The following is a 57,671-nucleotide window of genomic DNA, read 5'->3' on the forward strand; positions in this document are numbered from 1 at the left end:
GATCTGTACCGCCACTAAGCGCTCGATCGCCCGCGTGCGTGTTCGACGACCAGCCGATGCAGCACCTTCGCGGGTCCGCATGCGCTCTCGCCACGCAGTTCGACTTCGGTGAACGCCTCCACCACCGCCGCGACGGGATCGAGAACGCCGTCGGCGAAGCAGTCGCGGATCAGGTGGGCGCGCCATTCCCGGAAACCGCGAACGACCTCGGCCAGGCTGTCCCCGCGGTCCCACGGCCCGCTGATGCGCCGGTACTCCATGATCAACGAACGGTGCGCCGACTGCCGGACGCGGGGACCGGAATCCGCCTCGAGTATCCGGCCGAGATCGCGCACGATGGTCGAATACATCGGCCGCTCGTCGGACCCGGCCACGCGCCGGCCCGATCGAGTCGCGAGCGCGATCTTCTCGGCGAGCAACGCGGGGTTTGCCGCTGCCACCCGGTCGAGCAGAATCCATCCGCCGATGACCGGAGCTTCTTCCGAGTCGATCTCGCGATCCCACTCCACGCGGGACACGCCGCCGTCGCGGAGATCGGTGATCTCGATCCCGGCCAGCCGGATGAACGGGTACTTGCCGAGGATGCCGTCCACGGCCGCCGCGATGTCGTCGACGGTGTGTTTCGCGACGCCGGAGGTGCCGAATCCGGCCATGCGCAGTTTGCGGCGCGCGGCGAGTGCCTCCACGGCGGCCATGGCCTCAGGGTCGGTCCGCACGCGGGAGCGCTTCGCCGCCCTCGTCACGGGCTTCGGTTTGCGCTGTTTCGCGTCCTTGCCGGGTTTCCCGGGGTTCTCCGCGCCGGGCTGCGGACCTCTGCGACCCGGCGGGAAGACCTGGCTCGGCGAGCCGCCGGGTGCGCCGCGCGACCACGGCGTACCAGGGGCGTTCCGCATCCACGGGGAACCGGTGGGTGGCCTGGAGAACCTGGACTCCGGCGGGCGTCTCGCCGCCGAGTTGTCGGGTGCGCTCGATTTGGGGGTCGCCTGCGCTGCCGGTGGATTCGCCGTCGATGTGGCCGCTGGAGGTGTGGCCGAGGGCGACGTGGGTGTCCGGGCGGGCGGTTCGGCGTTTCGCGCGACCGGCGCGGGCCGGTCGGGCACCGAAGGCGTCGGGTTCGAGCCGAGAGACGGTTGCTGCTCGGGCAGGTAGGAGTTGTCGTTCGGAAGGTAGTCGCCGACGTTCGGCTGATTGGGCAGGACCGGGTTGCCGTCTGGCTGGTAGCCGCGTTGATCCGCAGGCTGTGCGGCGTCGGAGGCGGAAGTCCGGACGGGTGCGGTGGCGCTCGGAGCGGAATCAGGCCCGGCGACATTCGACGGGGAGACGGGGCGCAACGGCTCCGGGTTCTGCCACAGCGGTTGGTCGAACGAAGGGCCGACGACAGGGTCGGAGCCGAACGGATCCTGGTCGCGCAGTTGGAAGCCGATGTTCTGGTCTTGGTCTTGCAGAGCGTCGCCCGCGTCGGCGACGCTGCTGCTCATCCCGCGCAAATTGTGGACCAGGTTTTCGAATCCGGTGATGCCCTTCTCAGCCGCGGGCTCGTAGCTGTCGCCGAAGACCCGGCCCGGCTCGTCCTTGCCCCAGCACTCGCCCTCGGTGGCGAGTCTGTCCTTCAGGCGCGCGAGTTCCTGCTGCGCCGTATCGGCGATGGAGGCGAGTTCCGGGGTCAGCGCTCGCAGCAGGTCCGTATCCACCCGCAACGATTGAGCCATACCGCGGCAAACCCTTCACCCTGCGTCGACGACACCGAGAGAAGACATTGTCCTACCGGACCCCCCTGAATTGGGGGCCATGCCTTCTCCTCACTGGGAAGGGTGCGACTCTGTGCGGTGGCGGTTACCTCTGTGGCGAAGTCAGCGTCGGCTTGTGCAGGTCGAAGTAGGCGACCTCGGCCATGAGCCGGTTCTCCTCCTCGAACAGCGACTGCAGATCGTCCGGTATCTCCATTTTCTCGTGTTCGCGTGCCTCGGCTTCGGAGGTGAAGTACACCGCCTCGACGAATCCGTCGTCGCCGTAGGTTCCCAGCGTGCCGCCGAGAATCTCCGGGCGTACTTCGTGCACCCGATCGCCCGACTGCGCCAAGATCTCGCGCATCCGGCGCGCGTCACGCGTGTGACCCTCGATGACCTGCACGAATCCGGCGCGGTCCGAGCCGCCGCCCATCCACTGCGTGACATCGGCGCAATCCATGAACGTGACCGGGCCGTCGAAGCATTGCTTGGTTTCCTCCCACCAAGCGCCCTGTTCGGGACGCTCGCTGTTGCGGCGGGCGGCCTCCGCGGATTCGAATCGGGCCAGCGCGATGAAGGTGCCGTCGTCGCACAGTCCGCTCGTCGTGCCGAGATAGCCGAAGGCTCCCGGCTGCAGTTCCTCGTTCCACCGATCCATGCACTGACGCAGTCGGGCCGGGTCGGCGGCCTTGCCTTGGATGACTTGGATGAACATCGGTTCCTCCTGGGACGGAGTGACCACTCCGCGGTGTCGCCGGCCCGTCACATGGTGGTCCACCGAGGGGCGGGACACCCGCACGGCCCACGACGGCGGCCGGCGCACAGTCAATCGTTCGCCGCTCGGTGGCCGCACGCAAGTGCCGGACGCCGGCGCACAGCCGGTGCATCAGTGCGGCGCAGAATCGGGCGACGCGCCCGCCGAAGTCGTGCGGCAAGCAGGACGAATCGGGCGGAAGCGCGGCCTGGCCGCTCGCATTTTCGCTGTTCTCCACCAGGCCGCTCAGGCGGCGGAAAGAGGCGTTTCGGCGCAGCGGGCTGCCGCGTTGTCGCGTTCGGTGATGCGGGCGTACAGCCGGATCAGCACCTCGCGCAGGGTGAGGCCCAGCTCGGCGGCGTGAATGGCGGCCACTTCGAGGGCGAGGTCGCTGGTGAGCGTGCGGGGATCGCTGAGCATTTCGTCCAGGACCATGCCGCTCACTGCCCGTGCGCGCGTCAAACTCACAGTGGGCAGCCAGCTCAGCTCCCAGACTTCGCCGGAGGAGAAGGGAAGCGGCCGAGCGCTTTCCGGGGTGATGTCGCTGGTGATGATCGAATCGGTGATGTCGAGTGCCATGATCCGCTCTCATTCACTCTGTTTCGGGTCGACGCGGACCCGCCGATCGCCGGGGTGCGGTGACCGTGCTCGGTCACGGCCCGAACGCGGTGGCTTCGTCCGTGCCTGATTGCTTGGGTGCCCGAATGCTTCGGGGATCGGCGCGAATGACGGTGGATGGTCACGCCTGGCCGGAGGCTGTGCCTGCGCGGCCCGGCCCGCGCCACGAGGAGGTATCCGTGCGGGCACCTCCTAGAGTTGTCGGACCACCGAGGCCGGCGAGGAAACCCTTGCGCCGACCGACGATTTCGGTGACTTCGATATCCAGGCTAGGTAAGGCCACCTCATGCTGTCAACGAAGCTTCAACGCTTCGTGAAGATACTTGTTGTGCTTCAGCGCTCCGAAATAATCATGCAGATCAACATTTGGCAGACCTCCGCGCGATTATCGTTCCTCACCGGTGAGTGGAGCCTGTGAAGCGCGTTTCTGGGCCGGTGTGGCAGTCTTGCCTCGCGCGGCTCGGAATCAACAGCCGCTCGAATGGATCTCGCGTTGACAACGAAAATTGGCGAACGCGATTCATCGGCCACCGCTTGACACTTGATGATTAGAATGTTGCATCGTGATACGCCATGAGCATGCGTATGCAAGGTGCGGGATGGGAGGCACGGCATGGCTGACTCGGGCTCGGACGAGCAGGTCGGCAATCTGGTCCGCAGGCTACGCCTGGAACGCGGATACACCCAGGCGGCGCTCGCCACCAGAGCCGGCTGCTCCCGCAGCCTCATTCAGCAGATCGAGAACGGCAGCCGCGTCCCGCCGCTCGCGCTGCGGGAACGACTGAGCCTGGCCCTCGGTGCGGAACTGCCCACCGACGGCAGTGCCGATCCCGCGACCGATCCGGCCGGCAGCGCCTACTACGACTTGCGGATGCGGTTCAACGTCCTACTGGGCAAAGACCCCGAATCGGTCGCGCGCGCTTTGGATATCGCGCAGAGCCTGATCGACGCCTCCGGCGCGCGAGCGGAGATCGAGCCGCTGCGCCTGATCGCCGATCGGCAGCTGGAGCGGGCCGAGGAGATCCTCGCGCAGATCCCTTCGCGCAGCGCCACGGTGTGGGAATGGAACACCGTCACCGACTGGCTGACGATCCTGGAGCAGACCACCACGTCGGTGCGCGCGATCCACACCGCGGACCTGGGCACGATCGGCGGTGACGTCGGCGACGACTATCACGCGGCGATCCTGCGCCTGGCCGACAAGGCCCACCCGCCCAAGATCGACGTGCGGCGGATGTATGTGCTCGACGACATCTCGGACGTCTGGCCCTATGACGACAAACTGTGGAAACAGGCCCGCTCGGGGGTGGAGAGCGTGCTGGTCAAGCGCGAGTACGCGCGCAACGCGCAGAGCATGCTCGTGGTGGACGACCGCTACGTCGCGGTGGGCGAGTACGACTACTCGCGCCAGGCCAGGGTCGCGACGCGTTTCTCGGTGCTGAAGCACGACGTCGCGTTCGCGGTCCGGCGGTTCGAGAAACTCTACGATCTCAGACGCGCGGGGGCGGCCATCGTGGTCGACCAGATCGTCGCGCAACCGCCGCTGGCGGAGTTCGAACGCCTCGCCGAAGGCAATTGCCGCAGTCTGTTCCGCGCCGCGCTGCAGGAGAGGTGGAACGCCATGCCGACACCGGAGGACTCTTCAGAAGGCGAGGTGCCGTGACTCGGAGCCAGGTGCTCACCGATCCGCTCGCCGACCTGGCGATGCTGACCAACCGCTCGGAGGCCAGGAAGCGGGAGGTGCGCGCGCGCCTGCCCCGGGACGCGTGGTTCGCGGGGGCCGATGGTCGTCGCTACACCGGCGTCATCGACGCCTACCACGGGGAAACCGGCCGGGCGCCGGACGCGCACGCCGTCGCGGCCCTGGACCGAGCGTGGCGGGAGAGCCTGCACATCGCGCCACCGGCCGAATATCTCGACGGGCGGCTGTACGACAAGCGGCAGCCGCTGATCCTGCGGGAGCTGGCGGCCCGCAGGCTTTTCGAGGGTCTGTCGCATCCGGTGGAAGGGGTGCCCGGGGTCCGGGTGCGCGCGGAGGAGGTGATCGTCTGCCCGTATTCCAGCACCATGCTGCTCGAGGAGGCCGTCGCTACCCTGGCCAGGCCCGGTGGGGTCATCGTGTGCCCGGAGGGGTTCTACAAGAGCTCGAGCATCCACGTCGAGAAGTTCGGCTTGCGGATCGTGTCGTGCCCGGTGGCTCCGGACGACGCCTTCAAGATCGACCCGGCGCGGTTGGCCCGCTGCCTCGACGAACTGCGCGCGACGGGCGAACTGTGCGGCGTGCTGCTCACGTTGCCGGGCAACCCGGTGGTCGCCGACTACACCGCTGCCGAGCTGGCGCAGATCGGGCGGGTGCTGCTCGACTGCGGTGTCCCCGTCATCTGCGATATGGCGTTCGACCGGCTGGTGACTTCGCACATTCCCATCGCCGCGCTGCACGTGGAGACCGAGCAGGGCGTCCGTCGGCTCTACGACGTGGTGCTGACCATTACGGGAAACTCCAAGGGGTTTAACGCTTTCGGCCCCTGCAAGATGGGCGCGGCATGCACCGGCGACATCGCGTGGCTGGATCGGATCCGGGAACGGCTCACCATCTCCTTCCAGCGCGAGACCACTCACTTGGCCCGCGCGATCCTGGAACACACCCCCGAGGACTACTTCGAGCACAACCACGCGCTGATGCGCGCGCAGATCGATCGGGCTCGCACCCACATCGCCGCGATCAACGCCCGGTTCGGGACCGATGTGCTGCGCCCGCTGGGCAGCCCGGAAGGGATGTTCGTCTCGGTCGTGTTCGATCGCGCCCTCCTCGACCGGGCGGGCGTGCGCACCAGCGCCGAGGTGGAGGACCTGGTGCTCGCCGTGGCAGGCGTGGACAGTGTCGCGCTCGACCGGACCGGCTCGCTGCGTCCCGGCATCCGCTTGAACGTCCTCGCCCCGCGCAAAGCGCCGCGACACGAATCACCCGCTCTGATCGAGGAGCTGTTCGACCGGGTCGAGCAATTGATCCGGGACGTCGCCGGCGGCCTCACCTACCGCGACGCACTCGCCGCACGCGGCCTGACCGCCCTGACCGCTGAACCGCGGGCCGCGCGGTGATCGTCGGGGTGCTGCGCGAGACGGCCCCGCGAGAGGCCCGGGTGGCGCTCACTCCCGAGGGCGTGCGCACACTTTCCACGGCGGGACTTCAGGTCGTCGTGGAGGAAGGCGCGGGGCGGGCAGCGGGTTTCGCCGACGCTGCTTACCGTACGTCCGGGGCGGACGTCGTCGCGGATCGGGCGGCGGTCTTCGAGCGCGCCGGCCTCGTGGTGTGGGTGAAACCGCCCGCGTTCACGCTGGATTCGATGCCGCTGCGTCCGGGGACGACGCTGGTCGGTTTCCAGGATCCGCACTGTCGCCGCGACGAGATGGACCGATTGCGCGGTCGCGGCATCGAGTCGGTCGCCTTCGACTGGGTGCCGCGGGAGGCCGCGACCACCGAATTCGACGCGCTGTCCACCATGAGCCGGATCGCGGGGGCGGTGGGTTACGCCGAAGGGAGGCGACTGCTGGCCGCGCCGCGCCGCGCACGTCCGGTGCGTGCCCTCGTGCTGGGGTGCGGAGTGGCGGGGCTCGCGGCGATCGCGGCAGCGCGCACGTTCGACGACGAGCAGCCGACGGCGGTCGGTCACCGCGTCGAGCAGCGGGCCGCCGCTCTCGAGGCGGGCGCCGGGCATTTCGTGCCGAACCGAGACGGCAACGCGGCACTGCTGGAGTGCCTGGCAACGACGCCGCCCGACCTCGTCGTCTGCACCGCCGTGCACCGCGGATCGCGGGCGCCGCTCCTGCTCGATCAGGAGGCGCTGGGAATGCTGGGCGCGGGGACCGTGGTGGTGGATCTCGCGGCCAAGGCGGGCGGCAACTGCGTCGCCACAGTCGCGGACCGGACCTTCACACTGCCGAGCGGCGTGGTGGTCACGCATCGCTCCAACTACCCGGCCGTCCGCCCGGCGGCGGCCAGTCACGCGTACGGCGCGGCGGCGGCCGCCATGGTGCTGCGGATCGCCCGGGAAGCAGCCGAAGCGCCTTGACGCTCGATGAGAACGTGTTCTAATTTTTGGCATGCGCAGATTTGACGGCCGCCGCGTGGTGGTGACGGGAGCGGGATCCGGCATCGGGCAGGGCATCGCCTTGCGGTTGCTGGACGAAGGGGCGCAGCTGGTCGCCGCCGATATCGACACGGCGGGCCTGGCGGCCACCGCGGAGAAGGCGGGCGACGGCGCCGAACGCCTGCGAACCGTGCGGGTCGACACGGCCGATCCGGAATCCGTGCGCACGGCGACCGAGCAGGCGCTGGAGTTCCTCGGCGGGCTGGACGTGCTGGTCAACGCGGCGGGCATCCTGCGGCCCGCGCGCACCCACGAGATGCCGCTCGAGGTGTGGGATCAGGTGATCAGGGTGAACCTCACCGGAACTTTCCTGATGACCCAGGCCGCGCTGCCCGCTCTGCTCGACACCGGACGCGGAGTGGTGGTCAACATCTCCTCGACCGCGGCTTTCAGCGCGGCGCCCTATCTGGCCTCCTACGCCGCGTCCAAAGGCGGCGTGAACGCCTTCACCCACGCCATCGCCTTGGAGTACGCCAAGCAGGGGTTGCGCGCGGTGAACATCGTTCCAGCCGGCATCACCAGCGGCATCACGACGAAGTCCATCCTGGATCAGCCCGAGGGGTTCGATCCACAACTGTTCTCCCGGATGACCGGTTGGCTCAACGGTGGTGCGCTGGGCAGTCCGGAGGACATCGCCGGGGTCGTGGCCATGGTCGCTTCCGACGACGGGCGGTACATGACCGGCACCGAGATCCGGGTGGACGGCGGCGCGCTGATGTAGTCAGCGAGGAGTCGCGACCAGCAAGTGATGCGGGATCGGCGTGCTCGCGAGCCGCCGGTGCTCGACATCGCAGCCCGCCTGTTCCAGCGTGGCGAGCACCTCCGGCACCGGGCGCAGCGTGAAGCCGTAGGACGTGAACGGCAGTTTCGCCATCGCGTCCGGATCGCCGATACCGATCACCAACCGGCCGCCCGGCCGGACCGCCCGGATCAGTTCGGCGCCGGCCGCGGCCAGATCCGGCACGAAGTAGACGGTATTGACCGTGATCGCCGCGTCGAGGCTGTCGTCGGCCAGCGGCAGTGCGGTGAGCGAGCCCTCCGCCAGGCGCAGGCGACCGGAATCGAGGTCGCCGGTGTGACGGGAGCGGGCCCTGGCCAGCATGTCGGCGGAGATCTCGACGCCGTGCACCACGCCGTTCGCGCCGACCCGATCGAGCAGCAGGGAAAGTCCCGCCCCACCGCCGAATCCGATGTCGGCGGCGACACCGCCCGGCGCCACGCCCGCGGCCTCGACCGCCCCGGCGATGGCGGCCTTGTTGCCGCGGTTGAGCAGGAACGCGACGCCTTTGCCCAGTACGCCGTGTGGATTGCCGAGCTGACCGGCGAGGGTGGAAAGCAGGCGGGCCCGAACAGCGTTCATGGCGCCATCGTAGCGGCCCGGCGGTACCGGACGAGGCAGCGAATGTCCGAATACTGTTGCTGCGGGGTCCGTTCGGACACCGCGTCGCCTACCGAAGGAGGACCGCGATGCGCCGACCGGTGCTCGCTGTCGCCGCCTGCGCGCTGGTTCTGCTGCCCGGTCAGCCCGCGTCGGCCGCCGAGCCGTGGGGACCGCTCGCGCCGCCGAATCCTTTCCTCGGGCCGCCCGGGACCGCGACCATGCACGGCGACGCAGGGTCCTCGGACGTGACCGCGCTCGCCGGGCCCGGCGACCGCGCCGCCGTGGTCGCGGCGTATCCGCTGGCGTCCGCGTGCCCCACGCTGCTGGAAGGATCGGACCGTCTCGTGGTCGCCCTGTGCACCGCGATCGCGGGACAGACCCCGACGGTGCATCTACTCGATCCCGCGGCTCCCGGGCCGTTGGCGGGTTCGCTCGCCGCGCTGCCGTTGACCAGAGGCAGCCTGCTCGGCGGCGTCTACGCCTACCTCGATCAGGACGACCGTTTGGTGGTCGTGGACGGCGCCGACCGGCTGCTGCGCATACGGCACGAGCGCGACGAAGCGGGGACCTGGCGGCTGGTCAGCGAAGACGTCGCCGATCTCGGCCCGGTTCTTCCGCCGGGCGACCACGTGACCGGACTCGTGCCGGACTGGTCGGGCAACGTGTGGTTCGCGACCGGTCAGGGGGTGGTCGGGTTCGTCACGGCCACCGGCCGGGTGACGGCCTCGGCGCTGCCCGCAGGCGAGCGCGTGGCCAACAGCATCTCGGCGGCGCCGAGCGGGCACGTCGCGGTGGCGACGACGCACGCGCTGTACGAACTGCGCGTCGCCGCGTCCGGCGCTCCGGAGATCGTGTGGCGCGCGGCCTACGACCGAGGCCCGGCGCGCAAGCCGGGGCAGCTGAGTTGGGGCACCGGCTCCACACCCACCTACTTCGGCCCGGAGACCGGTTCGGAGTATCTGACCATCGTCGACAACGCCGACGGACCGGTGCACGCCCTGATCTTCCGTTCGGGGACCGGCCAATTGGTGTGTTCGGCGCCGGTGTTGGGCGCCGGTGGCCCGGGCAGCGAGAATTCGCCGGTGGGGGTCGGCCGCTCGGTCTTCGTGGCCGGCACCTACGGATACCCGTACCCGGCGCTGCCCGAGGGGGCGGGACCCGCGGTCCCGGCGAGCGCGCCGTTCACCGGCGGGATGACGCGCCTGGATGTGACCGGCGACGGATGCCGCGTGGTGTGGGAGAACACGATTCGCAGTGCGGCCGTACCGCGTCTGTCCACCGCCGACGGGCAGTTGTACACGGTCGCCCGCGTCGGCGCCGACCACACCACGCCCCTCGACGGATACGCGGTCACGGTCCTGGACCCGGAGACCGGCGCGGTAACCGCCTCGCACCCTCTTCCCGGCACGGTGGTCGACGATCCACTCCAGACCGCGCCGCAGATCACCCAGGACGGCCACCTGCTGCAAGGCACGATCACCGGAATACTCCGAGTGGGTTGACCACGGGACCGCCCGAAAAGTGACGGCGATCACCTCTCGAATCCGTCGACGGCGGAACGTTGCGGCGCTTACCGGCCAGTGGCGACCGAACACCTGACTGTGACGCGCGTCTCTCGAACCCGCGTGTGGCGGTGTCGGTTTCGTGCGATTCCAGCGGACATGACGGGCAGTGAGGCGAAGATCACATGGGCCGTTTCGGTTGCGGTCCCGGTGCTGATTCCGGCGGACGAACCGGTCGGACCGACCCCTTTTTCGCACCCGGTTAATCCGGAGCCTGCCGGGGAACTGGCCGGTCTTCCGTGCGCGCCACTATGTCCTTACCCGGTTTATTACCGCGTAAACAAACCTGGGGTCTCTTTCTTTCGCAAGACGGTCAGCAACTGGCATTTCTTGCAGATGAACGTGCAGGTGGGAGCCCATGTCGGCGACCATGGAGAGGTCTATCTTCCGGCTCGGCTAACGCCGCGGAGTAGTTCCCCGGCTATTGCGGAGCGGATTCCGGGGGCGGGTTTCAGCCCTCTCTCCGAGGTGGCTTCGACCCCTCGAAACGGCGATGGCGCGGGTCGCAATCAGTTAGCTGACGCGGGGCGAAAGCAGGGTGTCCCAAGGGTTTGCTGGGGTGCTGCTTTATACGCTTGACCTCGGCGGGGAGGGTTGCGTAGGGATAACGATTGTGTAGAGTTGACGGTAACGCTGGCCGCAGCTCGAGCCGGACTCGCTGCGGCCAGCGGAACTCAAATGGGGGACTTCCGAACCGATTCGACGCCACTTAGCTGTCGATTGTCCCGACTCGACCGCTCACCGTGTGCTGAATGTTGGCTGCGTCACAGTTCCGAGGTCGCCGTCCGTCGAGGCGCCACTCGGTTCCGTCCGCGGCGTGACGGCGCGGCGGCCGACGCCGAACACGTACGCCAGGAACAACGCCTCGGCGGTGAACCCGATCGCGATGCGGACCGGTGCGGGCAGCGGGCTCGGCGTCACGAACCCTTCGATCAAGCCACACACCAGCAGTACCGCGACCAGGCCCAGAGCCACGGTCGCGGTCGCCCGGCCCTGCCTGGCCACCGCCTCCACCCGGCTGAGCCGGCCCGGATCGATCAGGGTCCAGCCGAGTTTCAGGCCCGCGCCACCCGCGACGAACACCGCGGTCAATTCCAGCGTGCCGTGCGGAAGGATGAAGCCGAAGAACGAATCCAGCCGCCCCGCGTCGGCCATCAGCCCCGCCGTGACGCCCAGATTGAGCGCGTTCATGAACAGCAGGTACACCGCAGGCAGGACGAGCACCCCGGTGAACAGGGCGATCGCTGCCACCCAGGCGTTGTTCGTCCACACCTGTGCGGCGAAAGCTCCCTGCGGATGCTCCGAGTAGTAGGTCTCGAACGCACCGCCCGGCGCGGTGAGACTCCTTGTGTCGCGCGGAAGCCCGAGTACCTCGCGGGCGGATTCGAACCGGTCCACCCAGACGGCCAAGCCGGTCGAGACGGCCAGGAACATCGCGGCCACGCCGACCCACCACGGCCACGAGCGATACAGGGCCGCCGGGAAGCGGTGGCTGAAGAATCGGCCGATCTCCTGCCAGGTATCGGCTCGCGTGCCGAGCACCCGGCCGCGCGCACGCGCCAGCAGGGCGCTCAGACCGGCGATCAGCTCCGGGTCCGGGCTGTGCGATTGCAGTCGCGCCAGCTGCTGGGAGGTGCGGCGGTAGAGCACGACGAGTTCGTCCGCCTCCGCGCCGGTCAGCTTGCTCCGCTTGGACAAGTAGTCCAGCCGCTCCCACGCCCTGCGGTGCGCCAGGCTGTATGCGTCCACGTCCATTCGGTTGCCTCCCACTCCCGCCGGTCGCAAGAATGCTATCGACATGGCTGAGTTCACCACCGGCGAAGCAGTGGCCCTCGAACTGCCGATCGCCCGGATCCCCACGAGGGCCACCGCGTTCCTGATCGACGTGCTGGCCCAGTGCACGCTCGGGTTCGTACTGCTGTTCGCGATCGTCACGCTGATGCTGCCCGCGGGCGTCGACTCCGCCTGGCTGGACGTGGTGATGCTGGTCACCATCGTGACCGTCCTGGTCGGGTACCCGGTGGCCTGCGAGACCGCTTGGCGGGGGCGCACACTGGGCAAAATGATGCTCGGGCTGCGCGTGGTGCGCGAGGACGGCGGGCCGATCGACTTCCGCCACGCGCTCACCCGCGGCTTGGCGGGCGCGATCGTCGATTTCTGGATGCTCGGCGGATTCGGCGCCATCGCGGTGCTCACCTCGATGTGTTCCCCGCACGCGCGCCGGATCGGTGACGTGCTCGCGGGCACCGTGGTCGTGCACGCGCAACGACCGCTGCCGCCGCCCGCGCTGGCGGTCGCGCCGCCGTGGCTGACCGCGTGGAGCGCTCAGCTGGACCTGGTCGGGCTGCCGGAGGATCTCGCGCTGGCGGTGCGCCAGTACCTGACGCGCTTCCGCACGCTGACGCCCGCGGCGCAACATCACCTGGGCACGGCGCTCGTGACCGAGGTGTGCGGCCGCCTGCGAGTCGCGCCGCCCGCCGCCTGCCCGCCGCTGCAGATCCTCGGCGCGGTCATCGCCGAACGTCAGCGCCGGGTGCTGCCGCCGCCGATGTTCCCCGTGTTCCCGCCACTGCCGCCGCGCGCCGCTCAGCCGTACGCGGCGACGTAGTCGTCGACCTCGCGGACGAAGGCGTCCTGGCGCGCGGGCGTGATCCAGGAGGCACGGAAGGAGTTCCTGGCCAGCTCGGCCAGCCGCTCGAACCCGAGGTCCGCCTGCTCGGCGAGTGCCAGGTAGTTGTCGGCCACGTATGCGCCGAAGTACGCCGGGTCGTCGCTGTTGACGGTCACGGTCAAGCCGCGGTCGAGCAGGCCGACGATCTCCGCCGACTTCATCTGCGCGGTGACGAACGAGTTCGACACCGGACAGCAGGTGAGCGCGATCCCTCCGGACTTCGCCAGTTCCACCAGGCGGTCGTCCTCCACGATGTTCGTGCCGTGATCGAGGCGGTCGACGGCGATGTCCTCCAAGGCCTGGCGGATGTGCTCGATCGAATCCGGCTGGTCGATGTCGCAGTGCATGGTCAGCAGGAACCCTTCGGCGCGGGCGCGCTGGAAGACGGCGGCGAACTTGCTCGGCGGGTTGCCGCGCTCGTCGGAGTCGAGCCCCACGCCGACGATCCAGCTCTTGTAGGGCAGCGCTTCCAGTAACGTCGCCATGGCGTATTCCGCCGAGTGGTCGCGCAGGAAGCACAGGATCAGCTCGGCGGAGATCCCCAGTTCCCGCCGCGCCCGCGCGATCGCCGACCGGTATCCGCTGATCACCGTGGCGAACGGAACGCCGCGCCCGGTGTGCGCCTGCGGATCGAAGAACAGCTCGACATGGCGCACGCCTTGTCCGTGTGCCCGGCGCAGATAGTCGAATGCCAGGTCGTGGAAGTCCTCCGGCCGCTGTAGGACGCGCATCGCGGGGTAGTAGACCCGCAGGAACGACGTCAGGTCGTGGAATCTATAGGTCTGCTTGACCTCGTCCACGCTCTTCTCCGGCAGTTCGATGCCGTTGCGCCGGGCGAGCCGGAACTTGAGCTCCGGCTCCAAGGTCCCTTCCAGATGCAGGTGCAGCTCCGCTTTGGGCAATCCGCGGACGAAGGCGGCGAGATCCGAGGCCATGGGGACATGATCCTCCTCCGCGGCCTCAAAGGGCGCCGGACTGCTTCAGTTCCAGATATTCGTCCGCCAGGGCTTCCGGCAAGCGTTCCGGCGACGCCGCTACCACCGCGATCCCGGTGCGGCGCAGCGATTCCTGCACCAGCGCCCGTTCGGCCAGCACGGATTCGGCCGCGGCCGCGGCGTAGAGGTCGGACAGGGCGTCCCGCCGCACGGCGGCCGCGGCGACATCGGGATCGGTCACCGAGACGATGAGCACCCGATGGCGCTGCGTGAGCACCGGCAGCACGGGCAGCAGGTTCTCCTCGACCGCGGCGCCGTCCAGGCTGGTGAACCAGACGACCAGGCTGCGACGGCGGGCGCGCTGCAGGGCCGCCCGCACAAGTCCGGAGCTGTCGGTGTCGACCAGGGCCGGGGTGATGCCCGCCATGGCGTGCATCAGTTTCAGCTGCAACCCCTTCCCGCCGGCGCCACGCACTTCGGCGCGCGGCAGCCGGTCGAAGGCCAGCAGGTCGACCGAGTCGCCCGCGGCGGCCGCGAGACCGCCGAGCAGCAGGGCCGCTTCGATGCTCGCGTCCAAGCGCGTGCCCTCGCCGACCCGCCCCGCACTGACCCGTCCGGTGTCCAGCAGCATCAGCATGTGCCGGTTGCGCTCGGGACGCCACGTGCGGACCAGGACGTCGGTGGCGCGGGCGGTGGCGCGCCAGTCGATGGCGCGCACGTCGTCTCCGGCGACGTACTCGCGGAAGGAGTCGAACTCGGTGCCCTGCCCGCGCAGATTGGCCACGTTGCGTCCGTCGAGATGCTGCAATCGTCTGACTTTCGACCGCAGCAGCCGTTCGGTGCGGAAAGCGGGCAGCGCGCGGATCCGGGCGGGCACGCTGCGCCTGGTCTGCCTGCCCGCCAGGCCGAGCGGCCCGAGCAGCCGGACGGTGATCCGGCCCGCGACCCGATCGCCGCGGTAGGTGGGGGTGAGCGTGGTGCGCAGCCGAACCTTGGTGCCCGGCGCGAGATCGAGTTGATGAGCGCGATGTTCCGCGCGTGCGCTGTCGGGCCAGTCGTCCCACACCATGCCGCGCAGCACCCTGGTTCCGGTGTTGACCGCCACGAGTTCCACCTCGGCGCTGCGTCCGAGCCGCACGGTGGTCATGGCCTCGCGGGAAAGCGTCAGGTCTCGCGCCCGCCCGGCCGCGGCGAGATCGATGAGCAGTCCGATCGCCAGGACAGCGGTCGCCACCGCCACGCCGAGCAGGGACGGCAGAACCAGGGTGACGAACAGGGCCGCCACCCCTGCCGCGGCGGCCAGCCGACCGGTGACGACCATCGCCTACACCGGGACCGGAACCGACAGCAGCAGCGACGACAGCACGCCCTCGGCGGTCACGCCGTCCAGTTCCGCCTCCGGACGCAGGTACAGGCGGTGCCGCAGCACGGCGACCGCGACGGCTTTCACGTCGTCCGGGGTGACGAATCCGCGCCCGTTGAGCCAGGCGAACGCACGCGAGGCGGCCATCAGCGCGGTCGCGCCACGGGTCGAAGCGCCGTGCTGCACGGCGGGCGAGGTGCGGGTGGCCCGGCACACGTCGACGGTGTAGGCGAGCACCTCGGGGCTGATCGTCGTCCGCGCGATCGCGGCGCGCGCGGCGGTGATGTGCTCCGGACCGGCTACGGGACGCAAGCCCGCGCCGGTCAGGTCGCGGGGATCGAAGCCCGCGGCGTGGCGTTGCAGGATGCGGAACTCGTCGTCGCGGCCGGGCAGGTGGATGTCCACCTTGAACAGGAACCGGTCCAGTTGCGCCTCGGGCAACGGGTAGGTGCCCTCCTGCTCGATCGGGTTCTGGGTGGCGACCACGACGAACGGATCGGGCAGCGGCTGCGGCTTCCCGTCCACCGAGACCTGCCGCTCCTCCATCGATTCCAGTAGCGCCGACTGGGTTTTCGGCGGCGTGCGATTGATCTCGTCGGCGAGCAGCAGGTTGGTGAACACCGGGCCGTGCCGGAAGGTGAACTCCGCGGAGTGCGGATCGTAGATCTGCGAGCCGGTGACATCGCCGGGCATCAGGTCCGGGGTGAACTGCACCCGCGCGTGGTCCAGGTCCAGTGCCGTGGCCAGCGCCCGCACCAGGAGCGTCTTCGCCACGCCCGGCACACCTTCGAGCAGCACATGGCCCCGGCACAGCAAAGCGAGCACCAGGTACATGACCGCGGAGTCGTTGCCGACCACCGCTTTGCCGATCTCGGCGCGCAGGGCGTGGAACGCGGCGCCCGCCTGCTCCGCCGTCGGGGTGGTGTCGGTGCTGGTCATTGCGTCTCCTGTGGTTCGCGGGAGTTCCCGCCTGCCGTGGGCCGGACAAGGGTGGGGCGAAGGCGTCTCATCCGACCTCCGATTCGATCCATTCGAGTTGCGCGGCGACCACCTGGAGGGTCCCGGGATCCGGGACCGAGCCGAACAACGCGGCGCCGATCAGCGCCGGATCGGTCCCGATGCGCGCGGCGATCACGGCGACGATCCGGTCCGGCGGCGTGTCGGCCGTGATGCCGAGCGGAGTGCGGATGCGGCGCAGCGTGGCCGCGCGCAGCTTGCCCGCGACGTGGTCGTGGTCCTTCGAGCGGCGGTACAGGGCGGCCTGCCCGGCGAGCAGTTCGTTCGCCGCCACCTCGACCGGACGCGGCTCGCGAACCAGAGCGCCACGCCTGCGCGCCCGCCACCACACCACCAGCGCGGCGGCGATCAGGAACTGCACACCGCCGTAGAAGACCGGTGCGGGCAGCCGATCCCAGATCGCGTCGTCGCCCGGCCCGAAGTTCGGGCCGCTCGGCGGAGGGACATCGGGCAGATCCGGCGGCGGTTGCTGCGGCGGCGGGGTGGGTGCGGTCGGCGCACCGCAGGATTGCAGGGCGCCGTAGAGCAGTAGCAGCAACACGGCCGCCGCGGCGAGCACCGCCCAGAAATGGGGATTGCGCAGCAGTTTCGGCAACAGTGGCAGAGCGCGTCCGGTGCGCGGCGCCTTCTCCACCGCCTCTACCTCGGTGGGTTCGGGGACCGGCGGCGGCGCGCAGGCGGAGTACCGGTCGGCGTACTCGAGCCTGCGGTATTCGTTCTCGGTGGCCCGGCGGCCGCCGTAGACCACCTCGTCGAAACTGTGTGCGGCGGGTTGGATCTCGGTGGCGACCTCGAGCGGCAACGCGGTCGTCACGTCGTCGGCGGTTTCGCGCGCGGTGCGCGATCGCCGGACCTCGAGTACGCCACCCTGTTCCATGCCGCGCAGCACGGCGCGGAATCGTTCCCGCAGGGCACGGTCGAAATCGCGGTGCAGCGCGGCCGCTTCCGCGGCGGCACGGTGGTCGGCGGCGGCGCCGAGCCGCGGTGTGCCGGGCGTGGGATCGCTCGTCGTGGCGGGAGCCTTGCTCAGTGAGACCTCCACCGGACCGCGCGGCGGCTGGGGATCGCTCATCGTGCCTCCCGCCGAGGGACGCGAATGTCCAATCCCTCCCTGCGGCAACGGCGGTCGATATAGCAGACCACGCGCGAGGAAGCCTCGACCACCTCGCCGAATGCCGTGAGCAACAGCACCGCCGAGGTGGTCAGCACGATCACCGGCCACTTGTGTGTACCGGAGAAGTCCGAGACGAACAGCGGAACGGCCAGCAGCGGGACCGCGAGCAGCCCGAACAGGGCTCGCTGGGCGATCCACAACCCGGTGATCGGCCACTGCGCGCCCTCGGCGAGCAGTTTCGCGCGGGCGATGCCGTCGCGGTGCGAGGTGCGTTCGACGAACAGCACCGGCACCGCGACCCAGCGGCAAGCGCGTAGCCAGCCCAGCCAGATCGCAGCCAGCGGAAGTGTGACGATCAGCACGCCGCCGAGCGCGAGCACGCTCAGTCCCACCAGCGTGAACAGCAGCTGGAACACCAGCAGCGGGCCGAATACGGCGCCGACCCGGCGCAACGCCGTCGGCACACCGATCGCGGCGCCGCCGACGGTCGCGACGCCCAGCGCCACGGTCGTACCGCGAATCGCGAACCGCAGCAGCCACGCACAACTCGCGGTCGACAGGATCGCCGCCCAAGCGGTGCCCTGGTCCGAGCCGTCGGTCAGCTCCGAGACCCCCGCGGTCACCGCGACCACCACCGCCTCGGCCAGCAGCAGCCCCGTCACGCCCACCCCGGCCAGGGCACGGATGTTCGCCTGGATCAGCGCGAACGGCACATCGAGCAGTTCACGGAAACTCAGCGGTCGGATCGGCACCGTCGTTCCAGGAGACCCCGGTACCGGATCTGTTCCCGCCCCGACGGCGCCGGCCGGTTCGGCGGCTGGCAGCACGCGCCGAGTCTAACCGTCAGCGCCGCAGCAGGCGGTCCACCACCTGCCGGTAACGGGCCGGATCGATGGGCGGAAGGCCCAGCAGGGCGCGCAGGTACACGCCGTCGCCGACCAGCCGGATGAGGTCTGCCCGAACCGGATCGGCGACCTCCTCGTCCAGCCCGTCCGACCACGTGTTCATCAGCTCGGCGAGCGCCCGCTGCACTTCGTCGGGCTCCGGGGTGGCATCGATGGTGCGCATGGTCGCGAGCATGGAGCGGTAGAGCTCCAGTTCGACCGCGTCCGCGGCGTTGTCGGGATTCGGTGTCTGCAGGTACCACTCGGCGACCGTGCCGCCCTTCGCGACCGCGGTGTCGAGTTGCTTGCCCGCGCGGTCGGCGAGTCGGCGGACCAGGCCTGCGAGCAGCGCGTCCTTGGTCTTGAAGTGATAGAGCAGCCCGCCCTTGGAGACGCCCGCGGTCGTCGCGACGTTCTCCAGTGTCACGTGTGACATGCCCTTTTCCAGGAGCAAGGTCTCGAGCGCGTCCAGAATGCGATCGCGGGTGTCTGCCGTCACCGAAGGGACTATACCGTCTGGACGGTAAGCCGCGTACTATACCGTCTGGACGGTAAGAAAAGGACGGAAGTCGAGCAGGTCATGACCACCGAGATAGCGCGGACCCACGCACAATCGCCCGCCACCCCACCCCGCGCGGGAGCACGCGAGTGGGCGGGGTTGTCGGTGCTCGCGCTCGCCCTGCTGCTACTGGCCGTCGACGCGACCGTGCTGGACCTGGCCGTGCCCGCGATCAGCGCCGATCTCGCGCCCACCACGCCGCAGCTGCTGTGGATCATCGACGTCTACTCGTTCGTGCTGGCCGGATTGCTGGTCGTCATGGGCAACCTGGGCGACCGGATCGGGCGGCGCAAACTGCTGCTGCTCGGCGCGGCCGGATTCGGCGTGGCCTCCGCGTGCGCGGCCTGGTCGGTGACGCCGGAAATGCTGATCGCGGCGCGTGTGCTGCAGGGCGTCGCCGGAGCCACGCTGATGCCCGCCACGCTGGCCCTGATCAGGTCCATGTTCCTCGACCCGCGGCAGCGCACCGTCGCCATCGCGGTGTGGAGCGCGATGGCGGGGGGCGGCGCGGCGGCGGGACCGCTGCTCGGCGGCTGGCTGCTCGAGCACTTCTGGTGGGGATCGGTGTTCCTGGTGAACCTGCCGGTCATGCTGGTGCTGATCGGGCTCGGGCCCGTCCTGATCCCGGAGTCGCGCGATCCGCGGCCCGGTCGTTTCGACCTGCCCAGCGCCGTGCTGTCGATGCTCGCACTGGTGCCTGTGGTGTACGCGGTGAAGGAATTCGCCGCGCACGGGCCCGGCCTGCGACCGGTCCTGGCCGGCGCGATCGGCGTGCTGGCGGGCGTGTGGTTCGTGCGCAGGCAGCGACGGCTCGCGCAGCCGATGCTGGATCTGGCGCTGTTCGCGCTGCCCGAGTTCCGTACGGCGGTCCTGACCAACCTGCTCGCGGTGTTCGCGCTGGCCGGTGTGCTGTTCTTCGGCTCGCAGTACCTCCAGCTGGTGCTCGGACGCTCGCCGATGCAGGCGGGTCTGCTGCTGCTTCCGGGTCTGCTGGCCGGCATGATCGCCTCGCTCGGCGCGGCCTGGTTGACGCGGCGGCTGCGGCCGGGCACGGTGCTGGGCGGCGCGCTGACGACGGCGGCGGTGGGCGCGATGCTGTTCGGATGGCTGGGACCGGACGCGGCCACCAGTACGACGCCGTTCGTGTTCGGCTTCCTGCTCATCGGGGCGGGCGTCGGGGTCGCGCTGACCGTGTCGTCGGACCTGGTGGTCGGCTCGGCGCCCGCGGAGCGCGCGGGTGCGGCCGCCGCGGTGTCGGAGACGGCGTACGAGGCCGGTATCGCGTCGGGCGTCGCGATACTCGGCAGTGTGGTCATGGCGATCTTCCGCGACGGCTTGGACCTGAGCCAGGTGCCGGGCGATCAGGTGGACGCCGCCTCGGAATCCCTCGGCGCTGCCACGGCCTTCGCACGCGAACTTCCGGAGGCCGCCGAAAACGCCTTCCTGGCCTCGGTGCGCGAATCGTTCGTCTCCGGCATCCACTTCGCGGCGATCGGCACCACGTCGATTCTCTTGGTCGCGGCGGTGGTGGCGTTCCGGTTGCGCGGGGGCCGCGCGTAAACGCGTAATGCCGTGACGGTCGCCGAGGTAGCCACCGCCAGCGGCCGGGCGACCCGCCGGCAGCCCTCAGGCGGGGCGCGCGAGCCGGGTCGGCGTGAGGCGGCCGCGCAGAGTGACGGATTCGCCGACCCGCCAATGTCGGGTCTCGGCCTCGGCAGCCGCCGCGATGGTCGCGCCGGAGGCGAGCAGAAGGCCCTCCTGCTTGGCGAGCTCACACAGGCGGGCGGCCTCGTTGACCGCGTCGCCGATCACGGTGAACTCGTAGCGTTGATGCGCGCCGACATTGCCCGCGACCACCCGCCCCGCCGCTACGCCGATGGCGGCCACGAAATCGCCGCCCGCGGCGTCGAGCCGGGCGCGGACCGCGCGGGCGGTGGCCAGCGCCGCACCCGCCGCGTCGGGCAGGCGCGCGGGTGTACCGAAGACGGCGAGCGCGGCGTCGCCCTCGAACTTGTTGACCAGCCCGCCGTGGCGCTCCACCTCGTCCACCACGATGCCGAAGAACCGGTTCAGGATGGCGACCATCTCCGGCGCCGGGATGGTCGCGGCCATCGTCGTCGAGCCGACGATGTCGATGAACAGGGCCGCCGCGTGGGTCTCCACACCGCCGAGCGCCGGGTCGCTCGCCAGCGCCGCCGCGGCGACCTCTTGCCCGACGTGCCTGCCGAACAGGTCCCTGATCTGTTCGCGCTCACGCAGCCCCTCCACCATGTGGTTGAAACCGCTCTGCAGTTCGCCCAGTTCGGTGCCGTCGTAGACGGCCAGCGCGACATCGAGGTCGCCTTCCTCCACCTGCCGCATCGCGCGGCGCACGCCGAGGATCGGGGCCACCGTGGCGGCCAGGGTCTGCGTCATCAGCAGCAGACCGAAGATCAAGGTCGCGCCACCGAGGGACAGCACGCAAACCGCCAGCCGGGCCTTGGTCACGTCGTCCATCACCAGCGCCGACACCGCGAGCACCATCATCCCCGCCACCGGGACGCCCGAGCCGACCAGCCAGACCACCAGCGAGCGCCCGAAGACGCCGATGCCGCGGCGGCGGCCGGAAGCCGCGGCTTCCAGCACCCGGGCGGTGACGGGCCGCAGGGCGAACTCGATGATCAGATAGCTGTTCGCGCACACCACCACGGCGCTGATCGCGATACCGAAAGCCACCTTCGGGATCAGCCGCGGTTCGGCCAGTCCGTAGAGCGTGGTCAACAGCACGAGGCCGCCGAACCACAGCAGGGCTTGGTCACGCACCAGCCTGCGCGGGATCATCGTGGCCGCGGCCTGCTCCTGCTCGGTCGGCACGCGTTGCGGATCGGTGGCCCACCGCAGTGCGCGCAGTCCGCGGGTCGTGCCCCACCACAGCCCGATCAGCAGCGCGCAGGTCGCGTAGAGCGGCGCGGCGAGCACGTCCAGCAGCAGTAGGTCGCGGGTGAACACCGACGGCCCCGGCAACACGAAGCCGACCAGGACGATCGATACGACCATGCCCGTCAGATTCCCCAACAGCGTGGGCACGGTGATCAACAACTGGACGCGGATGCGTCGCAACCCCGACGACTCCTCAGCCGACCCGAGCAGTCGCGACCCCCACGGCGCCGCGGCGAGCGTCACCTCCCTGTGTTGCATGGGTGCAGCGTAGGCCGCCCCGCGCCGCGCCGCCGCAGGTCGTCTTCGCGGAGCCGGCCCGCGCCCGCGTCCGACCGGCCGACTCGCACACGCGTCCGACCGGCCGACCGGGAACTGGGACTCTGCACCGCCGAGGCCCGGGCTCAGGAGCCCGACACGCCGACGACCCAGCCGCGAGCGCAGCGCTGGCCCCGTCGTACTCCGAGGCGATGGTTCAGGCGACCCGCTGCCGCCTCCGAACCCAGGACCGACCGCACGGTTCACCCGTGGTTTCGTGGCGGTTCGCCGACAAGCAGGCGCGACATCACGCCCGCAGCGCATCACGGTGGCAGAGCACTTCGCGCGGTACCCGGGGTGGATCCGGCGGTAGGCGGCCGTTCAGCGCCCCGGTGGCAGTTCGCGGCGGTCGGTCCCGGGCAGTTCGGGGTGATGGGGAGCGGGCAGTTCGTCTCGGCGCGCGCCGGTGGGCAGGCCGTAACCCGACGCGCCGGTCGGCGGGAGGGAGGAGTAGCGCGGGGGGTACTGCGCGTCGACGACGGTGGCGGCGACGTGCTGGGCGTGCGTGATCTCCGGTGCGCCGGGCTGGAGCGGATAGCCGACGGCCTGTGGAGCGTGCCCGTCGACGGTGACCTTGCGGGTGCGGCGCAGCGTGAAGGTTATCTCCTCGACCTCCTCGAACGCCTGCCGCGCGGTGCGCAGCGGATGCGTCGCCGTGTCGATCGCGTTGGCGACGAACGACGGGACCAGCGGCCGGATGAAACGAGCGGCGGTGTCGGTGAACGGCACCGTGCCGATCAGCGGCAACTCGAGACCGCCACCGCTCTGCGGCGCCGCTGGTGTCGCGGCGGGCGCGTTCACGGTCACCGGGGCGGGTAGGTTCGGCGTCACCTCGTGTGGCATGGCGCTGTCCTTTCGGTCGTCCGCCGCGGCGGGAAGTTCGGGGCGGCGCGGCGGTTCGGTGATACCGATCTCGATGCCGCCGATGGCCGCGATGATGCGAGTGCGCTGCCGCTCCCGGTCGATGGCGGTATCCGCCTCGACGGCGAGCCGGGCGGCGGTGAGTTGCTGCTCGGCGCGCAGGGTCTCGGCCTCGGCACGCACCTCGGCCTGCTTGACCGCGATGGCCGCGTCGGCCTCGCGTTCGGCGCGGTCGTGCACGGTGCGCGCGGCATTGTGCCGTTCGAACGAGGTCTCACCGCGCCACCAGCGCAGCACCAGCGGCAGCAGGGCCAGTGCGACGAACGCCACGATGGTGAGAATGCGCAGCGGCAGCGCCTCGCGCACGGTGTAGTCGTTCATCGCCTGCCAGCGCGCGCCGAGGCCGCGGTCGGCATCGTCGAAGGCGGCGGTCCGCGCGGTCGTCAGCGCGTCCTGGGCGGCGTCGATCCGGCGGTCGGCGGCGTCCACCCGGCCCTGCGCGGTGGCGAGATGCCTGCGGGCGTCGTCGAGCATGGCGTCGGCCGTCCGCGCCTCCGGCCCACGGCCGGGCACGCCGGTGATCCGGGTGCGCGGGCACTCCGGAGTCGGGTTGAATTCGCAGCGAGCGATCACCAAGGCGTGATCGATGTCGTTCTGCGCCATGCCGATCGCCTGTTCGAGCGCGGCCCGGTCGGCTTTCGCCCGGTCCAGTTCCGCCTGCGCCGCGACGACTCGCGGCGCCGAATCGAGCGAGCGTTGCGCCTTGTCGTCCAGCTGCCGATCCACGGACCCGCTGAACAGCACGACCGCCGCGAGTTCGGCGAGCAATCCGCCGGCCAGCACGGCGAGCCCGATGCGGCCGAGCAACCCGAGCCGGTCCGGCCCACCGCTCGGCCGCGCCGTCGCCAGCGCCCGGGCGAGTGCGCCGGTCAGCGCCGCGATCACGGTTCCGGCCGCCACCGCGGCGGGCCACGGCCATGCGGACCCGGCGGCGAGGGCGGCCACCGCGCCGGAGATCGTCGCGAACACCAGCACGACCGCGCCCGTGACGGCGTACCCGGCGCGCTCGTGGCGATCGGTGATTCCTCTGTTACGGCCTCCGCCGAGCCAGGTGAACAAGCCGGTGACGGTCATCGGAATGCACATCCCTCCACGTCCCAGGCGCTTTTCACGGGCGCGACGAAACTGTCACGGATTCGTTGTGACAGCGTGACAGGCCGCCCGGCCCGGCAGCGAGCAGAGACGGCCCGATGTGTCCAGGCTCACAAGACCGTCGTGGTCGCGCCCGAGGCGGCGGGCGGTGGGGCCTACGCTGGCGCGGTGACTCGTTTCGGTGCGAGCGATCCGAGGAGGTTGCAGGGTGCGCGGATTCGTGTTGGCGCTCCTCGTGGCGGCGCTGCCGATGTGGCCGGTTGACGCGGGCGCGTCCCCGGCCGACGGGTCGCTGGACCGGCTGGTCGCACTGGTGGTCGAGCGCTTGGACACCGCCGACGCTGTCGCCGCGGCGAAATGGGCGGCCGCGGGCGAGCACGGCATCGAGCCGGCCGTCGACGACCCGGTCAGGGAGGCGGAAGTCTACGACGCCATGGCGCGTCTCGGCAGCGGTCGCGACCTGCCGGAGAGCTGGGTGCGGCAGGTTTTCTTCGGCCAGATCGAGGCGCACAAGACGGTGCAGCGGGGCCTGATGCTGCGGTGGCGGTTCGACCCGGCGGCCGCGCCCACCGCACCGGCCGGGCTGGCGTCCGTGCGTCCGGTGATCGACCGGGTGAACGTCGAGATCCTCGACCAGTTGGCCGCCCGCCGAGCGGAGTTGACCGCGCCGGATTGCGCGCAACGATTGGCGCGCAGCGTATTCGGCGTGTTCACCACCGGTGGCGGCGACCCGCTGCACCGAGCGGCGCTGGTGCGGGCAGCTGTGTCGCTCTGCCCGGCGTAGGCCCGCTGCGGCCCGTCGCCCGCGCGGTGACGGAAAGATGTGTCCAACACCACTCCCCGCGATTTGCCGAGAATGTGCTGAACGGCACATCGGACAAAAGAGGCCGGACGGTCGGATCACATTCATGGCTTGTCACGCCCGTGTCGGAAATATCTCACGCACCCCTTCGCCGAGTTAGCCGCTGCCGCTTGGTTTGCCGGATCGCGAACGGGGGAAATCCATCTCGACGCAGGTGAGGGCGGTTTCCCGGCCTGGTGAGGAAGGTCTCGGGGCGGTGTCGCGCGTCGGTTTTCCCAGCTGGCACCGGGTGCCACAGGGATCGATCGCACGGCACTCGCTGCTTTACACTGGACAACGCGCACACGTGGAGGACCGAATGCAGAAGCCCAGCTAAACCTGGTTATTAGCGCAACCTAAGTTGGCCGGGCCCTGGACCTGACTTATCGTTTGCTCTTACGCCGAACACAGAACGTTCGGCTACCTCGCCCGCTCGGGCAGCCCCTAGCCAGGTGCTCAGCGTAGCGGGCGGGCACCCGCTCGGAGGTAAGGATCTTGTTAGGGATCCGTTACCGAAGGGCACCCACTACGTCACAGAAGCGGGTGGAGACAACTGCAGACCTGACTGCACGCCGAAGACCATCAGCGCGGCTGGCTTCGGAACGTACGGGCGCAGTCTTGTACGGAGGCGTTCGAACGAAAGGCCGTTTTTCCTTCGAAGGCCGACTTTCTTGAAGGCAGAGGCATGACGCAACTTCCTGGCCACCGGTCACCTGGACCCATCGGGCTCTACGACCCGGCGAACGAGCACGACGCCTGCGGCGTCGCATTCGTCGTCGACATGCACGGCCGCCGCAGCCGCGACATCGTCGACAAGGCTATTACGGCTCTGTTGAACCTGGAGCACCGTGGCGCCGCGGGCGCCGAGCCCAACAGCGGTGACGGCGCGGGCATCCTGATCCAGGTCCCGGACCGCTTCTTCCGCGCCGTCGTGGACTTCGAGTTGCCGCCGGAGGGCTCCTACGCCACCGGCATCGCCTTCCTTCCGCAGGCCCGCCGCGAAGCCGCGCGCGCGGCCTACGGCGTGGAGAAGATCGTCAAGGAAGAGGGCCTCGAGGTCCTGGGCTGGCGCGAGGTGCCGATCGACGAGTCGTCGCTCGGCGCGCTGGCGCGCGACGCCATGCCGACCTTCCGGCAGATCTTCATCGCCTCCCCGAAGAACGCTTCCGATCCGCTGTCGGAGATGGATCTGGAGCGGCGCGCCTACGTGGTGCGCAAGCGGGTGGAGCGCGAGCTGGGGTCGGCCGGTGCGGGTGAGGGCGCGGTCGGCAGGGAGTCGGTCTACTTCCCGAGCCTGTCCGGGCAGACCTTCGTCTACAAGGGCATGTTCACCACGCCGCAGCTGCGCGCGTTCTACCTGGACCTGCAGGACTCCAGGGTGGAGAGCGCGCTGGGCATCGTGCACTCCCGCTTCTCCACCAACACCTTCCCCTCCTGGCCGCTGGCGCACCCGTTCCGCCGGGTGGCGCACAACGGTGAGATCAACACCGTCACCGGCAACGAGAACTGGATGCGCGCCCGTGAGGCGCTGCTGCGCAGCGACGTCTTCGGCGTCGACTCCGCGGGCAAGAACCGGCTGGAGAAGATCTTCCCCGTCTGTACCCCGGGGGCGAGCGACACCGCCCGGTTCGACGAGGTGCTGGAACTGCTGCACCTCGGCGGCCGCAGTTTGCCCCACGCCGTGCTGATGATGATTCCCGAGGCCTGGGAACGCAACGAGAACATGGACCCGCAGCGGCGGGCCTTCTACGAGTACCACTCGATGCTGATGGAGCCGTGGGACGGCCCCGCGTCGGTGTGCTTCACCGACGGCACCGTCGTCGGCGCCGTGCTCGACCGCAACGGCCTGCGGCCGAGCCGCATCTGGGTGACCGACGACGGCCTGGTCGTGATGGCCTCCGAGGTCGGCGTGCTGGACATCGACCCGTCCAAGGTGGTCAAGAAGGCGCGTCTGCAGCCGGGCCGCATGTTCCTGGTCGATACCGCCCAGGGCCGCATCGTCGGCGACGAAGAGGTCAAGTCCCAGCTCGCCGCCGAGCACCCGTACCAGGAGTGGCTGGACGCGGGCGTGTCCCGCCTCGCCGACCTGCCCGACCGCCCGCACGTGCACATGTCGCACGATCGCGTGCTGATCCGTCAGCAGATCTTCGGATACACCACCGAGGAACTCAGCCTGCTGATCTCGCCGATGGCCAAGACCGGCGGCGAAGCGCTCGGCTCGATGGGCACCGACACCCCGATCGCGGTGCTGTCGGCCCGCCCGCGCCTGCTGTTCGACTACTTCTCCCAGCTGTTCGCGCAGGTCACCAACCCGCCGCTGGACGCGATCCGGGAAGAGGTGGTCACCAGCCTCAAGCGCAACATCGGCCCCGAAGCCGATCTGCTGCACCCGGGCCCGGAGTCCTGCAACATGATCGCGCTGGAGCAGCCGATCCTCGACAACGACGAGCTGGCCAAGCTCGTGCACATCAACGACGACGGATCGCACCCCGAGCTGCGCTCGGTGGTCGTGCGCGGCCTGTACCCGGTGAAGAAGGGCGGCAAGGGCCTGCGCAAGGCGCTGGAGGCGATCAACACCCAGGTGTCGGCCGCCATCGACGGCGGAGCGCGGATCATCGTGCTGTCCGATCGCGAGTCCAACGAGAAGCTGGCGCCGATCCCGTCGCTGCTGCTCACCTCGTCGGTGCACCACCACCTGGTGCGCGAGCGCACCCGCACCATGGTCGGCCTGGTCGTGGAGGCCGGTGACGCCCGCGAGGTACACCACATGGCCACCCTGGTCGGCTTCGGCGCGGCCGCGATCAACCCCTACATGGCCTTCGAGACCATCGAGGACATGCTCGAGCGCGGCGCGCTGGAGATGCCGGGCAGCACCGGCGATCTGGCCGACGACTACCGCAAGGCGGTCGCGAACTACAACAAGGCCGCGGGCAAGGGTGTGCTGAAGGTGATGTCCAAGATGGGCATCTCCACCCTGGCCTCCTACAACGGCGCCCAGCTCTTCCAGGTGATCGGCCTGTCGCAGGGCTTGGTGGACGAGTACTTCACCGGCCTGCGCTCGCACCTGGACGGCATCGGCTTGGACGAGATCGCCGAGGACGTCGCGCTGCGGCACCGGATCGCGTTCCTGGAGAACCGCAACGAGCGCGCGCACCGCGAGCTCGAGGTCGGCGGTGAGTACCAGTGGCGGCGCGAGGGCGAGTACCACCTGTTCAACCCGGACACGGTGTTCAAGCTCCAGCACGCCACCCGGTCCGGCCAGTACTCGATCTTCAAGGAGTACACCAAGCTGGTCGACGACCAGTCCGAGCGGCTGGCGTCGCTGCGCGGTCTGTTCAAGTTCAAGCACAGGGCGCGCAACCCGATCCCGATCGAAGAGGTCGAGTCGGCCGCGGAGATCGTGAAGCGGTTCTCCACCGGCGCGATGAGCTACGGCTCCATCTCCGCCGAGGCGCACGAGACCCTGGCGATCGCGATGAACCGGCTCGGTGGCCGGTCGAACTCGGGCGAGGGCGGCGAGTCCCCGGCGCGCTTCGAGCCGGAGGAGAACGGCGACTGGCGGCGCAGCGCGATCAAGCAGGTGGCCTCCGGCCGCTTCGGCGTGACCGCGCACTACCTGACCAACTGCACCGACATCCAGATCAAGATGGCCCAGGGCGCGAAGCCCGGTGAGGGCGGTCAGCTTCCCGCGCACAAGGTGTACCCGTGGGTGGCCGAGGTGCGGCACTCGACGCCGGGCGTCGGCCTGATCTCCCCGCCGCCGCACCACGACATCTACTCGATCGAGGATCTGGCGCAGCTGATCCACGACCTGAAGAACGCCAACCCGCAGGCGCGCATCCACGTGAAGCTGGTCGCCGAGCCGGGCGTCGGCACCGTCGCGGCGGGCGTCTCCAAGGCGCACGCCGACGTCGTGCTGATCTCCGGCCACGACGGCGGCACCGGCGCCTCGCCGCTGACCTCGCTCAAGCACGCGGGCGGTCCCTGGGAACTCGGCCTGGCCGAGACCCAGCAGACGTTGCTGCTCAACGGCTTGCGCGACCGCATCGTCGTGCAGGTCGACGGCCAGATGAAGACCGGCCGCGACGTGATGATCGCGGCGCTGCTCGGCGCCGAGGAGTACGGCTTCGCCACCGCTCCGCTGGTGGTCTCGGGCTGCATCATGATGCGCGTGTGCCACCTGGACACCTGCCCGGTCGGCGTCGCGACGCAGAACCCGGTGCTGCGCGAGCGCTTCACCGGCAAGCCGGAATTCGTCGAGAACTTCTTCCTGTTCGTCGCCGAGGAAGTCCGGGAACTGCTGGCCCAGCTGGGCTTCCGCACGCTGGACGAGGCCATCGGCCGGGTCGACCTGCTCGACACATCGCGGGCCAAGCAGCACTGGAAGGCCAGCAAGCTGGACCTGTCCCCGATCCTGGACGACGTCGAGACGGCGTTCATGTACCAGGACCGCCGCTGCACCAAGTCCCAGGACCACGGCTTGGACAAGGCGCTGGACCAGCAGCTGATCGCGCAGAGCCGCGACGCGCTGGAGCGGGGTCAGGCGGTGAAGTTCGAGACCAAGATCACGAACGTGAACCGCACCGTCGGCACCATGCTCGGCCACGAGGTGACCAAGCTCTACGGCGGCGCCGGCCTGCCCGACGACACCATCGACATCACCTTCACCGGGTCGGCGGGCAACAGCTTCGGCGCCTTCGTGCCCGCCGGTATCACGCTGCGCGTGCAGGGTGACGCGAACGACTATGTCGGCAAGGGCCTGTCCGGCGGGCGGCTCGTGGTGCGCCCGTCGCTGGACGCGCCCGGCGAGTTCGTCGCCGAGCAGAACATCATCGCGGGCAACGTGATCCTGTTCGGCGCCACCAGCGGTCAGGTGTTCCTCAGCGGTGTGGTCGGCGAGCGGTTCGCCGTGCGCAACTCCGGCGCCACCGCGGTGGTCGAGGGCGTGGGCGATCACGGTTGCGAGTACATGACCGGCGGCCGGGTGGTGATCCTGGGTGAGACCGGGCGCAACTTCGGCGCCGGTATGTCCGGCGGTGTGGCGTTCGTCTTCGACCCGAACGGCACCTTCGCCTCGCGGCTCAACCCCGAACAGGCCGACGCCGTCGAGCAGCTGGCCGGTGACGACTTCACCTGGCTGCACGACATCATCACCCAGCATCGTGACCAGACGGGTTCCCCGGTCGCCGATCGCATCCTGAGCGATTGGTCGCAGCAGGTGAACCACTTCGTGAAGGTCATGCCGCGCGAATACAAGAAGGTTTTGCTCGCCATCTCCGAAGCTGAGAAGAGCGGCAAGGACGTGGACGAGGCGATTATGGAGGCCGCTCGTGGCTGACCCTCAGGGTTTTCTGAAGCACACTTCACGGGAACTGCCCAAGCGGCGGCCGGTGCCGCTGCGCCTGATGGACTGGAAAGAGGTCTACGAGGAGAACTTCTCCCACGAGACCTTGCGTACCCAGGCCAGCCGGTGCATGGACTGCGGTATCCCGTTCTGCCACAATGGCTGTCCGCTGGGGAACCTGATCCCCGAGTGGAACGACCTGGTCTACAAGGACCGTTGGCGGGAAGGCATCGACCGGCTGCACGCGACCAACAACTTCCCGGAGTTCACCGGCCGGTTGTGCCCCGCCCCGTGCGAGGCGTCCTGCGTGCTCGGCATCAACCAGGACCCGGTCACGATCAAGCAGGTCGAGGTCGAGATCATCGAGAACGCCTTCGACGAGGGCTGGGTGACCCCGGTCTACCCGACCCGCCTCACCGGCAAGAAGATCGCCGTGGTCGGCTCCGGCCCGGCCGGTCTGGCCGCTGCGCAGCAGCTGACCCGCGCCGGGCACACCGTGACCGTGTTCGAGCGGGCCGACCGCATCGGCGGTCTGCTGCGCTACGGCATCCCGGAATTCAAGATGGAGAAGCGCTTCATCGACCGCCGCCTCGCGCAGATGGAGGCCGAGGGCACCATCTTCAAGACCGGCGTGAACGTGGGCGTGGACATCACCGCCGAGCAGCTGCGCGAGCAGTTCGACGCGATCGTGCTGGCCGGTGGCGCCACCCTGGCGCGTGACCTGCCGATCCCGGGCCGCGACCTGGACGGCATCCACCAGGCGATGGAGTTCCTGCCCTGGGCCAACCGGGTGCAGCACGGCGACGACGTCACCGACGCCGACGGCCTGCCGCCCATCCACGCCAAGGGCAAGAAGGTCGTCATCATCGGCGGTGGCGACACCGGCGCGGACTGCCTGGGCACCTCGCACCGGCAGGGCGCGGCCAGCGTGCACCAGTTCGAGATCATGCCGCGTCCGCCGGAGGAGCGGGCCGCGTCCACCCCGTGGCCGACCTACCCGCTGATGTACCGGGTCTCCTCGGCGCACGAGGAGGGCGGCGAGCGAGTGTTCTCGGTGAACACCGAGCGCTTCGTCGGCGTGGACGGCAAGGTGACCGGCCTGGACGCGCACGAGGTCAAGATGGTCAACGGCCGCTTCGAGAAGGTCGAGGGCACCGACTTCACCCTCGAGGCCGACTTGGTGCTGCTGGCCATGGGCTTCGTCGGTCCCGAGAAGCCCGGCCTGCTCACCGATCTCGGCGTCGGCTACGACCAGCGCGGCAACGTGCAGCGTGACAAGAACTGGGCGACCAACGTTCCCGGCGTCTTCGTCGCGGGTGACATGGGCCGCGGCCAATCGCTCATCGTCTGGGCCATCGCCGAGGGCCGCGCCGCGGCCGCGGGCGTCGACCGGTACCTGGAAGGCGAGACCGCGCTTCCGTCGCCGATCACGCCCACCATGGTGGCTCAGCGCTAGATCCCCTCTCTTACCGGAGCGGAAACGAAGGCGCCTGTGGACAACTCGTCCACAGGCGCCTTCTTCGCTCTCGATGGGCTCTCGGACCACGTCGCAGCGGAAGCGCTGACGGAAATCCGACACACTACGGCGTTCGAATGGCATTGCGGCGTTCGTGGCTTTATTGTGATCTCCGGCGTGCTGCTGATCTTGGGATGCGGTCGTGGAGTGCATGTCATACCGGTCGGGCGACTTCTGTTCACCCGGCGTGCACTGGAACGACATCCGATGAGTTCAGCATTGACGCGGCAACTCGGCGGGAAGTTCGACGAGGGCGAGGTTTGGAGCGGTATGCAGTGGAAAAAGGTCGTCGCGGCGCTGGGCGCATCCGCGACCGTGATGTCCGGCTTGGTTTTCGGTGGTGGGTCGGCGAACGCCGCTCCCGGATGCCCGAGCCTGTACGTGGTGGCGATCCCGGGCACCTGGGAAACCGGCCGCGACAAGACCCCGCAGCCAGGCATGCTCGCCGGCGTCACCCGGGGCATGCCCGCTTCCGTGGAAGTGGATTATGTGACCTACGCCGCGACCGCTTTCCCCTGGGAGGGTGAGGTTTACGGCAACTCCAAGAAGGAGGCCGTCGACAACGCGCGCGGCCTCATCGCGAGCATGGCGCAGCAGTGCGGCGCCACCAAGATCGCGCTGGTCGGCTACAGCCAGGGCGCGGACGCCGCCGGCGACCTCGCCGCCGAGATCGGCACCGGTCTCAGTGCCGTGCCCGCCGATCGCATCGCCGGTGTCGGCCTGATCTCCGATCCGCGCCGTTCGCCCACCGACATCCAGGTCGGCCCGGTCGCCCCCGGCGCGGGCGCGGGCGGCCCCCGGGTCGGCGGCTTCGGCTGGGTCAGCGACCGCACCCGCACCATCTGCGCGCTCGACGACCTCTACTGCGCGACGGCGACCGACGACTTCGTCACGCGGTTCGCCGGTTTCCTCGCGCAGGCGTCGGACGCCAACCCCGCCAACATGTGGCGCTACCAGATCGAGGCCGGCAACATCATCGGCGACTTGATGACCTCCGGCGGCGTCCCGGTCCTGCAGGCGCAGCTGACCGACTCGGCCAACCAGCAGCGTGCCAAGGACCTGGAGCGCTTCTACAAGTCCCAGGCGCACACCCTGTACGGCAGCTACCCGGTGGGCGGCGGCCAGACCGCCATCTCTTGGATGCACAACTGGATCGCGGGCATGGCCTGAGCCACCGCCGAAACCACGAGGCCCACCTCCGAACTCGGAGGTGGGCCTTTTCGTCGTGGCGGGACGACTAGCTCGAGCCGGTCGGCGGCATGACATGCTTGAACTTGAAGAACTGCTGCTGCGGGCCGTCCCGCCATGGGCGATCGTCCGGCCCACGGCCCGGGCCGTCATGCCGTTCGTGGCGTTCGAAATGACGGGGGCGTTCGTTGATGTCGGCACCCTGCTGCGGTGCGTCCACCAGCTGTACCTCCGCCTGCTCGGCGGGGGCCTCGGCGGACGCGGTCGCCGCGAGGGCGGCGAGCGGGACGGCGATCAACGCCCCGGCCACGGCCACCCGGGTGAGACGCCGCAGCGGCGTAGCGGTTTTGGAGAGCGACACGGAATTCCTTTCTCTCGAACCGTGAGCCACTGTTCGGCAGTGGCTCACCGGTCCCATCGAAGATTCCGTCACTGGGACAGCGGTGCGATGCTCCTGGCAGTCGGCTGTGAATCTCAGCGGGCACCGATATTGCGCGGCAACAGGTCCCAGACGTGCCCGTTCTCGTTGACGGTGGCGGCGGTACGCCGTCCGCTGCGGGAGAACAGGATTCGGGTGATCGAGCAGTAGTCGATGGGAAACGTCAGTGGCCGCTGCAAGCCGAGCACTTCTTGCAACAGCACGTTGACCACGCCGCCGTGTGCGAACGCGACCACCGTGTCGGCCGGATCGGTGGCCGCGACGATGTCGGCGACGGCGGCGCGCACCCTGGCTTTGAACGCCTCGCCGTCGACCTGCACCGGCAGATGCCCCGCCTTGATCCGGTCATAGGCGTCGCGGAATTCGATCTTGGCGTCCTCGATCGGGATGTAAGCGGGCAGATCGCGATCGTATTCGGCGAGATCGTCCACTATCTCGACGCCGAGGCCGAGCTTCGCGGCGGTCGGCGCCGCCGTTTCCCGAGCCCGTCGCTGCGGGCTGCTCACCACCCGGGAGACCCGGTGATGACCGAGCGCCGCGGGCACCCGCTCGGCTTGCTCCAGCCCCACCGGCGCCAACTCCGGATCGGCGGGCCCGGCCGAGCTGAGCACCCGGACCGGCTGGGCATGGCGAACGAGAATCAACTGCACCCGCCCTACTCTGCCGCATGGCCCTGACCTGTCCGATCCGGCCCCAGGGAGCTACGACCGGCACACTCGAGGTGACATACTCGGAGCATGACCGTCGAGCCGTTTCCGCAGTGGCTGCGCCCGCCGCCGGGCGGGTTCGTCGCCGAGGATCTCGATCGCCTGCCCGACCTTCCCCCGCACACCGAGCTGATCGACGGCAGTCTCGTCTTCGTGAGTCCGCAGGCGCAGTTCCATATGTTGGTCATCACGCTGCTCGACTCCGCTCTTCGCCGCCTCGCTCCCTCGCAATTTCGGGTGAGACGGGAGATGACCGTGACTCTCGGGCGGGATCAGCGCCCGGAACCGGACATCATCGTGATCCACGCCGAAAGCGTCGGCGGCCCCGGACTGACGACGTACCAGGCCGACGACGTCGTCTTGGCGGTCGAAGTGGTCTCGGCGGAATCGCGTACGCGTGATCGGGAGCGCAAACCGCAGCTGTACGCCCGCGCGGGAATCGCTCACTTCTGGCGGGTCGAGAATGTAGACGGCCGCCCGGTTGTCTACGTCTACGAACTGGACCCGGCGACGAACGCTTACGCGCTCACCGGAATTCATCACGATCGCCTGAAGCTGACCGTGCCGTTCGATATGGACATCGACCTCACCGAGATCGACCGGCTGTAGATCCGGTCGCTCGGCTCGATCGGTCGAGTACTTCGGTGGAACCGCAAAGAACTCGGCGGATTGCTCGGCCGCGGCCGGGCGCGTCGGCTTCCCTTTTCCGGCTCGCACGGCGCTGTATACAACGGGAAACGACGGCCCGGTTCGCGGCATGTGAACGGGCCGTCGACGTCCGCCGCTACTGGCTCTTCTTGCGCTTGGTCAGCAAGTAGATACCGCCGATGATCAGGGCGACCACCAGCAGGCAGCAGATCGCGCCGATGATCAACCCGCCCTTGCTGCTCTTCTTCTTTTTGGCGGCCAAGTCGAGCGCGGAGTTCCAAGTGTCCGGGCTCGCCCACACGGTGTGGTCCAGCAGGCTCGCGTTCGTCAGCAGGTCAAGGTACATATCCAACCCCTCGAGGTGTATCGGCCTCCTCCCGGAGCCGAATCTCCAAGGGTAGCCGCCCGATCAGCTCGATGAGAACCGTTCCGTTCGAAGGCCCGGTCAGCGGGGTTTCACCAATGGGAACGGCAAGGTCTCGCGGATGCTTCGTCCCGTGATCAGCATGACGATCCGGTCCACACCCATCCCGAGTCCGCCGGTGGGCGGCATCCCGTGTTCGAGGGCCTGCAGGAAGTCCTCGTCGAGTTCCATCGCCTCCGGGTCGCCGTTGGCCGCGAGCAGTGACTGCTCGGTGAGTCTGCGCCGCTGCTCCACCGGGTCGGTGAGTTCGCTGTAGGCCGTGCCGAGTTCGACGCCCCAGGCGACCAGGTCCCAGCGCTCGGTGACGCCGGGGATACTGCGATGCTGCCTGGTCAGCGGCGACACCGAGGTGGGGAAGTCGATGTAGAACGTCGGCTCCTCGGTGCGGGACTCGACCAGATGCTCGTACATCTCCAGGACCACCTGGCCCGCGTCCCAGCCGTGCTGGTAAGGCACGTCGGCCTTTTCGCACAGTGCGCGCAGTTCCTCGACGCCGGTCTCCGGGGTGATCTCCGCGCCGATCGCGTCCGACACCGCGCCGTGCACCGTTCGCACCCGCCAGTCGCCGGAGATGTCCACCTCCTCGAACGACCCGTTTCCGCTGGGGCGCAACGCCACCATCGCGCCGTTGGCCGCGATCGCGGCGTTCTGAATCAGCCTGCGGCAGGTGTGCATCATGCGCTCGTAGTCGCTGTGCGCCTCGTATGCCTCGAGAATGGTGAACTCGGGATTGTGGCTGAAGTCTACGCCCTCGTTGCGGAAGGTCCGCCCGATCTCGAACACCTTCTCCATACCGCCGACACACAGCCGCTTCAGGTACAGCTCCGGCGCGATCCGCAGGTACAGGTCGAGGTCGTAGGCGTTGATATGGGTGACGAACGGCGTCGCGTTGGCGCCACCGTGCACCTGTTGCAGGATCGGCGTCTCGACCTCGAGATAACCCAGGGAGCTCAGCGAGTCCCGCAGCGAGCGCACTACCGCGCTCCGCTTGGCCAGCACCTCGCGAGCCTCGGGGTTGATCGCCATGTCGACGTAGCGCTGCCGCACCCTGGCCTCGGGGTCGGCCAGCCCTTTCCACTTGTCCGGCAGCGGATGCAGGCACTTGCCGAGCATCCGCCAGTCCGCCGCGAGCAGCGAGAGCTCACCACGCCTGCTTGCGCCGATCTGTCCGCTCACCTCGATCAGGTCACCGAGATCGAAGAACTCGCCGAACTCGGCGCTGCGCTGGGGGCCCACCCGGTCGCGATCGATGACCAGCTGGATGTCGTCGGTCCAGTCGCGAACCACCGCGAAGATCACCCCGCCGTAGTCGCGGATGCGCAGCAGCCTGCCGCAGACCCGGACCGTGGTGCCGCGCGGGGAACGCCGCGCGTCGGCGACGGTATGCGTCGGCGGATACGCGACCGGGTAGGGGTCGATCCCCGAGTCGGCGAGGCGCGCCAGTTTGTCCATGCGTACGCGCACCTGCTCGGGTCGGCGCGGCAGCTGCTGCTCGCCCTCGATCTCGGTGATGTCGGGCGGACTGCCGTCGGCGTGCAGCCCCGCCACGGTCGCGGGGACCGCGGTGTGCACGCCGGTATGCGCCGCGGTGTCCGGCTCCTTGCCGATCCGCGGCAGGAAGCCCTCGGCCAGCGCGCTGGCCACCGCGACGCGCGGTAACTGCCTGCGCTCCTCGAACAGGAAGAACCGGGGCGCCCAGTGCGGTTGGTACTTCACATTCGAGCGATACAGCGCCTCGAGCTGCCACCACCGCGAGAAGAACAGCAGCACGCCACGCCACAAACGCAGCACGGGACCGGCCCCGATCCGGCCGCCCTCCTCGAACACCGAACGGAATACCGCGAAGTTCAGCGACACCTTGGTGATGCCGTACAGCTCGGAGTTCAGCGCGAGCTGCGAGATCATCAACTCCATCACGCCGTTGGGGCCGCCGGGATCACGGCGCATCAGCTCCAGCGAGGCGCCGGTGCGGCCCCAGGGCACCAGCGACAGCATCCCGAGCACCCGGCCCTGCGGGTTGACCGCCTCGACCAGCAAGCAGTCCCCGTCCAGCGGATCCCCCAATCGGCCCAGCGCCATGGAGAACCCGCGCTCGGTCTCGGTGTCGCGCCAGGTGTCGGCGCGGGCGATGATCCGGATGAAGTCCTCGGCGGGGATATCGCGGTGCCTGCGAATGCGGACTCCGACGCCGTGCTTGCGCAGCCGGTTGGCGGCTTGGCGCACCGGTTTCATCTCCGGCCCCGCCAGCGAGAAGTTCCGGGTGTCCAGGATGGCTTCGTCGCCGAGGCGCAGCGCGGACAGGCCGGCGCGTCGGTACGCCGTCGCGCCGAGTTCACTCGCGCCCATCACCGCGGGAGCCCAGCCGAACTGGTCGGCCTGCCGCAGCCAGGCATCGATCGCCTGCGGCCACGCCTCCCGAATGCCGATCGGATCACCGCTGGCCAGACTGACACCCAGCTCCACCCGGTACGTCACCGCTGCCTTGCCGCTCGGCGCGAACACCACCGCCTTGTCCCGGCGGGTGGCGAAGTAGCCGAGCGAGTCCTCCACGTCCGAGCGTTCCAGCAATCCGCGGATCGCCGACTCGTCGGTCCCGGTCATGGCGTTGGCCGCGCGCTGCGAGCGCAGCAGGACGATCACCGCGGCCAAGAGCGCGACCGCGCCGAACAGGCCGAGCAGGAAATTGACGAACGGCGGCGGATGCCCGTCGAAGTGCTCGTTGTCCGCCAGCACCGCCGCGGTCACCCGGTAGACCGCCCAGCCCGGTCGCTGCACGCCCTGCGGCAGGCTGCCGGGGAACAGTTCCACCAGGCCCCAGCCGATCAGCGCGCCGACCGCCAGACCGCCGGCCAGCACACCGAGCGCTGTCCATCCCGCGCCGCGGCGCACCTTGGTGTAGAACTCGGGCCATGCCGCGATGAGCACGCCGACTACGGCGAGATGCAGCACCATGGCCACCAGCGCGTGGATACTGCCCCGGTCCGCGAAGGTGACGCCGTTGACCACCGCGTAGGCCATGAGATAGCCGATCAGCAACCACCAGGCGATCCGCTTCCGGCTCGCGATCGCACCCGCCGCGAGGCCGACGACCAGGGCCCACATCAGATTCGTGTCCGGCGCGTCGAAGTAATAGGTGTCGATATAGCGGCGCGGCACGTGGGTCAGGAAACGCAGACCGGGCGAAAGGCTCCAGAGGAAGCACAGCACCGCGAATACACCGAGTACCGATCCCGCGATATGCGGGACTTCCGAAAGCCGTCCGTGACCCCGGTGCGGAACCGGCGGAGTCGGTTTATCCGCGGGTGGTGCGATGTCTCGATGTTGCTGGGCTTGCGTGGAGGTCACGGAACCAGTGTGTACGTAGGTGTGTCGGATTTGCCAAGCCTGCGGTGCGCGTGTTTGTGCGGCGTTTGTCCGGCCGGGAGTTCGGCACGGCGCATTCGCCGCCGGGTGGAGCCGATGCCGTACTTTCGTGATTCCGCGCTGACCTGGGCGGAAAGGCCGCACGCGTCGGCGGGAATTCGATGCCTGCGGCGCACGAATCGGATTTCCGCGCGGGGCGGGCGGGACGGCTCGAGTTGCTCGATGATCGCTGGTGGCACGGGGTGGTGTTCGGTGAGTTCGGATGGGGCTGTAAGTATTTACCTCATGTCGGAACCAGTCGAAGTACCGATCGATGAGGACGTTATTCGGCTCGGCCAGTTTCTGAAGCTGGCCAACCTGATCGAATCCGGTTCGGAGGCGAAGACGGTGATCGCCGCCGGGTTGGTCCGGGTCAACGACGAGGTCGAGCTGCGGCGCGGACGACAACTGCACATCGGTGACGTGGTCGCCCTCGCCGGTCACAAGGCCATCGTCTCCGCCTGACCCACCCCCGAGCAGGCGGCGGCCGGAGAAACGTTCCGGGCGCGCCGCCCAACGGGCTCAGTCCTCGGCGCGGACGACTACCCCGTCGTGGTCGCTGTAGAGCATGTCGCCGGGCACGAACGTGACCCCGCCGAACTCCACCGGCACGTCACGCTCGCCGCTGCCGGTCTGCGTGCTCTTGCGCGGGTTGGTGCCCAGCGCCTTGACGCCGATGTCCAGGGTGCGCAGGATGGCGGAATCGCGGACCGCCCCGTTGACGACAACGCCCGCCCACCCGTTCTCCACGCCGCGCCCGGCGATGATGTCACCGACCAGCGCGGTGTGCACGCTGGCGCCGCCGTCCACCACCAGCACCTTCCCCTCGCCCGGCTCGCCGAGCGTCTGCTTCACCAGCAGATTGTCCTGGAAGCAGCGGATGGTGGTGATGCGTCCGGAGAACGCCGCACGCCCGCCGAACTGGATGAACTGCGTGTCGCAGCTCCGGATCTCCGGGCCGATCTCGTCGGCCAAGTCGGCGGTGGCGGTTACATTCTGCGATTCGGTCACTGGGTTATTTTGCCGCGACTTCGTCGCGGCGTGTTCGCGGCCCCTTTGTGGCTCGCGTCCGAGCGGCCGCCGCTTGCTCCTTCGTCGCTTGCGCGGCGGCCGCTCGGACGCGAGCCGGGCCGCGAACGGGCAATGCTTGGTCTCGCTTCGCTCGAAACCTGGAGTCGAGGTGCGCTGAGCGCGTCAGGCGGTGATTGCGCTACCTGGAGCTTTGCTATCGCCGGGCTGGGGGTATTGCTTGTCTTTGTCGCGGATGCGGCACTTGGAGGCGTGCCGGGGCGCGAACGGCGGATGCTCGGTCTCGCTTCGCTCGGAACCGGGAGCTGGGCTGAGGTGGTGCGTCAGGGGTGATCGCGCTATCTGAAGTTTTGCTGTCGCCGGGGCTGGGGGTGTTGCTTGTCTTTGTCGCGGATGCGGCACTTGGAGGGGTGCCGGGTCGCGAACGTGCGTGCTCGGTGTTGCTTGGGTCGGAAGCTGGGGTGGGGGAGCCGGGCGCGTTGGGCGGTGATCGCATCACCTGGGGTTCCCGTTGCCCGTGGGTTGACGGCTGGGGCTGCTGATCAGGAGCGTTGGCGGTCAAGAGGAACGGTGTGGGCGGGTGACGACTCGCGGTGACGTTCGGTGGGCATCGGTCAGCTGCACGCGTGGGTTGGTCTGCGCGTGCCGGTTCTCGGTGCCGCTAGCGGTGGCCGTAGCGCAGTTCGTAGAGGTCGCGGTCGTGGTCGGTGATCTTGCCGTGGTCGACCAGTTCGGGGTTCAGGCCGTGCTGGACCAGGCGGAAGCGGCGCCAGACGTAGCTGAGGGCGACCGTGAAGACGACCAGGGGGATGATCATCATCACGATCAAGCCGATCTTGAGCGGCATCGGTCCGGGGAACAGGAGCACCAAGGCGAAGAACGGGATGATCGGGCCGAGAAAACGGACGAGATAGCGTTCCATGGCCCCGTGTCCGACGAGGTCGTGGGTGACCCACTCGTGCAGCTCCTCGGGAAGCTCGCGGCCGAGATCGTAGGCGAACCGCTGCCGAAACGTGGGGGTCTTCATGCATACAGGCTATGCCTGTGATATAAGCCACCGCTAGTTCCGGCGAGGCTCAACCGCGTCCGTGCCTGCGTTCGTAATCGAGGCGTTCGCGCTCGTCGCGGCGGCGGGCGTCGGCGTCCGCCAGGGCGGGATCGAGACCGTGCTTGATCAGCCGATGCCGCCGGTAGACGTACAGCAGCGCCACCGTGAAGTAGATCAGTGGGATGTAGAGCAGCGCCATCATCGCCAAACCCATCCACAAGGGGCCCGGCAGCAAGAGGAACAGCATGAGCACCGGAAGCACGGGCACCAGGAACCGCAGCAGATAGCGCCGCGTGGCCCCCGGCCCGATCAGGTCCTCCCGGACCCAGTCGGACATGGATTCCGGCAGCGTGCGGCCGAAGATGTAGCCGATCCGCTGTCCGAACGAGGGTTCAGCACTCACCGCTCCAGCATCCCGACTCCGCCGTCACCGGCGCAACCCGTCCCTACCGAGCGGCGTGGAATGCGGCAATCTGGGCGACCAGGTTGTGCGTCGTGTGCTGCACGGCGATCTTGACGAACGGCTCGATGGTCTTGCCCAGGGCCCGGCCCGCGAGGCCGCCGGGCACCCGATAGTCCACGATCGCGTCGACGGTGCACAAGCTTTCGCCCTTGACGTGGAACAGGAACGTGGACTCGACCTCGAAACCCTTGATCGACTGAACGCCGATCGCGTGGCCCTCCTCCCAGCGGACCACCTCGATCCGGGACTTCAGCGACGCCGGGCCCAGTTTCATGTGTCCGTCGAAAGCGGCGCCGACCCCTTCGGTCTGCTCGCCGACCGGAGTGAAGGATTGGATGCCGTACAGGAAGCGCGGCAGGTTTCGATAGTCGTTCACATAGGCGAACGCGGACTCCGCCGAAGCCACGCAATCCTCGACGATCTTCACTACGGTCATGCCGGAACCCTAACCGGGCAAAAGCCGCGCGGCTCAGGCGGTGACGGCCAGGGTCGCGGCGAGCCCGAAGGCCAGGGCCATCACGATCACCTCGGCGACCGCGCGGCGCAGCGAGTCCTGAGCGTCCATCCGGTGGTCGGCCGCTCGCGGCACCCAGCTGCGCCGCCACCACCAGCCGAGTGCGAGCAACGCGAGCAACACCACCGTCTTGGCGAGCAGGATCCGGCCGTATCCGGTGCTGACGAACGGGGCGATCCCGCCGACCCGGATCAGTCCGTTGAGCAGCCCCGTGACCGCCACGATCGCGACCAGGGGCAGCGCCACCGCCGAATACTTCGGCAGCGCGACCGCCCACTCGCCCCGGGTCCGTACCACCAGCGCCAGCGCGATCAGCAGTCCGAACCAGGCCCCCGCCGCCAGCGCGTGCACCGCGGCGAGCACCGAGCCGAACACCTGCTGCGACATGTGCCCGGTGATCGGACGCAATGCCAGCGCGACCGCCGCGAACACCAGTACCAGGTCGGCGGAGGCGGATTCGGGCCGCCGGAAGGCCAGCGCCGATCCACCCGCCACAGTCGCGACGCCGACCAGGATGGCGATGCCGACCTGCCCGCCGCTGACGTCCGCCAGGTAGGTGCCGAACTCCGCGGCGCCGAGTTCGGTCACCGGGACGCCGACCACCTCGGCCGCCTCGAAGACCAGCACGGCGAACTCGCAAGCCGCCCAGACCCCGGCGAACACCGCCAGCAGGCGCCACGGCGTTCGCAAGCGCGGGGCGATCCTGGGCAGGGCGGCCAATCCCAGCGCGGTCGCCCCGGCGCCGTCGGCCGCCACCCGGACCACCGCCTCCCCGGGCAGCGGCCCCGGCAGGATCAGCGCCCACGCGAGCGCGACACCGAGCAGCGCGGCCGGGACGGCGAGCAGCAGGGCCGGCCACGGCGTCCGGCCGGGAGCGGGCTTGGCGCCGCCCTGGCCGCCGATCCGCATGTCGATCACCGCCGCGGGTTGCGGCTCCTGCCGCCGAACAAAGCGAACGCGAGCCCACCGCCGAACAGCACGACAGCGCCGATGATGAACACCCACAGCGGAATCCCGCCCGAACCGTTCGAATCGCCGTCGGCTTTCGCATTCGGTTTCGGTCCCGGCGTGCCGTTGCCCGGCTTGCCGAGGGTGAAATGCCGCTTGCCGCTGACGGGGTGACCGTCGGCCGAGGTCACCCGGTAGGCGATGGTGTACTCGCCGACCGGGCCGAGCTCGCTCAAGGCGACGCTGACCGTCTTGCCCTCGACCACCGGGTCACCCTTGGACCACAGATTTCCGTCGGGCCCGACGACGGTGAGCGACGGGAAACTGGGCTGGAGCTCCTCGTTGAACGTGACGCTGGCGCGTTCCGGACCGGCGTCGACGGTCGCGTTGTCCTCCGGGACGCTTCCGGTGGCCGCGGAGTGCGCGGCGGCGACACCCGTTGCGGTGATGCCGAACCCGAGCAGGAACAAGCCCGCCACGAGGGCGGCCAACAGACGGCGGCTCATGCGCGCCGCCCGCGGATCACGTTGCCGAGGCCGAGCGCGACCCCGAGCAGGCCGAGCGCGAGACCGATCCCGCCGAGCCAGCGGGCCGTCTCGTCCTCGTGGCCGGTGTCGTCGTCCGCGGCTTCGCTGCTCACTTTGTGGCCGTCGTCGGCGTCCTCTTCGCCGGCGGCCAGGGTCAGCGTCGGGGCCGGATGTTCGGGTTCGTCGCCGTCCTTGCCGATCGGCTGGTCCCAGCTGACCACCTTGCCGTCGGAATAGGTCTGCCTGGCGGGGAAGCTCACCGAACCCAGGGCGGGCAGCGGGCCGACGGACACCGCGAAACGCTGGAACTGACCGGGCGCGATGCCCGGCGCGCCCGGATCCGCGGTCCAGGTGATCGCGGTGACTTCCTTCTTGTCGTTGCGTTCCACCTTGGCCGACCAGCCGGGAACCGGTTCGGTCCGAGCGGATTTCAGATCGGGCAGGGTGACGGTGAGCGCCGTGGTGCTCGCGGTGTCCGATTCGGTGGGCACCCGGAAGGTGGCTACGGCGTATCCGCCTTGCGCGGCGCCGGGAGCGTCCACCGTGACGTGTGCCGCGGCGGTGCCGCCTGCGAGCAGAACGAGTGTTGTCGTGGCGACCGTCGTTCCGACGGCGCGCGAAATCGAGCTGTGCATGCTGAAGCTTCCTGTGCGAGAGGAGAAGGTGGCGGGGATCAGACCGGCACCGGCGGCGCACGCGGGCCGAGCGCGCCCAGCGGAGCACAGCGACAGGGGAGCAGACCGGGATCGGCCCAGGGCGGCGCGCCGGTGACCCGCACTCGGCGCGGCGGCGCGAGTATCGCCCGCAGCGCGCCGGAGGCGGCGGCGTAGAGCCGTTCGGCGAGCACGATCAGCGCCGCGCAGCCGCCCGCGGCCACGATGTGCGCGAGCAGCATCCACCCGGTCGGCAGCGGGGAAAGCGCTGCGACGGAGTGGTCGTGGCCCAGCACGGCCAACGCGATGTGGCTGAGCAGCTGACCGGCGCCGAGCAGCCCTGCCGCGACGAACGGGCGCGGGCACGCTCGCAGCGTTCCCGCGGCCGAGCCCGTCGCCGCGGCGATCAGCAGCAGCAAGGTCAGTTCGGTCGAGCCGGGCACACCCGCACCGGCCGTCCCGTGCGCCGCGACGGCGAGCACGCCGACGAGCACGCCGACCAGGCCACCACGAAGGTGGCCGGTGATCGGGTGCGGGGGCATCGGGACGAGGAGGGTCAGCGGACGCCGAGCCGGGCCAGGATGTCGGACTCGATCCCGGACAACTCGTGGGAGATCGACGCGTGCACCGAACGGCGGCGGTTGGCGGGCATCTGGTCGGAGGTGTGCACGGCTGCGGTCAGGCTGCCGAGACGATCCTTGGTGGCGGAGACGAACTTCTGCGTCTCGCCTTTGTCCTTGCCGTTCTGCGTGCCGATCTTGTCCAGCGCCGCTTCGGCATTCGTGATGCGCGCCTGCAGCTTGGCGCCGTGCCCGGTGAAGTCGCCGAGCTGGTCGATGCCGACGCCGAGTTGCTGGGCGCGGCGCGTGTCGAGCTGTCCGCGCAGGAAGGTCGCGCCGCGATAGGCGAGCGGGGCGAGCACCGGGATGAGCACGCGGGCCACCCCGAGGTACTTCTTCACTTGACCGGCGCTGAACGGGTCTCGTTCGGCCTTCGCCGCCGTCTTCAGCGCGGCTTTCTCCTCCGCCTGGAACGCCGCGATCTGCGCTTTGGCGACCTTGCGCTGGGTGCGGGCCTCGGCGCGGCGCGCCTTGCGGTCGTTCTTCGCCGCGAGCTTGGCCTCGATCACTGCCTTGTGCTTGAGGGCTTTCGCCTCGGCCCGGCGGCTCGGCCGCCGCTTGCGCTTCGTGAACAACCCCATCGAAGGCCCTCCGTCATGCTGGTTCGCCATGGCAGTACGACGCCGGGGAAGCCCGTCCGCCCATGTCACACGCTTTGCCGTTACCCTATCGGGTCCACACCGACAGCTGCGAGGGTAGTGCGACCCACGCCCTCGGCACCTGCCGATTCACCGCTCCCCGCCCGAGCACACGTCTACTGCGGCGTGTCGCACCCGCTCGGCAACGAATTGCCGGAGTCTGCGGCACCGACCTCGCGCCGCGGTCCCGGCAGGTTTGCGAGTGCCGCGTTGGCGAGCGGTAAGCGAGCGCCACGCGCCATCGGCGCGAGCGCAATCGTGGTGGTGTGATCCCCGCCGCACGTGCCCAGTGCATCGCAACTACGTATTTCGAGCGATGCGGGTCCGACTTGCGCTGTTCGCGGTCCCGGCAGGTTTGCGAGTGCCGCGTTGGCGAGCGGCAAGCCAGCGCCCAGCGAAACTGAGGTAGTGCGATCCCCACCACACGTGCCCGGCGCACCGCAACCACGTATTTCGAGCGAAGCGAGAACGAGCATTGCCGTTCGCGGCCCGGCTCGCGTCCGAGCGGCCGCCGCGTCCGCGACGCAGTCGCCAGCGGCGGCCGCTCGGACGCGAGCCACAAAGGGGCCGCGAACACCAGCGCCGAAGGCGCTGAAATCAAACACTGTCAGGGGTAGGGACCATACTGCTTAGCGTGGATTCGGACATCGGTGACCAAGACGGTCGCAAGCGCAACGGAACGGCCGTGGATCGGGCCACCGGCGTGCCGACCGCCTTCATCGACGCCAGGGCGCTGATCGGCTGTCGCCATCGCCTGCATCTGGACGCGGCGCATCCCGAGGCACTGGTGGGAATTGTCGAGGACGCGGGCGTGCGCCAGCGCCGCGATGCCGCCGCGGCCCACCGCGCCCGGGTGCGCGACGCTCTGGTCGGTGCGGCCCCCGACGCCTGGGTGGTGATCGATCCCGGTCTGCGCGCCGCCGAGCGCGCCGAAGCGACGATGCGCGCGTGCGAAGCCGGTGCGCGGCATATCTGGGGCGGCCTGCTGCCGCAGGAGCCGGACACGGGCAGGCGCGGCGGTTCGGAGATCCTGCTGCGCGATGCCGACCGCGGCGGCTACATCCCGGTCATCGTGGTGAACCACAAGGTGACCGATCCGCGTCAGCCCGAGCCGGCCGACTTCCACCCCACCACCACCGACCTCTATCACTGGGATCCGCGACCGGACCCGCACCGCAGGCTGCGTCAGCAGCCTCGCGACCAGCAGCGGCTGGTCCATCTGCACCGGATGCTGCAACGGCACGGTCTGGCCAGCCCCGCGCTGGTCGGCGGCGTGATCGGTTTCGACTTCGATCGGATCCTGGTCCACGACCTGGCGCCGTTGCTGGCCGATTACGACCGCCGCTACGCCGACCGGATCGCGGTGGTGCGCGGCGAGTTGCCGACCGTCCCTTCGAAGGTGCCCGAGTGCAGGCAGTGCCCGTGGTGGACGCGAGGGATCGATGGTCCTGGCTGCGAGGGCTGGCTGATCGAACATCGCGACGTCAGCTTGGTGGCGCCGGGCTCGCGCGCCGAGGTGCTGCGCAGGCACGACGTTCAGACCATCGATGAGCTGGCCGCCTGGGTGGGCGAGGAGCCGGAGGACTGGCAGCACGGCCCGTTCGACGAGGCCGTGGTCACGGCCCGGGCGTGGATCGCGGGGGCGCCGCTGGTGCGGCGGGTGGAGCGGGTGCGGGTGCGGCGGGCCGACGTGGAGGTCGACGTCGATCTGGAGAGCTTCCAGGAGTACGGCGCGTACCTGTGGGGGACGTTGCTGAACGGCGTGTACCGCCCGTTCGTCACCTGGGATCCGCTGCCCACCGAGGACGAGGGCCGCTCCTTCGGCGAGTTCTGGACCTGGCTGATGCGGGTGCGCGCCGAGGCGGCCGCGGCGGGCAAAACGTTTGCCGCCTACTGCTATTCACGCACCGCCGAGGACAAGTGGCTGTACGAGTCGGCGCGCCGGTTCGCGGGGCGCCCCGGTGTGCCGACGGTGGAGCAGGTGCGCGCGTTCGTGGACGGGCCGCAGTGGGTGGACATGTTCCAGGCGGTGTCGGATCAGTTCATCTGCCCGAACGGCAAGGGTTTGAAGAAGATCGCGCCGGTCGCCGGGTTCTCCTGGCGCGATCCCGAGGCCAGCGGCGAGGCATCGATGAGCTGGTATCGGCTCGCGGTCGGTTACGACGGCGCCGCGCCGGATCAGACCCAGCGCACCCGTTTGCTGGAGTACAACGAGGACGACGTCCGCGCCACTCAGGTGCTGCGCGAATGGATGACCACCCGCGCAGACGAAGAGGTTCCCGGTCTCGCCGACTTCCGGCCGATTGCCGATACCCGGCCGGACGAAGCCGTCGCGGATTACGCGGCGGTGCCACCTTCGGTTCCGTAGTTGCGGCGCGGCGGTACCATCGCGACGTGACAGAGCACGTCGAACAACTCGAGTTCCAGGCAGAGACACATCAGCTGCTCGAGCTGATGATCCATTCCGTCTACTCCAACAAGGACACCTTCCTGCGGGAGCTGATCTCGAATTCCTCCGACGCGCTGGACAAGCTGCGGCTGGAGTCCTTCCGGGACAAGGACCTGCACGTCGACACCTCCGACCTGCACATCGAGCTGGAGGTCGACAAGGACGATCGGATCCTGACCGTGCGGGACAACGGCATCGGCATGTCGCGCGCCGAGGTCGTCGACCTGATCGGCACCCTCGCCAAGTCCGGCACCGCCGAACTGCGGAAGAAGCTGAACGAGGCCAAGTCCGAGGCCGCGGCCGAGGAATTGATCGGCCAGTTCGGGATCGGTTTCTACTCGACTTTCATGGTCGCCGACCAGGTCACGCTCACCACCCGCCGCGCGGGGGAGACCACCGGCACCCGCTGGCAGTCGAGCGCGGGCAGCTCCACCTACACGATCGAAGAACTCGACGAGGCCCCGCAGGGCACGTCGGTCGCGTTGCGGCTCAAGCCGGTGGACGAGGAGGATCATCTCTTCGACTACACCCTGGAGTGGAAGCTGCGGGAGATCGTCAAGAAGTACTCCGACTTCATCGCGTGGCCGATCCGCATGCAGGTCGAGCGGACCGTCACCGAGGGCGAGGGCGAGGACGCCAAGGAGACGACCATCCTCGAGGACCAGACGCTCAACTCCATGAAGGCGCTGTGGACGCGTCCCAAGAGCGAGGTCTCCGACGAGGAGTACAAGGAGTTCTACAAGCACGTCAGCCACGGCTGGGACGATCCGCTGGAGATCATCCCGATGAAAGCCGAGGGCACCTTCGAGTACCAAGCGCTGCTGTTCATCCCCTCGCACGCGCCGTTCGACCTGTTCACCCGCGAGCACAAGCGCGGTGTGCAGCTCTACGTCAAGCGGGTGTTCATCATGGACAACTGCGAGGAGCTCATGCCGGAGTACCTGCGGTTCGTCAAGGGCGTGGTGGACGCACAGGACTTGTCGCTCAACGTCTCCCGGGAGATCTTGCAGCAGGACCGGCAGATCCAGATGATCCGCAAGCGCCTGGTGAAGAAGGTGCTGTCCACGGTCAAGGACCTGCAGGGCGCCGAGGACCAGACCAGCTACCAGACGTTCTGGAAGGAGTTCGGCCGCGTCCTGAAGGAGGGCCTGCTCTCGGACTTCGACAATCGCGAGACCATCCTGCAGGTCTCCTCGTTCGCCTCGACGAATTCCGAGACCGAGCTGACGACGCTGGCCCAGTACGTGGAGCGGATGCCCGAGGGGCAGGACACGATCTACTACATGACCGGCGAGACCAGGCAGCAGGTCGAGAGTTCCCCGCATCTGGAGGCGTTCAAGGCCAAGGGCCGCGAGGTGCTGATCCTGACCGATCCGGTGGACGAGATGTGGGTCGGCTCGGTGCCCGAGTTCGACGGCAAGGCGTTCCAGTCCATCGCCAAGGGCGAGGTCGACCTGGAGACCGAAGAGGAGAAGAAGGCCTCCGAGGCGCTGCGCGAGCAGCAGGACAAGGACTTCGCCGACGTCCTGACGTGGCTGGGCAAGACGCTGGAGCAGAACGTCAAGGAGGTGCGCCTGACCAACCGGCTCACCACCTCCCCGGCCTGCCTGGTGGGTGACGTCTTCGACTTCACGCCGATGCTGGAGCGGATGTACCGGGCTTCGGGGCAGGCGCTGCCGGAGAGCAAGCGGATTCTGGAGCTCAATCCGACCCACCCGCTGGTCACCGGCCTGCGCGACGCGTACGCCGCCAAGAAGGAGGAGGCCGACGCGGGCACGGCGACGGAGTTGTCGGAGACCGCCGAACTGCTGTTCGGCACGGCGGTGCTGGCCGAGGGCGGTGAGCTGAAGGACCCGGCGCACTTCGCCCACATCCTGACCGATCGGCTGACGCGTACGTTGTGAACCGTCCGCGGCCGGAGGACCACTCGGCGTCCTCCGGCCGCGGCGGCGCGATGGTTTCGGCGATTTCCCGGTTACGGTGGCCGTCGGGGTGGCATATTCGCAGGACTGGGGAGTTCGCCCCCGGGTGGCGCGGTTAGATGTGGATGCCTGAAAGGATCGTCACAACATGTCCGCAAACCCGCTTGCCGTGGCCGAGCCATGGGATCTCGTCGCCGACGGATATGCCGACTTCGCACCCGCCATCATGCGACCGTTCGCGGCACGGGCGCTCGAGTTCGCCTCGCTGTCGTCGCAGTCGCGGATCCTGGACGTCGCGGCGGGACCGGGGACGCTCAGTCTGCTGGCCGCAGGCCACGTGGCGCAGGTCGAGGCCATCGATTTCTCCGAGCCGATGATCGCGCGACTGGCGAGGGACGCCGCTGCCGCCGGGTGGACGAATGTCCGTGCGCGGGTGGGTGACGGACAGGACTTGCCGTACGAACCCGACCGGTTCGACGCCGGGTTCTCCATGTTCGGACTGATGTTCTTTCCCGACCGGGCCCGGGGGTTCGCCGAGTTGTTCCGGGTGTTGCGGCCGGGCGGCACGGCGGTGGTGTCGAGCTGGGCTCCGATCGCAGACTCGCCGCTGATGCGAATGATGTTCGGCGCCTTGACCGCGGCCGACCCGAACATCCAGGAGCCGCAACCGAATTTCCTGAGCCTGGAGAATCCGGAGGTCTTCGAATCCGAGATGCGCGGCGCGGGTTTCGAAGCCGTGTCCATCCAGCGGCATTCCATCGCGCTCACCTTCGAGAGCCCGGAGAAGATGTGGGAAGCCATGGTGCGCAGCAGCGCCCCGCTGGAACTCATGCGCCACAGCGTGAGCGCGGAGGTCTGGGCTCGGCGCACCGCGGTCATGAAGGCGTTTCTGGCGGAGAAGTACCGGCCCAACTGTCCGTTGTCCACCACGGCGTACCTGGGCATCGGACACAAGCCGCAGGGCTGATAAAAGCGGCGCGCGGCCCTTCCGAGAAAGGACCGCGCGCGGCCGGAACAGCGCGGTGGGATTACCGCGGGGCCATGCGCAGCGCGCCGTCCATGCGGATGGTCTCGCCGTTGAGGTAGTCGTGCTCGACGATGTACTGCGACAGCTGCGCGTACTCGTCCGGACGGCCCAGGCGCGACGGGAAGGGCACGCCCGCCTCGAGGCCCTTGCGGTACTCCTCGGTGACGCCGGCGAGCATCGGGGTGTCGATGATGCCGGGGGCGATGGTGTTCACCCGGATGCCGAACTGGGCCAGGTCGCGCGCGGCCGGCACGGTCATGCCGTGCACGCCGCCCTTGGAGGCGGAGTAGGCGATCTGGCCGATCTGGCCCTCGAATGCGGCGACCGAGGCGGTGTTGATGATCACGCCGCGCTGGCCGTATTCGTCCACGGCGTCGGTCTTGGCGATCGCGTCGGCGGCCAGCCGCATGACGTTGAAGGTGCCGAGCAGGTTCACCGTGATGACCGTGCGGAACAGCTCCAGATCGTGCGGGCCGTTCTTGGACAGGATGCGGCCCGCCCAGCCGACGCCTGCGCAGTTGACCACGATGCGCAGCGGCGCGCCGGATTCGACGACCTGCGCCACGGCGGCGCCGACCTCGTCGTTGCTGGTGACATCGGCGGGAATGAGGGTGACCCCGTCCGGCACGCTGTCGCCTGCGCGCTCGATCGACTGCGGCACGTCGAGTCCGAAGACGGTGGCGCCGAGATCGGCGAAACGCTTGGCGGTGGCGGCGCCGAGGCCCGATGCGCCTCCGGTGACAATGGCGGCGGAACCCGAAATCTCCACGATGGTCCTCTCGTTCGTGACAGCCAGTTGGCCTTTCGTCAATTGCACCCTAACCGGTGGCGGACGCGCGGCCCCGCACGGCTCCCTCGCCTCGCCGCCCGTCGGCGAACTATTTGCGAACATGAATGTTCCCCGGTGTTGCCGTCACGCTGCGGGCGCTGCGCCGTCCGGGCGCGTGCGCTCGCCGCGCCGCGCACCCTGTGCGCCGGATTCGCGGAACCGACCGCGCAGAATGGAGCAGCCCAGTCAGCTCGACCGAACACCGGAGTCACCGTATGACCGAATCGGCCACCAGCGCACGCCTCCCGCGGGGTAGGCACGGACTGCCGCGCGAGCAGGTGATCGCCTCACAGCGCGAGCGGATTCTCGTCGCGACGGCGGAGGCCATGGCCGAGAACGGTTACATCGGGACGTCGGTCGCGGCGATCCTGAAGCGGGCGGGCGTGTCGCGGGAGACCTTCTACGAGCAGTTCCGTTCCAAAGAGGACTGTTTCGAAGCCGCCTACGAGCGCGCTGTGCAGCTTTTGCTCGACCGGATCGCCGAGGCCACCGAGACGGAGGACGGCGCGCCGAACGGCGGGGACCCGATGGCTGGTATGGACCGGATCCTGCGGGCCTACCTGCAATACCTGGTGGACGACCCGGCCAGCGCACGACTGTTCTTGGTCGAGGTCTTCGCGGTGGGATCCGCGGCCATCGCGCGCCGCGCCCAACTGCAGGAACGGTTCGTGGAGCTGATCGCCGCCGTGCTGGACGCGCGGACCGAGCCGCAGCGCTTCGCCTGCCAGGCCCTGGCCGCCGCGGTGGGTTCGATGGTCACCGCTCGGATCGCGGCGGGGGACTCGGCCGGTCTGCTCGCGCTGCGGGAACCGCTGCTGGATCTGTTGCGGCGAGGTGGCCGACTGTACGGGGCGGCTCTGGTGCCCTCCGGCGAGCCCTCCGCGTGAGCAACAGCGCCGCACCGGCGAGCGCGGGAGCGACCGTCGCGAGCCCGGCGACGGCGGCGCCGCCGAGCGCCGGTGTGGCCGCGCCGAGCAGGGTCGCCGCACCGAAGTAGAGGAACAGCAGGCCCGAGCCGATGCCGATCGCGTGCTCCGGCAGATGCTTGCCGACCAGGATGCCGACCGCGATGGCGAGCGCGTCGGCGGCGACCATGCCGATGGTCGAGCCGAGCCACACGCCCACCCAGTCGTAGTCGGTGGCCAGCGCGGCGGTCGCGAACATGGTCCGGTCGCCCAGTTCGGCGAGCAGGAACGCGGACAGCACCACGAAGAACGGCGCGCCACCGGCCTTCGGCGGTTTCGGCGCCGCGTCGTCGTCGGGGCCGAAGTGCTCGCGCAGCGTCCACAGGCCGACGGCCAGGAAGGTGAGCGCGGCGATCAGCGCGATCGTCCTGGTGGGCAGCGCGGCGCCGAGGAAATGGCCGACGCCGACCGAGATCAGGTGAACCGCGGCGGAGGCCGTCGCGATGCCGCCCAGCACCACCCACCAGCGATAGCGCAGCGCGAACGTCAGCGCCATCAGCTGGGACTTGTCGCCCAGTTCGGCGAGAAAGACGATGCCGATACTCAGCAAGACGGTGGTGATCATGTGTGGCGGCTCCCAAGTCTCCGGCCTGCCGGTCGGAGATACGGGTAGCCTCCGGCCGACAACGAAATGGTTGTCCAGGCCGAAGGTCTCGCCCACCGGCCAACGCCGGTTCACACAGCCGGACCCCAGCCCCTGGGGACCGGCGGGTCAGTATGTCGACTGTGCGATTGGGGGCTACTCCCCTTCGCTGCAGCCGACTCTACCTCGGGGATTCCGCTCTTGCCAACCCGCTGTAGGCGAAATCGCAATGCGCACAATAAGTTTGGCGATCCAAGCGGTGAATTTCGGGTACCCTCACGCGGCCAGCAGCATAGCCAGAACCGCGGTGTCGGGATCGCTGATCGGATCGAGTCCGACCCGGCTGACCAGCGAGGTGACCGTTCCGTCCGACTCCGCCTCGGCCCACGCGGCGCGGTGTTCGAGCCCCAGATGGGGCACGCCGGGCAGCAGGACGCAGCCGGATGCCGCACCCGTGCACTCGGGCAGCGACGGGCGGGTCTCGGACGGAGGATGAAGCATGAGCAACGCGGGTGGCACGTGTTCGGCGAACCGGCCCGGCTCCACCGCCTCCTCGCCCAGAACGGGACCTTCGGCCAGCACCAAGCCGACGGTGCCCGGGGCCGGGTCGTCGGGCAAGTCCTCGCGGACGCCGAACACCGTCGAGGTCGTCAGCAGTCCGGGTAGCGTGGCCACGCGCACCGCCAGCACGAGCACTTGCGCCCACTCCTTGGTGGTGTCCGGCCAGCGGCCGGAGATCAAGAAGCCCCGCAGCGACCCGCGCGAATGGAACGGCGTGATGCCGATCGGTTCGTTCGTGCGCATTTCTGCCTCCCGTTTGCCGAACCCGGGGGCGACCTTGCCCGTCCCTTTGGTGTGGATTTCCCGAATATGAACCACGAGTCACCTGGCACACAAGTACCAAAGAGTGCCAATCGGACAGCCGGGAACCGAGCGGGAAGCAATCGGCCTGCGTACGCGGTGAATCGCGCTCGACCTCGCCGAGCCCGCACTCGTGGCCGGTGGGACATGGCCCCGGCAAAGCGCCCGCGTCGCGAGAAACAGAACGGGCCCGCGATTCCGGCGCGCGTGGCGCGACGGAATCGCGGACCCGGTTCCGGTGTGCCGAGTCGGCTCAGCCGAAGATGAGGCCCTTGGCCTGCGACGTCGCCTTGGCGAAGCGCTCCTGGACGTCGGCCCAATTGACCACGTTCCAGAACGCGGTGACGTAGTCCGCCTTGACGTTCTTGTACTGCAGGTAGAAGGCGTGCTCCCACATGTCGACCTGCAGCAGCGGGATGATGCCCAGCGGAACGTTGGCCTGCTGGTCGTAGAGCTGGAAGGTCAGCAGCTTCTGGCCGAGGGTGTCGAAGCCGAGCACCGCCCAGCCGGAACCCTGCAGACCGTTGGCCGCCGCGGTGAACTGCGCGCGGAATTTGTCGAACGAGCCGAACTGATCGTCGATCGCCGCGGCCAGCTCGCCGACCGGCTTGTCACCGCCGTTGGGGGAGAGGTTCTTCCACCAGATCGAGTGGTTGACGTGCCCACCCAGGTGGAACGCGAGGTTCTTCTCGTGCAGGAAGATGGCGCTGTGATCGCCCGACTCGCGAGCGGCTTCCAGCTTCTCCAACGCGGTGTTCGCGCCGGCGACGTAAGCGGCGTGGTGCTTGGAATGATGAAGCTCGTTGATCTGCCCGGAGATGTGGGGCTCCAGGGCGCTGTAGTCGTAATCCAGATCTGGCAGCGTGTACTCAGCCACGATGTCCCTTCCTATGTCGGGCTGGATGTGCCCGTTGTTCCGTGCACAGCCAACCATCATTCGTACACCCGGTCGATTCCAACCTGGGCCGACCTCCGCGCATTCCGGTGACGCCGTTCACACGGAGCCGGTCGCGCTCCGTCCCATCACACACATCGGCACCACTGGAAACGCACGCGTAGCATCGAACCATGTCGTGGTACGACGAACTAGTCGGGCGGCTCAGCCTTCCCGAACCCGCCATGGTCGCTCCCGAGCGAGCGCTTCCCGGCCGGGCGGAGCCGCTCGACGTGCCGGATACCCACTACGTGAACGGGCACCCGATCCACCCGCCGTTTCCCGAAGGGCTGCGAATCGCGGTTGTCGCGATGGGCTGTTTCTGGGGCGCGGAGAAGGGTTTCTGGGAACTCGGCGGCGTCTACACCACCGCGGTCGGTTACGTCGGCGGATACACGCCGAATCCCACCTACGAAGAGGTCTGCAGCGGGCGCACGGGTCACACGGAAGCGGTGCTCGTCGTGTTCGATCCGGCGGTGATCGGCTATGCGGGCATACTCCAGCACTTCTGGGAGAACCACGATCCCACCCAAGGCATGCGCCAGGGCAACGACCGTGGCACCCAATACCGTTCCGCCGTCTTCACCTTCGATGCCGAGCAGGCCGAACTGGTCCGCTCCACCGCCGAGGCATACGGCAAGCGCCTCGCGGCGGCGGGCTATGGCCGGATCACCACGGAGATCGCGCCGCTGCCCGGGCTGGCGGCCTTCTACTACGCCGAGGGCTATCACCAGCAGTATCTGGCGAAGAACCCCGGCGGATATTGCCCGGTGCACGCCACCGGAGTGAGCTGCCCGGTCGGCCTGGGCGCCTGAAGCCGGGCGCGACACCGCACGGCCGCTTTCGCGGGCGTGCGGTCCGATCCGCTGCTCCGGAGGGTTTCGGTTTCCGCTGCTCCGGACGGTTCGTTACAGCGGCGGCGCGATGCCAGGACGGGTTGCCCGTGGATCGCCCGCGTCGTGCGCCCGCCACCATCGCGCGCCGCCCGCGATGAACTCCGCCAGCGGGATCTGTTTGCCCCGCGAATCGTGCACCAGGATGTCGTCGAACCACACTCGGACATCCAGTTCGCGCGGATCGATGCCCTCTTCTTGGGAGAACTCCAGCACGTGCGTGGACGAGTGATCGCCGATCCGGGCGTCGAAACTGAGCAGTTCGCTCCACAGCGCCCAGCCGCTGTCGTCCAGATCGATGAACTCCCAGCCGTGCAGCCGCCCGCCGCCGAAACTGCGGATGGCCTCGTCCAGACCGTCCAGTTGCAGCGGTAGCACCTGGGGTTCCAAGTCGTCCCAGTGCTGGGTCCGCAGTGAGGCGGCGACCCGGCTCACGCCGGTGAACGTCACCTGCACGCGGTAGTCCTCGGCCGCCGTCCCTTCCTCGGGGAGGGTCAGCACTTCGAGGTCGAGGCGCAGTTCGTTGGCGGTCTCGTCGACCGCGAGGCCGAGGCAGGTGGCCTCGGACAACGCGACGTTGAGTCCTTCGGTGTCCATTCCGTGGCGAAGCCCCCTGCTCACGTTCATGCGCCCAGGCTACCGATCGCGCCCGCCGGATCGCGGTATTTCGGCGGCGTCTGAATTCGATGGAACCGAACGCGCCCGCGCTCCGTCCAAGTAGATATCGGGACCTCTCGGCCGCAGGTTTCCGATGTCGGCGACGAATGGCCGCTCCGGGATGGATATGGAGGGGAGTCCCGGATCGGCCATTCGCATCGCTCGCTAGGGGATCGATCACTCGTCCACCCCGGAAAAGGGGCGAGTACAGACCGGAAGTCCTGTTTCGCCCCAGAACGCTAACCGAATGGTTGCTTGGTTACCTGGGCTTTTTCGCTCGAACGGGGTCGAACGTCGCGCCTTGTGGATCAGGTTGTGGATTATGTGGATAACTTCGACCTAGTTATGCACAACCAGCATCGAGCGGGGGCACGGTCGAGTTCCGGAGGTGAGAACATACCTGAAGTCGTAGCTCGCTGTCGAGCCTGCTGCCCAGGCATGGAACTGCACGGCCGCTCGCCGCCCATGGCAGGATCGAATCTGTGACGAGCCCCCACGTTCCGTCGGTCACGGTGGAGGACGTGCCTGCCGAATTCGACGGCAGCGCGCCCGCGTCGGCCGAAACGCCGCGACCGATCCTGCTCGACGTCCGTGAGGACGACGAATGGCGGCTCGGACACGCCCCGGGGGCCGTACACATCCCCATCGTCGACGTGCCCGCCCGGATCGATGAGCTCTCCTACGACGCCGAACTCTATGTCGTCTGCAGGCAGGGCGGCCGGTCCCTCCAAGTGGTGGAGTACCTCGCGCATATCGGCTACGAGGCCATCCAGGTTCGCGGCGGCATGGTGGCATGGCAGCAGGCCGGTCGGCCGCTGGTCGCGGAGGGCGACCACGAGGCGAAGATCTACTGACGAAGGAACGAGGTGCGCGGGTGAGTACGGTGGTGCAACCTTGTGCGCGCTGCGGCGCGCGCTGGGCCGTGCAAGGGGCCCCGATGCACTGGTGCCCGCGCTGTCGCGGGGTGCTCCTCTCGCCGGCGCCGATCGACGCGCCCGCCGAGCGCCGCAACTACCGCTGGGTGGCCCGTAAACCCGACCACCGCGTCCGCCGGGGGCAGCAGCCCGCGCGCCCGGCCGCGCCGAGCGGGACGCCTCGATACGCGCAGATGCCGCGCTGGGGCCTGGTCGCCCCGCCGCCGCAAGCCGCGGGTGCGGCCCGCCGCCCGCTCGGCAAGCTCACCGCCGCGGTGAGCACGGTGCTCGTCGCGACCGCGTGCGTTTTCGCGCTCGCCGCCGTCGCCGAACTCGTGCGCTATGGGGTTCTCCTGCGCAACCGGACACGTCTGATCCATCCCGCCGTACTCTTCGCCTCCGACGCGTTCGTGATCGGCACCGGGGTGCTCGCGATCGGGGTAGCGCTGGCGGCGGCCGTGGCCACGGTGGGAAGACTGATCGAGATCAGGCGGTCGGCCTACGCCGCCACGGGGCGGCGCGATCCGCGATCGCCGCGTGTGGTCGCGCTCGGTTGTCTGGTTCCGGTGGTCAACCTGCTGTGGCCCGGGGTCTACCTGAGCGAGGTCGCCACGCTGCAGGGCGACCCGCGGGCGCGCCGTGCGGCCCGGATCTGGTGGGCGGCGTGGGTGTTCGGCGGACTCGTCGCCGCGGCCGCGCTGCTGTGGC

The 57,671-nt window shown here is 69.1% G+C and carries 50 protein-coding genes and 1 pseudogene (1 of these 51 running past the window's edge); 20 read left to right on the plus strand and 31 right to left on the minus strand.

All coding sequences use genetic code 11. The annotated features are described in order from the left end of the window. Positions 1–14 precede the first annotated feature (14 nt). The 3 genes from ON27_RS00365 to ON27_RS00375 all read right to left on the minus strand — a co-directional run bounded on the left by ON27_RS00365 (position 15) and on the right by ON27_RS00375 (position 3,060). Positions 15–1,709 (minus strand): WXG100 family type VII secretion target, encoded by a 1,695-nt coding sequence (locus tag ON27_RS00365; RefSeq protein ID WP_043717539.1) that lies wholly within the window; start codon positions 1,707–1,709, stop codon positions 15–17. Between the two features lie 124 nt (positions 1,710–1,833). Beyond that, entirely contained in the window at positions 1,834–2,442 is a 609-nt protein-coding gene (locus ON27_RS00370; RefSeq protein ID WP_043717743.1) for a hypothetical protein, read from the minus strand. A 285-nt stretch (positions 2,443–2,727) separates the two neighbouring features. After that, complete coding sequence (locus tag ON27_RS00375) at positions 2,728–3,060, minus strand: hypothetical protein (RefSeq protein ID WP_043717541.1); 333 nt, start codon at positions 3,058–3,060, stop codon at positions 2,728–2,730. A 652-nt stretch (positions 3,061–3,712) separates the two neighbouring features. On the opposite strand from ON27_RS00375, the gene ON27_RS00380 reads away from it, so the two are divergent. The 4 genes from ON27_RS00380 to ON27_RS00395 are packed head-to-tail and all read left to right on the plus strand — an operon-like array spanning position 3,713 to position 7,968. Continuing rightward, a complete protein-coding gene (locus tag ON27_RS00380) occupies positions 3,713–4,762 on the plus strand; it encodes a helix-turn-helix transcriptional regulator (protein ID WP_043717544.1) in 1,050 nt (349 codons plus the stop codon). Then, a complete protein-coding gene (locus ON27_RS00385) occupies positions 4,759–6,198 on the plus strand; it encodes a pyridoxal phosphate-dependent aminotransferase (protein WP_043717548.1) in 1,440 nt (479 codons plus the stop codon). The genes ON27_RS00380 and ON27_RS00385 overlap by 4 nt, the downstream gene beginning before the upstream one ends. Then, entirely contained in the window at positions 6,195–7,169 is a 975-nt protein-coding gene (locus ON27_RS00390; protein WP_043717552.1) for a Rossmann-fold NAD(P)-binding domain-containing protein, read from the plus strand. The genes ON27_RS00385 and ON27_RS00390 overlap by 4 nt, the downstream gene beginning before the upstream one ends. 31 nt (positions 7,170–7,200) lie before the next feature. Next, entirely contained in the window at positions 7,201–7,968 is a 768-nt protein-coding gene (locus ON27_RS00395) for an SDR family NAD(P)-dependent oxidoreductase (RefSeq protein ID WP_043717555.1), read from the plus strand. Here the strand turns inward: ON27_RS00395 and ON27_RS00400 are convergent, their stop codons facing one another. Beyond that, positions 7,969–8,607 (minus strand): class I SAM-dependent methyltransferase, encoded by a 639-nt coding sequence (locus tag ON27_RS00400; RefSeq protein WP_043717560.1) that lies wholly within the window; start codon positions 8,605–8,607, stop codon positions 7,969–7,971. Positions 8,608–8,714: 107 nt separating this feature from the next. Here ON27_RS00400 and ON27_RS00405 point away from each other — a divergent pair, with 107 nt between their 5' ends. Continuing rightward, the gene (locus tag ON27_RS00405) at positions 8,715–10,130 is read left to right on the plus strand and encodes an NHL repeat-containing protein (RefSeq protein WP_043717564.1); all 1,416 of its coding nucleotides are present in this window, start codon (positions 8,715–8,717) and stop codon (positions 10,128–10,130) included. A gap of 798 nt (positions 10,131–10,928) precedes the next feature. Here the strand turns inward: ON27_RS00405 and ON27_RS00410 are convergent. Further along, a complete protein-coding gene (locus tag ON27_RS00410) occupies positions 10,929–11,945 on the minus strand; it encodes a stage II sporulation protein M (RefSeq protein WP_043717745.1) in 1,017 nt (338 codons plus the stop codon). A gap of 43 nt (positions 11,946–11,988) precedes the next feature. Here ON27_RS00410 and ON27_RS00415 point away from each other — a divergent pair, with 43 nt between their 5' ends. Beyond that, positions 11,989–12,798 (plus strand): RDD family protein, encoded by an 810-nt coding sequence (locus ON27_RS00415; protein WP_043717567.1) that lies wholly within the window; start codon positions 11,989–11,991, stop codon positions 12,796–12,798. On the opposite strand, the gene add is transcribed toward ON27_RS00415, so the two are convergent. The 6 genes from add to ON27_RS00445 all read right to left on the minus strand — a co-directional run bounded on the left by add (position 12,777) and on the right by ON27_RS00445 (position 18,673). Next, on the minus strand, positions 12,777–13,796 hold the full coding sequence (gene add, locus ON27_RS00420) for an adenosine deaminase (RefSeq protein WP_043717570.1): 1,020 nt from the start codon (positions 13,794–13,796) through the stop codon (positions 12,777–12,779). The genes ON27_RS00415 and add overlap by 22 nt on opposite strands. A gap of 25 nt (positions 13,797–13,821) precedes the next feature. Next, complete coding sequence (locus ON27_RS00425; RefSeq protein WP_043717573.1) at positions 13,822–15,117, minus strand: DUF58 domain-containing protein; 1,296 nt, start codon at positions 15,115–15,117, stop codon at positions 13,822–13,824. Between the two features lie 3 nt (positions 15,118–15,120). Next, the gene (locus ON27_RS00430; RefSeq protein WP_043717576.1) at positions 15,121–16,098 is read right to left on the minus strand and encodes an AAA family ATPase; all 978 of its coding nucleotides are present in this window, start codon (positions 16,096–16,098) and stop codon (positions 15,121–15,123) included. Positions 16,099–16,165: 67 nt separating this feature from the next. Continuing rightward, positions 16,166–17,248 (minus strand): DUF4129 domain-containing protein, encoded by a 1,083-nt coding sequence (locus ON27_RS00435; RefSeq protein WP_083887296.1) that lies wholly within the window; start codon positions 17,246–17,248, stop codon positions 16,166–16,168. Then, on the minus strand, positions 17,245–18,042 hold the full coding sequence (locus ON27_RS00440; protein WP_245559726.1) for a hypothetical protein: 798 nt from the start codon (positions 18,040–18,042) through the stop codon (positions 17,245–17,247). The genes ON27_RS00435 and ON27_RS00440 overlap by 4 nt, the downstream gene beginning before the upstream one ends. 91 nt (positions 18,043–18,133) lie before the next feature. Continuing rightward, positions 18,134–18,673, minus strand: coding sequence for a TetR/AcrR family transcriptional regulator (locus ON27_RS00445; RefSeq protein WP_043717580.1), 540 nt, complete (start codon positions 18,671–18,673; stop codon positions 18,134–18,136). Between the two features lie 81 nt (positions 18,674–18,754). Here ON27_RS00445 and ON27_RS00450 point away from each other — a divergent pair, with 81 nt between their 5' ends. After that, a complete protein-coding gene (locus tag ON27_RS00450) occupies positions 18,755–20,293 on the plus strand; it encodes an MFS transporter (protein ID WP_043717582.1) in 1,539 nt (512 codons plus the stop codon). Between the two features lie 66 nt (positions 20,294–20,359). Here ON27_RS00450 and ON27_RS00455 read toward each other — a convergent pair whose 3' ends face one another. After that, positions 20,360–21,910, minus strand: coding sequence for an adenylate/guanylate cyclase domain-containing protein (locus ON27_RS00455; protein WP_043717585.1), 1,551 nt, complete (start codon positions 21,908–21,910; stop codon positions 20,360–20,362). A 378-nt stretch (positions 21,911–22,288) separates the two neighbouring features. After that, the gene (locus tag ON27_RS00460; protein ID WP_051046090.1) at positions 22,289–23,962 is read right to left on the minus strand and encodes a DUF4407 domain-containing protein; all 1,674 of its coding nucleotides are present in this window, start codon (positions 23,960–23,962) and stop codon (positions 22,289–22,291) included. 226 nt (positions 23,963–24,188) lie between these two features. On the opposite strand from ON27_RS00460, the gene ON27_RS00465 reads away from it, so the two are divergent. From ON27_RS00465 to ON27_RS00480, 4 genes are all read left to right on the plus strand, one after another. Then, entirely contained in the window at positions 24,189–24,764 is a 576-nt protein-coding gene (locus ON27_RS00465) for a chorismate mutase (RefSeq protein WP_051046081.1), read from the plus strand. Between the two features lie 742 nt (positions 24,765–25,506). Further along, a complete protein-coding gene (gene gltB / locus ON27_RS00470; protein ID WP_043717588.1) occupies positions 25,507–30,159 on the plus strand; it encodes a glutamate synthase large subunit in 4,653 nt (1,550 codons plus the stop codon). Next, a complete protein-coding gene (locus ON27_RS00475) occupies positions 30,152–31,621 on the plus strand; it encodes a glutamate synthase subunit beta (protein ID WP_043717590.1) in 1,470 nt (489 codons plus the stop codon). Before gltB ends, ON27_RS00475 begins: the two co-directional genes overlap by 8 nt. Positions 31,622–31,951: 330 nt before the next feature. Further along, the gene (locus tag ON27_RS00480) at positions 31,952–32,851 is read left to right on the plus strand and encodes a cutinase family protein (protein WP_043717759.1); all 900 of its coding nucleotides are present in this window, start codon (positions 31,952–31,954) and stop codon (positions 32,849–32,851) included. A 67-nt stretch (positions 32,852–32,918) separates the two neighbouring features. On the opposite strand, the gene ON27_RS00485 is transcribed toward ON27_RS00480, so the two are convergent. Together ON27_RS00485 and ON27_RS00490 are read right to left on the minus strand one after the other, a co-directional pair. Next, entirely contained in the window at positions 32,919–33,230 is a 312-nt protein-coding gene (locus tag ON27_RS00485) for a hypothetical protein (RefSeq protein WP_043717594.1), read from the minus strand. Positions 33,231–33,343: 113 nt separating this feature from the next. Continuing rightward, entirely contained in the window at positions 33,344–33,958 is a 615-nt protein-coding gene (locus ON27_RS00490) for a histidine phosphatase family protein (protein ID WP_043717597.1), read from the minus strand. Between the two features lie 87 nt (positions 33,959–34,045). On the opposite strand from ON27_RS00490, the gene ON27_RS00495 reads away from it, so the two are divergent. Then, a complete protein-coding gene (locus ON27_RS00495; RefSeq protein ID WP_043717601.1) occupies positions 34,046–34,624 on the plus strand; it encodes a Uma2 family endonuclease in 579 nt (192 codons plus the stop codon). A gap of 175 nt (positions 34,625–34,799) precedes the next feature. On the opposite strand, the gene ON27_RS00500 is transcribed toward ON27_RS00495, so the two are convergent. Together ON27_RS00500 and lysX are read right to left on the minus strand one after the other, a co-directional pair. Then, positions 34,800–35,009 carry a hypothetical protein gene (locus ON27_RS00500; RefSeq protein ID WP_043717604.1) on the minus strand — a complete coding sequence of 70 codons (210 nt, stop codon included), beginning with the start codon at positions 35,007–35,009 and terminating at the stop codon, positions 34,800–34,802. 99 nt (positions 35,010–35,108) lie between these two features. Further along, positions 35,109–38,432 (minus strand): bifunctional lysylphosphatidylglycerol synthetase/lysine--tRNA ligase LysX, encoded by a 3,324-nt coding sequence (gene lysX / locus ON27_RS00505; RefSeq protein ID WP_043717608.1) that lies wholly within the window; start codon positions 38,430–38,432, stop codon positions 35,109–35,111. Between the two features lie 303 nt (positions 38,433–38,735). Here lysX and ON27_RS00510 point away from each other — a divergent pair, with 303 nt between their 5' ends. Further along, positions 38,736–38,954 carry an RNA-binding S4 domain-containing protein gene (locus ON27_RS00510; protein WP_043717613.1) on the plus strand — a complete coding sequence of 73 codons (219 nt, stop codon included), beginning with the start codon at positions 38,736–38,738 and terminating at the stop codon, positions 38,952–38,954. 57 nt (positions 38,955–39,011) lie between these two features. Here ON27_RS00510 and rraA read toward each other — a convergent pair whose 3' ends face one another. From rraA to ON27_RS00555, 9 genes are all read right to left on the minus strand, one after another. Next, positions 39,012–39,500, minus strand: coding sequence for a ribonuclease E activity regulator RraA (rraA, locus tag ON27_RS00515; RefSeq protein ID WP_043717617.1), 489 nt, complete (start codon positions 39,498–39,500; stop codon positions 39,012–39,014). 679 nt (positions 39,501–40,179) lie between these two features. Next, positions 40,180–40,545, minus strand: a complete 366-nt coding sequence (locus tag ON27_RS00520) for a DUF5313 family protein (protein ID WP_043717622.1) — start codon at positions 40,543–40,545, stop codon at positions 40,180–40,182. A 49-nt stretch (positions 40,546–40,594) separates the two neighbouring features. Next, positions 40,595–40,969 carry a DUF5313 family protein gene (locus ON27_RS00525; protein WP_043717626.1) on the minus strand — a complete coding sequence of 125 codons (375 nt, stop codon included), beginning with the start codon at positions 40,967–40,969 and terminating at the stop codon, positions 40,595–40,597. Between the two features lie 43 nt (positions 40,970–41,012). Beyond that, on the minus strand, positions 41,013–41,465 hold the full coding sequence (locus ON27_RS00530; RefSeq protein WP_043717630.1) for an SRPBCC family protein: 453 nt from the start codon (positions 41,463–41,465) through the stop codon (positions 41,013–41,015). A 33-nt stretch (positions 41,466–41,498) separates the two neighbouring features. Then, entirely contained in the window at positions 41,499–42,452 is a 954-nt protein-coding gene (locus tag ON27_RS00535; protein ID WP_051046093.1) for a CopD family protein, read from the minus strand. A 5-nt stretch (positions 42,453–42,457) separates the two neighbouring features. Beyond that, positions 42,458–42,997 (minus strand): copper resistance CopC family protein, encoded by a 540-nt coding sequence (locus tag ON27_RS00540; RefSeq protein WP_043717634.1) that lies wholly within the window; start codon positions 42,995–42,997, stop codon positions 42,458–42,460. Beyond that, complete coding sequence (locus ON27_RS00545) at positions 42,994–43,653, minus strand: YcnI family copper-binding membrane protein (protein WP_043717637.1); 660 nt, start codon at positions 43,651–43,653, stop codon at positions 42,994–42,996. Before ON27_RS00545 ends, ON27_RS00540 begins: the two co-directional genes overlap by 4 nt. Before the next feature lie 38 nt (positions 43,654–43,691). Then, positions 43,692–44,213: a hypothetical protein gene (locus ON27_RS00550; RefSeq protein ID WP_051046082.1), complete on the minus strand. Its 522-nt coding sequence runs from the start codon at positions 44,211–44,213 to the stop codon at positions 43,692–43,694. 14 nt (positions 44,214–44,227) lie between these two features. Next, entirely contained in the window at positions 44,228–44,872 is a 645-nt protein-coding gene (locus ON27_RS00555) for a DUF6474 family protein (protein WP_043717639.1), read from the minus strand. Between the two features lie 760 nt (positions 44,873–45,632). Between ON27_RS00555 and ON27_RS00560 the strand changes: the two genes are divergently transcribed. The 3 genes from ON27_RS00560 to ON27_RS00570 all read left to right on the plus strand — a co-directional run bounded on the left by ON27_RS00560 (position 45,633) and on the right by ON27_RS00570 (position 50,267). Continuing rightward, entirely contained in the window at positions 45,633–47,297 is a 1,665-nt protein-coding gene (locus ON27_RS00560; protein WP_425295247.1) for a TM0106 family RecB-like putative nuclease, read from the plus strand. Between the two features lie 26 nt (positions 47,298–47,323). Then, positions 47,324–49,282 carry a molecular chaperone HtpG gene (gene htpG, locus ON27_RS00565; RefSeq protein ID WP_043717642.1) on the plus strand — a complete coding sequence of 653 codons (1,959 nt, stop codon included), beginning with the start codon at positions 47,324–47,326 and terminating at the stop codon, positions 49,280–49,282. A 166-nt stretch (positions 49,283–49,448) separates the two neighbouring features. Beyond that, positions 49,449–50,267, plus strand: a complete 819-nt coding sequence (locus ON27_RS00570) for a class I SAM-dependent methyltransferase (RefSeq protein ID WP_043717644.1) — start codon at positions 49,449–49,451, stop codon at positions 50,265–50,267. A 61-nt stretch (positions 50,268–50,328) separates the two neighbouring features. On the opposite strand, the gene ON27_RS00575 is transcribed toward ON27_RS00570, so the two are convergent. Further along, the gene (locus tag ON27_RS00575; protein ID WP_043717772.1) at positions 50,329–51,096 is read right to left on the minus strand and encodes an SDR family NAD(P)-dependent oxidoreductase; all 768 of its coding nucleotides are present in this window, start codon (positions 51,094–51,096) and stop codon (positions 50,329–50,331) included. Positions 51,097–51,371: 275 nt separating this feature from the next. Here ON27_RS00575 and ON27_RS45320 point away from each other — a divergent pair. After that, positions 51,372–51,587, plus strand: a pseudogene (locus ON27_RS45320) (helix-turn-helix domain-containing protein); the annotation flags it as partial. Positions 51,588–51,912: 325 nt separating this feature from the next. Here ON27_RS45320 and ON27_RS00580 read toward each other — a convergent pair. From ON27_RS00580 to ON27_RS00590, 3 genes are all read right to left on the minus strand, one after another. Next, positions 51,913–52,686 (minus strand): TMEM165/GDT1 family protein, encoded by a 774-nt coding sequence (locus ON27_RS00580; RefSeq protein WP_043717646.1) that lies wholly within the window; start codon positions 52,684–52,686, stop codon positions 51,913–51,915. 294 nt (positions 52,687–52,980) lie between these two features. Beyond that, complete coding sequence (locus ON27_RS00585) at positions 52,981–53,508, minus strand: hypothetical protein (protein ID WP_043717648.1); 528 nt, start codon at positions 53,506–53,508, stop codon at positions 52,981–52,983. 310 nt (positions 53,509–53,818) lie between these two features. Then, the gene (locus ON27_RS00590; protein ID WP_039794275.1) at positions 53,819–54,442 is read right to left on the minus strand and encodes a superoxide dismutase; all 624 of its coding nucleotides are present in this window, start codon (positions 54,440–54,442) and stop codon (positions 53,819–53,821) included. 191 nt (positions 54,443–54,633) lie between these two features. Here ON27_RS00590 and msrA point away from each other — a divergent pair, with 191 nt between their 5' ends. Beyond that, positions 54,634–55,314, plus strand: a complete 681-nt coding sequence (msrA, locus tag ON27_RS00595; RefSeq protein ID WP_043717652.1) for a peptide-methionine (S)-S-oxide reductase MsrA — start codon at positions 54,634–54,636, stop codon at positions 55,312–55,314. A gap of 93 nt (positions 55,315–55,407) precedes the next feature. Here the strand turns inward: msrA and ON27_RS00600 are convergent, their stop codons facing one another. Beyond that, positions 55,408–56,019, minus strand: coding sequence for a hypothetical protein (locus ON27_RS00600; RefSeq protein WP_043717656.1), 612 nt, complete (start codon positions 56,017–56,019; stop codon positions 55,408–55,410). Between the two features lie 512 nt (positions 56,020–56,531). Between ON27_RS00600 and ON27_RS00605 the strand changes: the two genes are divergently transcribed. Together ON27_RS00605 and ON27_RS00610 are read left to right on the plus strand one after the other, a co-directional pair. Then, complete coding sequence (locus ON27_RS00605; RefSeq protein WP_043717660.1) at positions 56,532–56,903, plus strand: rhodanese-like domain-containing protein; 372 nt, start codon at positions 56,532–56,534, stop codon at positions 56,901–56,903. A gap of 110 nt (positions 56,904–57,013) precedes the next feature. Beyond that, positions 57,014–57,671: the 5' portion of a DUF4328 domain-containing protein gene (locus tag ON27_RS00610; protein ID WP_051046083.1), read on the plus strand. Its footprint extends 296 nt past the window's final position; only the first 658 of its 954 coding nucleotides appear in the window; the start codon lies at positions 57,014–57,016; its stop codon lies beyond the right edge, outside the window.

The organism is Nocardia asiatica NBRC 100129, assembly GCF_000308415.1.
Taxonomy (GTDB): Bacteria; Actinomycetota; Actinomycetes; order Mycobacteriales; family Mycobacteriaceae; genus Nocardia; species Nocardia asiatica.

Coding starts and splice junctions, on each gene's coding strand:
- ON27_RS00380 (WP_043717544.1), top strand. CDS start 3,713: ATGGCTGACTCGGGCTCGGACGAGCAGGTCGGCAATCTGGTCCGCAGG.
- ON27_RS00550 (WP_051046082.1), bottom strand. CDS start 44,213: ATGCCCCCGCACCCGATCACCGGCCACCTTCGTGGTGGCCTGGTCGGC.
- ON27_RS00410 (WP_043717745.1), bottom strand. CDS start 11,945: ATGGACGTGGACGCATACAGCCTGGCGCACCGCAGGGCGTGGGAGCGG.
- ON27_RS00480 (WP_043717759.1), top strand. CDS start 31,952: ATGCAGTGGAAAAAGGTCGTCGCGGCGCTGGGCGCATCCGCGACCGTG.
- add (WP_043717570.1), bottom strand. CDS start 13,796: ATGGCCTCGGATCTCGCCGCCTTCGTCCGCGGATTGCCCAAAGCGGAG.
- ON27_RS00425 (WP_043717573.1), bottom strand. CDS start 15,117: ATGGTCGTCACCGGTCGGCTGGCCGCCGCGGCAGGGGTGGCGGCCCTG.
- ON27_RS00520 (WP_043717622.1), bottom strand. CDS start 40,545: ATGAAGACCCCCACGTTTCGGCAGCGGTTCGCCTACGATCTCGGCCGC.
- ON27_RS00540 (WP_043717634.1), bottom strand. CDS start 42,997: ATGAGCCGCCGTCTGTTGGCCGCCCTCGTGGCGGGCTTGTTCCTGCTC.
- ON27_RS00510 (WP_043717613.1), top strand. CDS start 38,736: ATGTCGGAACCAGTCGAAGTACCGATCGATGAGGACGTTATTCGGCTC.
- ON27_RS00455 (WP_043717585.1), bottom strand. CDS start 21,910: ATGCAACACAGGGAGGTGACGCTCGCCGCGGCGCCGTGGGGGTCGCGA.
- ON27_RS00585 (WP_043717648.1), bottom strand. CDS start 53,508: ATGCGCACGAACGAACCGATCGGCATCACGCCGTTCCATTCGCGCGGG.
- ON27_RS00415 (WP_043717567.1), top strand. CDS start 11,989: ATGGCTGAGTTCACCACCGGCGAAGCAGTGGCCCTCGAACTGCCGATC.
- ON27_RS00370 (WP_043717743.1), bottom strand. CDS start 2,442: ATGTTCATCCAAGTCATCCAAGGCAAGGCCGCCGACCCGGCCCGACTG.
- ON27_RS00460 (WP_051046090.1), bottom strand. CDS start 23,962: ATGACCGTCACCGGCTTGTTCACCTGGCTCGGCGGAGGCCGTAACAGA.
- ON27_RS00570 (WP_043717644.1), top strand. CDS start 49,449: ATGTCCGCAAACCCGCTTGCCGTGGCCGAGCCATGGGATCTCGTCGCC.
- ON27_RS00435 (WP_083887296.1), bottom strand. CDS start 17,248: ATGAGCGATCCCCAGCCGCCGCGCGGTCCGGTGGAGGTCTCACTGAGC.
- gltB (WP_043717588.1), top strand. CDS start 25,507: ATGACGCAACTTCCTGGCCACCGGTCACCTGGACCCATCGGGCTCTAC.
- ON27_RS00450 (WP_043717582.1), top strand. CDS start 18,755: ATGACCACCGAGATAGCGCGGACCCACGCACAATCGCCCGCCACCCCA.
- ON27_RS00530 (WP_043717630.1), bottom strand. CDS start 41,465: ATGACCGTAGTGAAGATCGTCGAGGATTGCGTGGCTTCGGCGGAGTCC.
- ON27_RS00580 (WP_043717646.1), bottom strand. CDS start 52,686: ATGATCACCACCGTCTTGCTGAGTATCGGCATCGTCTTTCTCGCCGAA.
- ON27_RS00405 (WP_043717564.1), top strand. CDS start 8,715: ATGCGCCGACCGGTGCTCGCTGTCGCCGCCTGCGCGCTGGTTCTGCTG.
- ON27_RS00375 (WP_043717541.1), bottom strand. CDS start 3,060: ATGGCACTCGACATCACCGATTCGATCATCACCAGCGACATCACCCCG.
- ON27_RS00500 (WP_043717604.1), bottom strand. CDS start 35,009: ATGTACCTTGACCTGCTGACGAACGCGAGCCTGCTGGACCACACCGTG.
- ON27_RS00400 (WP_043717560.1), bottom strand. CDS start 8,607: ATGAACGCTGTTCGGGCCCGCCTGCTTTCCACCCTCGCCGGTCAGCTC.
- ON27_RS00365 (WP_043717539.1), bottom strand. CDS start 1,709: ATGGCTCAATCGTTGCGGGTGGATACGGACCTGCTGCGAGCGCTGACC.
- ON27_RS00545 (WP_043717637.1), bottom strand. CDS start 43,653: ATGCACAGCTCGATTTCGCGCGCCGTCGGAACGACGGTCGCCACGACA.
- ON27_RS00430 (WP_043717576.1), bottom strand. CDS start 16,098: ATGACCAGCACCGACACCACCCCGACGGCGGAGCAGGCGGGCGCCGCG.
- ON27_RS00535 (WP_051046093.1), bottom strand. CDS start 42,452: ATGCGGATCGGCGGCCAGGGCGGCGCCAAGCCCGCTCCCGGCCGGACG.
- ON27_RS00555 (WP_043717639.1), bottom strand. CDS start 44,872: ATGGGGTTGTTCACGAAGCGCAAGCGGCGGCCGAGCCGCCGGGCCGAG.
- ON27_RS00395 (WP_043717555.1), top strand. CDS start 7,201: ATGCGCAGATTTGACGGCCGCCGCGTGGTGGTGACGGGAGCGGGATCC.
- ON27_RS00495 (WP_043717601.1), top strand. CDS start 34,046: ATGACCGTCGAGCCGTTTCCGCAGTGGCTGCGCCCGCCGCCGGGCGGG.
- ON27_RS00600 (WP_043717656.1), bottom strand. CDS start 56,019: ATGAACGTGAGCAGGGGGCTTCGCCACGGAATGGACACCGAAGGACTC.
- msrA (WP_043717652.1), top strand. CDS start 54,634: ATGTCGTGGTACGACGAACTAGTCGGGCGGCTCAGCCTTCCCGAACCC.